General features: G+C 65.6%; 56 protein-coding genes and 1 tRNA gene (2 of these 57 cut by a window edge). 35 read left to right on the plus strand and 22 right to left on the minus strand.

Annotated features, from left to right (window positions below; translation table 11 throughout):
• From F2P44_RS36595 to F2P44_RS16905, 15 genes are all read left to right on the plus strand, one after another.
• Positions 1–125: the 3' portion of a GNAT family N-acetyltransferase gene (locus F2P44_RS36595; RefSeq protein ID WP_167088204.1), read on the plus strand. The gene continues 130 nt to the left of window position 1, outside the view; the window shows 125 of its 255 coding nt (coding positions 131–255); the start codon falls outside the window, past its left edge; it ends in the stop codon at positions 123–125.
• Between the two features lie 95 nt (positions 126–220).
• Positions 221–784, plus strand: coding sequence for a hypothetical protein (locus F2P44_RS16840; protein ID WP_167088205.1), 564 nt, complete (start codon positions 221–223; stop codon positions 782–784).
• A gap of 74 nt (positions 785–858) precedes the next feature.
• Entirely contained in the window at positions 859–1,206 is a 348-nt protein-coding gene (locus tag F2P44_RS16845) for a hypothetical protein (protein WP_167088206.1), read from the plus strand.
• Positions 1,207–1,421: 215 nt separating this feature from the next.
• Positions 1,422–3,026, plus strand: a complete 1,605-nt coding sequence (locus F2P44_RS16850) for a methyl-accepting chemotaxis protein (RefSeq protein WP_167088207.1) — start codon at positions 1,422–1,424, stop codon at positions 3,024–3,026.
• A 66-nt stretch (positions 3,027–3,092) separates the two neighbouring features.
• Positions 3,093–4,523 (plus strand): oxygen-independent coproporphyrinogen III oxidase, encoded by a 1,431-nt coding sequence (hemN, locus tag F2P44_RS16855; protein ID WP_167088208.1) that lies wholly within the window; start codon positions 3,093–3,095, stop codon positions 4,521–4,523.
• Between the two features lie 10 nt (positions 4,524–4,533).
• On the plus strand, positions 4,534–5,298 hold the full coding sequence (locus F2P44_RS16860; RefSeq protein WP_167088209.1) for a sulfite exporter TauE/SafE family protein: 765 nt from the start codon (positions 4,534–4,536) through the stop codon (positions 5,296–5,298).
• Positions 5,295–7,709 carry a heavy metal translocating P-type ATPase gene (locus F2P44_RS16865; RefSeq protein ID WP_229423588.1) on the plus strand — a complete coding sequence of 805 codons (2,415 nt, stop codon included), beginning with the start codon at positions 5,295–5,297 and terminating at the stop codon, positions 7,707–7,709. Before F2P44_RS16860 ends, F2P44_RS16865 begins: the two co-directional genes overlap by 4 nt.
• Positions 7,710–7,886: a cbb3-type cytochrome oxidase assembly protein CcoS gene (gene ccoS / locus F2P44_RS16870; protein ID WP_167088210.1), complete on the plus strand. Its 177-nt coding sequence runs from the start codon at positions 7,710–7,712 to the stop codon at positions 7,884–7,886.
• A gap of 88 nt (positions 7,887–7,974) precedes the next feature.
• On the plus strand, positions 7,975–9,402 hold the full coding sequence (ccoN, locus tag F2P44_RS16875; protein WP_167088211.1) for a cytochrome-c oxidase, cbb3-type subunit I: 1,428 nt from the start codon (positions 7,975–7,977) through the stop codon (positions 9,400–9,402).
• A gap of 14 nt (positions 9,403–9,416) precedes the next feature.
• A complete protein-coding gene (ccoO, locus tag F2P44_RS16880; RefSeq protein ID WP_167088212.1) occupies positions 9,417–10,031 on the plus strand; it encodes a cytochrome-c oxidase, cbb3-type subunit II in 615 nt (204 codons plus the stop codon).
• A 1-nt stretch (position 10,032) separates the two neighbouring features.
• Positions 10,033–10,215 carry a cbb3-type cytochrome oxidase subunit 3 gene (locus F2P44_RS16885; RefSeq protein ID WP_167088213.1) on the plus strand — a complete coding sequence of 61 codons (183 nt, stop codon included), beginning with the start codon at positions 10,033–10,035 and terminating at the stop codon, positions 10,213–10,215.
• Positions 10,208–11,152, plus strand: coding sequence for a cytochrome-c oxidase, cbb3-type subunit III (ccoP, locus tag F2P44_RS16890; RefSeq protein ID WP_167088214.1), 945 nt, complete (start codon positions 10,208–10,210; stop codon positions 11,150–11,152). The genes F2P44_RS16885 and ccoP overlap by 8 nt, the downstream gene beginning before the upstream one ends.
• Entirely contained in the window at positions 11,149–12,552 is a 1,404-nt protein-coding gene (gene ccoG, locus F2P44_RS16895) for a cytochrome c oxidase accessory protein CcoG (protein WP_167088215.1), read from the plus strand. Before ccoP ends, ccoG begins: the two co-directional genes overlap by 4 nt.
• A gap of 19 nt (positions 12,553–12,571) precedes the next feature.
• Positions 12,572–13,105: a FixH family protein gene (locus F2P44_RS16900; protein ID WP_167088216.1), complete on the plus strand. Its 534-nt coding sequence runs from the start codon at positions 12,572–12,574 to the stop codon at positions 13,103–13,105.
• Positions 13,106–13,132: 27 nt separating this feature from the next.
• A complete protein-coding gene (locus F2P44_RS16905) occupies positions 13,133–13,354 on the plus strand; it encodes a hypothetical protein (protein ID WP_229423590.1) in 222 nt (73 codons plus the stop codon).
• Between the two features lie 45 nt (positions 13,355–13,399).
• On the opposite strand, the gene F2P44_RS16910 is transcribed toward F2P44_RS16905, so the two are convergent.
• The 6 genes from F2P44_RS16910 to F2P44_RS16930 all read right to left on the minus strand — a co-directional run bounded on the left by F2P44_RS16910 (position 13,400) and on the right by F2P44_RS16930 (position 18,043).
• Entirely contained in the window at positions 13,400–14,407 is a 1,008-nt protein-coding gene (locus tag F2P44_RS16910; RefSeq protein WP_167088218.1) for an Rpn family recombination-promoting nuclease/putative transposase, read from the minus strand.
• A gap of 158 nt (positions 14,408–14,565) precedes the next feature.
• Entirely contained in the window at positions 14,566–15,333 is a 768-nt protein-coding gene (fnr, locus tag F2P44_RS16915; protein WP_167088219.1) for a fumarate/nitrate reduction transcriptional regulator Fnr, read from the minus strand.
• A gap of 129 nt (positions 15,334–15,462) precedes the next feature.
• Positions 15,463–15,633, minus strand: coding sequence for a hypothetical protein (locus F2P44_RS16920; protein WP_167088220.1), 171 nt, complete (start codon positions 15,631–15,633; stop codon positions 15,463–15,465).
• A 163-nt stretch (positions 15,634–15,796) separates the two neighbouring features.
• Positions 15,797–17,044: an RNA helicase RhlE1 gene (gene rhlE1 / locus F2P44_RS16925; RefSeq protein WP_167088221.1), complete on the minus strand. Its 1,248-nt coding sequence runs from the start codon at positions 17,042–17,044 to the stop codon at positions 15,797–15,799.
• A 73-nt stretch (positions 17,045–17,117) separates the two neighbouring features.
• Complete coding sequence (locus F2P44_RS36140) at positions 17,118–17,249, minus strand: hypothetical protein (protein WP_267877611.1); 132 nt, start codon at positions 17,247–17,249, stop codon at positions 17,118–17,120.
• A gap of 122 nt (positions 17,250–17,371) precedes the next feature.
• Positions 17,372–18,043, minus strand: a complete 672-nt coding sequence (locus F2P44_RS16930) for a hypothetical protein (RefSeq protein WP_167088222.1) — start codon at positions 18,041–18,043, stop codon at positions 17,372–17,374.
• Positions 18,044–18,351: 308 nt separating this feature from the next.
• Here F2P44_RS16930 and F2P44_RS16935 point away from each other — a divergent pair, with 308 nt between their 5' ends.
• Complete coding sequence (locus tag F2P44_RS16935; protein WP_167088223.1) at positions 18,352–20,109, plus strand: DUF885 domain-containing protein; 1,758 nt, start codon at positions 18,352–18,354, stop codon at positions 20,107–20,109.
• Between the two features lie 254 nt (positions 20,110–20,363).
• Here the strand turns inward: F2P44_RS16935 and F2P44_RS16940 are convergent, their stop codons facing one another.
• Genes F2P44_RS16940 through F2P44_RS16955 form a run of 4 tightly spaced genes read right to left on the minus strand, consistent with a single transcriptional unit; the run spans position 20,364 to position 24,889 of the window.
• A complete protein-coding gene (locus F2P44_RS16940) occupies positions 20,364–22,961 on the minus strand; it encodes a hypothetical protein (protein ID WP_167088224.1) in 2,598 nt (865 codons plus the stop codon).
• Positions 22,962–22,982: 21 nt separating this feature from the next.
• Positions 22,983–23,831, minus strand: coding sequence for a fimbrial biogenesis chaperone (locus F2P44_RS16945; protein ID WP_167088225.1), 849 nt, complete (start codon positions 23,829–23,831; stop codon positions 22,983–22,985).
• 25 nt (positions 23,832–23,856) lie between these two features.
• Complete coding sequence (locus tag F2P44_RS16950; protein WP_167088226.1) at positions 23,857–24,351, minus strand: DUF4402 domain-containing protein; 495 nt, start codon at positions 24,349–24,351, stop codon at positions 23,857–23,859.
• The gene (locus tag F2P44_RS16955) at positions 24,338–24,889 is read right to left on the minus strand and encodes a DUF4402 domain-containing protein (protein WP_167088227.1); all 552 of its coding nucleotides are present in this window, start codon (positions 24,887–24,889) and stop codon (positions 24,338–24,340) included. The genes F2P44_RS16950 and F2P44_RS16955 overlap by 14 nt, the downstream gene beginning before the upstream one ends.
• A gap of 374 nt (positions 24,890–25,263) precedes the next feature.
• Between F2P44_RS16955 and F2P44_RS16960 the strand changes: the two genes are divergently transcribed.
• The 4 genes from F2P44_RS16960 (at position 25,264) to F2P44_RS16975 (ending at position 29,456) form a co-directional block, all read left to right on the plus strand.
• Positions 25,264–26,538 carry a histidine kinase gene (locus F2P44_RS16960; RefSeq protein WP_167088228.1) on the plus strand — a complete coding sequence of 425 codons (1,275 nt, stop codon included), beginning with the start codon at positions 25,264–25,266 and terminating at the stop codon, positions 26,536–26,538.
• Complete coding sequence (locus tag F2P44_RS16965) at positions 26,531–27,301, plus strand: LytR/AlgR family response regulator transcription factor (RefSeq protein WP_167088229.1); 771 nt, start codon at positions 26,531–26,533, stop codon at positions 27,299–27,301. Before F2P44_RS16960 ends, F2P44_RS16965 begins: the two co-directional genes overlap by 8 nt.
• 134 nt (positions 27,302–27,435) lie before the next feature.
• Entirely contained in the window at positions 27,436–27,924 is a 489-nt protein-coding gene (locus F2P44_RS16970) for a hypothetical protein (protein ID WP_167088230.1), read from the plus strand.
• Positions 27,925–28,157: 233 nt separating this feature from the next.
• The gene (locus F2P44_RS16975; protein WP_167088231.1) at positions 28,158–29,456 is read left to right on the plus strand and encodes an NAD(P)/FAD-dependent oxidoreductase; all 1,299 of its coding nucleotides are present in this window, start codon (positions 28,158–28,160) and stop codon (positions 29,454–29,456) included.
• A gap of 113 nt (positions 29,457–29,569) precedes the next feature.
• Here F2P44_RS16975 and F2P44_RS16980 read toward each other — a convergent pair whose 3' ends face one another.
• Both F2P44_RS16980 and F2P44_RS16985 read right to left on the minus strand, forming a co-directional pair.
• Entirely contained in the window at positions 29,570–30,304 is a 735-nt protein-coding gene (locus F2P44_RS16980) for a sensor histidine kinase (RefSeq protein ID WP_167088232.1), read from the minus strand.
• A 113-nt stretch (positions 30,305–30,417) separates the two neighbouring features.
• Complete coding sequence (locus tag F2P44_RS16985) at positions 30,418–32,037, minus strand: response regulator (protein WP_167088233.1); 1,620 nt, start codon at positions 32,035–32,037, stop codon at positions 30,418–30,420.
• 311 nt (positions 32,038–32,348) lie between these two features.
• Between F2P44_RS16985 and F2P44_RS16990 the strand changes: the two genes are divergently transcribed.
• Positions 32,349–32,759, plus strand: a complete 411-nt coding sequence (locus F2P44_RS16990; RefSeq protein WP_167088234.1) for a hypothetical protein — start codon at positions 32,349–32,351, stop codon at positions 32,757–32,759.
• Positions 32,760–32,899: 140 nt separating this feature from the next.
• On the opposite strand, the gene F2P44_RS16995 is transcribed toward F2P44_RS16990, so the two are convergent.
• From F2P44_RS16995 to F2P44_RS17015, 5 genes are all read right to left on the minus strand, one after another.
• Entirely contained in the window at positions 32,900–33,880 is a 981-nt protein-coding gene (locus F2P44_RS16995) for a GGDEF domain-containing response regulator (RefSeq protein ID WP_167088235.1), read from the minus strand.
• A 135-nt stretch (positions 33,881–34,015) separates the two neighbouring features.
• Positions 34,016–37,006 (minus strand): hybrid sensor histidine kinase/response regulator, encoded by a 2,991-nt coding sequence (locus F2P44_RS17000; RefSeq protein ID WP_370662706.1) that lies wholly within the window; start codon positions 37,004–37,006, stop codon positions 34,016–34,018.
• Positions 37,003–38,067 carry a uroporphyrinogen decarboxylase/cobalamine-independent methonine synthase family protein gene (locus F2P44_RS17005; protein ID WP_167088236.1) on the minus strand — a complete coding sequence of 355 codons (1,065 nt, stop codon included), beginning with the start codon at positions 38,065–38,067 and terminating at the stop codon, positions 37,003–37,005. The genes F2P44_RS17000 and F2P44_RS17005 overlap by 4 nt, the downstream gene beginning before the upstream one ends.
• A gap of 125 nt (positions 38,068–38,192) precedes the next feature.
• Positions 38,193–39,020, minus strand: a complete 828-nt coding sequence (locus F2P44_RS17010) for a response regulator (RefSeq protein ID WP_167088237.1) — start codon at positions 39,018–39,020, stop codon at positions 38,193–38,195.
• Between the two features lie 600 nt (positions 39,021–39,620).
• Positions 39,621–40,541, minus strand: a complete 921-nt coding sequence (locus F2P44_RS17015; protein ID WP_167088284.1) for a polysaccharide deacetylase family protein — start codon at positions 40,539–40,541, stop codon at positions 39,621–39,623.
• Here F2P44_RS17015 and F2P44_RS17020 point away from each other — a divergent pair.
• The 9 genes from F2P44_RS17020 (at position 40,540) to F2P44_RS17060 (ending at position 49,560) form a co-directional block, all read left to right on the plus strand.
• A complete protein-coding gene (locus F2P44_RS17020; RefSeq protein ID WP_167088238.1) occupies positions 40,540–40,791 on the plus strand; it encodes a hypothetical protein in 252 nt (83 codons plus the stop codon). The genes F2P44_RS17015 and F2P44_RS17020 overlap by 2 nt on opposite strands.
• Before the next feature lie 131 nt (positions 40,792–40,922).
• The gene (locus F2P44_RS36385; RefSeq protein WP_167088239.1) at positions 40,923–41,588 is read left to right on the plus strand and encodes a peptidoglycan DD-metalloendopeptidase family protein; all 666 of its coding nucleotides are present in this window, start codon (positions 40,923–40,925) and stop codon (positions 41,586–41,588) included.
• Positions 41,589–41,688: 100 nt separating this feature from the next.
• Positions 41,689–43,749 (plus strand): TonB-dependent receptor plug domain-containing protein, encoded by a 2,061-nt coding sequence (locus F2P44_RS17030; protein ID WP_370662710.1) that lies wholly within the window; start codon positions 41,689–41,691, stop codon positions 43,747–43,749.
• 19 nt (positions 43,750–43,768) lie between these two features.
• Positions 43,769–44,047, plus strand: a complete 279-nt coding sequence (locus F2P44_RS17035; protein ID WP_167088241.1) for a penicillin-binding transpeptidase domain-containing protein — start codon at positions 43,769–43,771, stop codon at positions 44,045–44,047.
• A gap of 13 nt (positions 44,048–44,060) precedes the next feature.
• Positions 44,061–44,522: a penicillin-binding transpeptidase domain-containing protein gene (locus F2P44_RS17040; RefSeq protein WP_167088285.1), complete on the plus strand. Its 462-nt coding sequence runs from the start codon at positions 44,061–44,063 to the stop codon at positions 44,520–44,522.
• A 230-nt stretch (positions 44,523–44,752) separates the two neighbouring features.
• Positions 44,753–44,980, plus strand: coding sequence for a hypothetical protein (locus F2P44_RS17045; RefSeq protein WP_167088242.1), 228 nt, complete (start codon positions 44,753–44,755; stop codon positions 44,978–44,980).
• 133 nt (positions 44,981–45,113) lie between these two features.
• On the plus strand, positions 45,114–47,063 hold the full coding sequence (locus tag F2P44_RS17050) for a TOL_0244 family TonB-dependent receptor (RefSeq protein ID WP_167088243.1): 1,950 nt from the start codon (positions 45,114–45,116) through the stop codon (positions 47,061–47,063).
• On the plus strand, positions 47,060–47,671 hold the full coding sequence (locus F2P44_RS17055; protein WP_167088244.1) for a TOL_0243 family YfiR-like periplasmic protein: 612 nt from the start codon (positions 47,060–47,062) through the stop codon (positions 47,669–47,671). Before F2P44_RS17050 ends, F2P44_RS17055 begins: the two co-directional genes overlap by 4 nt.
• Entirely contained in the window at positions 47,671–49,560 is a 1,890-nt protein-coding gene (locus F2P44_RS17060) for a sensor histidine kinase, YfiR-like protein-associated (RefSeq protein ID WP_167088245.1), read from the plus strand. The genes F2P44_RS17055 and F2P44_RS17060 overlap by 1 nt, the downstream gene beginning before the upstream one ends.
• A 69-nt stretch (positions 49,561–49,629) precedes the next feature.
• Here the strand turns inward: F2P44_RS17060 and F2P44_RS17065 are convergent, their stop codons facing one another.
• Both F2P44_RS17065 and F2P44_RS17070 read right to left on the minus strand, forming a co-directional pair.
• The gene (locus F2P44_RS17065) at positions 49,630–50,316 is read right to left on the minus strand and encodes an FxDxF family PEP-CTERM protein (protein ID WP_370662707.1); all 687 of its coding nucleotides are present in this window, start codon (positions 50,314–50,316) and stop codon (positions 49,630–49,632) included.
• A 286-nt stretch (positions 50,317–50,602) separates the two neighbouring features.
• A tRNA-Arg gene (locus tag F2P44_RS17070) sits at positions 50,603–50,679 on the minus strand.
• A 166-nt stretch (positions 50,680–50,845) separates the two neighbouring features.
• Between F2P44_RS17070 and F2P44_RS17075 the strand changes: the two genes are divergently transcribed.
• The 3 genes from F2P44_RS17075 (at position 50,846) to F2P44_RS17085 (ending at position 52,383) form a co-directional block, all read left to right on the plus strand.
• Complete coding sequence (locus tag F2P44_RS17075; protein WP_167088246.1) at positions 50,846–51,193, plus strand: ArsR/SmtB family transcription factor; 348 nt, start codon at positions 50,846–50,848, stop codon at positions 51,191–51,193.
• Positions 51,180–51,698 (plus strand): SRPBCC family protein, encoded by a 519-nt coding sequence (locus F2P44_RS17080; RefSeq protein WP_167088247.1) that lies wholly within the window; start codon positions 51,180–51,182, stop codon positions 51,696–51,698. The genes F2P44_RS17075 and F2P44_RS17080 overlap by 14 nt, the downstream gene beginning before the upstream one ends.
• Before the next feature lie 115 nt (positions 51,699–51,813).
• Complete coding sequence (locus F2P44_RS17085) at positions 51,814–52,383, plus strand: YceI family protein (RefSeq protein ID WP_167088248.1); 570 nt, start codon at positions 51,814–51,816, stop codon at positions 52,381–52,383.
• On the opposite strand, the gene F2P44_RS17090 is transcribed toward F2P44_RS17085, so the two are convergent.
• The 3 genes from F2P44_RS17090 to F2P44_RS17100 all read right to left on the minus strand — a co-directional run bounded on the left by F2P44_RS17090 (position 52,384) and on the right by F2P44_RS17100 (position 54,198).
• Positions 52,384–53,442, minus strand: coding sequence for an alkene reductase (locus F2P44_RS17090; protein ID WP_167088249.1), 1,059 nt, complete (start codon positions 53,440–53,442; stop codon positions 52,384–52,386). It abuts the gene before it with no gap.
• 9 nt (positions 53,443–53,451) lie between these two features.
• Positions 53,452–53,748: an ArsR/SmtB family transcription factor gene (locus F2P44_RS17095; RefSeq protein ID WP_167088250.1), complete on the minus strand. Its 297-nt coding sequence runs from the start codon at positions 53,746–53,748 to the stop codon at positions 53,452–53,454.
• Positions 53,749–53,835: 87 nt separating this feature from the next.
• Positions 53,836–54,198 carry a DUF1304 domain-containing protein gene (locus F2P44_RS17100; protein WP_167088251.1) on the minus strand — a complete coding sequence of 121 codons (363 nt, stop codon included), beginning with the start codon at positions 54,196–54,198 and terminating at the stop codon, positions 53,836–53,838.
• 161 nt (positions 54,199–54,359) lie between these two features.
• Here F2P44_RS17100 and F2P44_RS17105 point away from each other — a divergent pair, with 161 nt between their 5' ends.
• Complete coding sequence (locus tag F2P44_RS17105) at positions 54,360–54,602, plus strand: hypothetical protein (RefSeq protein ID WP_167088252.1); 243 nt, start codon at positions 54,360–54,362, stop codon at positions 54,600–54,602.
• Positions 54,603–54,680: 78 nt separating this feature from the next.
• On the plus strand, positions 54,681–56,330 hold the 5' portion of the coding sequence (locus F2P44_RS17110; RefSeq protein WP_167088253.1) for a tetratricopeptide repeat protein. It continues 1,374 nt past the right edge of the window; the window shows 1,650 of its 3,024 coding nt (coding positions 1–1,650); it begins with the start codon at positions 54,681–54,683; the stop codon falls past the right edge of the window.

Raw genomic sequence — 56,330 nt, forward strand, 5'->3', positions numbered from 1 at the left:
CGCGCGCGATCATGGGCGAGGCGCTGCCGCAAAACACACGCATCACCAAACTGGCGCGAAAGCTCGGTTTCGAGATCTGCAAGGCGGCCGCAGACGGCTCGGTGCATATGCGGCTGCCCTTGTAGGCTGCCGGTGACGGGTACAATGGCCGGTTCCTGTCAAGCCGTCCGACTCAGCGATGTCATACATACATTCCACCAGCGCGATTCTGAACGCGCGCATGCACGACTTCGACCAGTTGCCTGGCGCCAGCGCCAGTGTGATCGCCGATGCCGCCAGCGGCGATCTGGCGTGGAGATCGGCGAACTTCCGGCTGTTTCGGCTGCTCGCTTTTGTGGCCATTGCCGCATTGCTTTGGGTGGCGCTGGCCTTGCCGGCCTGGCTGGGCCGCTTCGGTATCGCGGTCGACGGCAATGCGCTGCTCGCGCCGACGCTCGTCATCGCGATCGCCGGCATATGGATAGCGGCCTGGAAGCACAGAAAATCGCAGGCACGCGCACGGCTGGCGGTGCTGACCGCGCAGCAGCACCGCGCGCGCGACGCGGTCGAGGCACTGCGGGCGAGCTTGCCGGCCGACTGTTCGATGCTGGGCCAGAACCTGGCATCGGTGTCGGCGCGGATGCTGAAAGTGTACGCCACTGGCGACGCGCAACTCGCGCTGGCGCTGTCGACGATGCTGCTTGAGGTACTGGCGTCGCCCGCGTTCGCGTCGCTGGGATCGGCCTGCCCGCCGGTGCGCGCACGGCTCGACACGCTGCGCGCGGCGCTCTGTGCGCTGGTCTGACGTCGCAGCTTGCCGCTGCCGTTGATTGTATGGCAACATGTCGCACTCGATTTATTTCAACTTCGGACCATCGCATGAAACCCGCCTTACTCCTCGCACTGTCCCCCGGCGCCATGAGCGCCGCCCACGCCGATATCCTGCTGACGCCCTCGTTCATCGTCAATATCGAAGAAGACTGCGGCACCGGCGATGTCCACTGCAGCAAAGTAAGCTACACGGGTACCAGCAAGAAGACCGGCCAGGCAATCGTCTTGCGCCGCAAGGCCGTGCACGCGGCCTGCCGCAAGGACGAGGAGCCCTGCGAATTCCAGGGCAATGTCTTCAAGAACGGCGCCACCAGCTACCGGGTAACGAAACAGGGTGAGCTGATTGTCAGCAAGGGCGCCAAGATCCTGGTCCAGGAAACGGGCGAGTGGAAATAAGCGCACGCCAGCGCCGCCTGGCGTACATACGCGCGTAGTCAAACTGCCAGCGCGGCACGCAAACCTGCAGTCAAATGCCACACCCCCCGTCTTTTCTTGCACCGGGTGCCGCCCCGGCCGTCCGGCCGTTTTTGATGCAAATCAAGGATTTCAGCCTCCAAGCTCCCTAGACTCCTCCTGTCAAATCAATGCTTTAGGGCAAAAGGAGTATCTCCGTGCGCAATAATCTGCCGGTGACAGGGATCGAATACAAGCTGCGCGAAGGCCAGTCCATCGTATCGAAGACGGACACCAAGGGCATCATCACCTATGTTAACGCCGCCTTCATCGAGGTCAGCGGCTTTGCCGAAGACGAATTGGTGGGCAAGCCGCACAACCTGGTGCGCCATCCCGACATGCCGGCCGACGCCTTCGCCGACCTGTGGCGTAGCATGAAGCTTGGCCGCCCCTGGACCGGGCTGGTGAAAAACCGGCGCAAGAACGGCGACTTTTACTGGGTGGTGGCGAACGTCACGCCGGTCAAGGAAAACGGCCAGGTGGCCGGCTTCATGTCGGTGCGCACCCGTCCCACGCGCGCACAGATCGAGGGCGCCGGCGCCTTGTACCAGCGCTTCAGGGAAGGACGGGCCGATGGCCTGGCCATCGTCGACGGCGCAGGCGTGCGCACCGGCGTCGCCGCGCGCCTGCGCGCGGCCTTCCACCTGCCGATCGGCGTACGCATCGGCATCCTGATGGCTGTTCTCGCGGCGCTGCTGGCGGGGCTCGGCGCGGCCTCGGGCAGCGCCGTGCTGGCCGCCCTGGGCGCGTGCGGCGCGTTGCTGGCGCTGGGCGGCTGGGTGGCGCTGGTGCGCGCCATCGTGACGCCGATGCGCCAGGCCGCCGAGGCGGTGCAGGCGCTGGCCGGCGGCGACCTGTCGTTCGTCTGCGCCAACGCGCGCACCGATGACATGGGCCAGCTGCTGCGCGGCCTGCGCCAGGTGACGCTCAACCTGCGCGCCATCATCGGCGACGTGCGCTCGAACGTAGCCTCGATCGGCGTGGCGACGCGCGAAATCGCCGCCGGCAACGCCGACCTGGCCACGCGCACCGAATCGCAGGCGTCCAGCCTGGAGCAGACCGCCGTCAGCATGGAGCAGTTTGCCGTCACCGTGGGCGAGAATGCGGCGCGCGCGCTGCAGGCCGACCAACTGGTGCTGTCGGCATCGTCTATCGCAGGCAAGGGCGGCCAGGCGGTGGCCCAGGTGGGCGCGACGATGGGCCAGATCAGTGAATCGGCCGCCAAGATTGTCGATATCATCAGTTTGATCAACGGGATCGCCTTCCAGACCAACATCCTGGCGCTGAACGCCGCGGTGGAAGCGGCGCGCGCCGGCGAGCAGGGACGCGGCTTTGCCGTGGTGGCGGGCGAAGTGCGCGCGCTGGCCCAGCGCTCGGCGGCCGCCGCCAGCGACATCAAGCACCTGATCGAGGATTCGGTCGCCAAGGTCAGGGACGGCGACCGCCTAGTCGAGGATGCCGGCGGCACCATGGCCGGCGTGGTCGACTCGGTGCGGCGCGCCACCACCATCATGAGCGACATCACGCGCGCCAGCGTGGAGCAAAAGAGCGGCATCGCCCAGGTCAACGAGGCGGTGGCGCACCTGGACCAGATCACCCGGCAGAACGCCGCGCTGGTCGAGGAATCGGCCAGCGCGGCCGCCAAGGTGGCCGGGCAGGCCGTCAACCTGGCGCAGGCGATCGACGTGTTCCAGTTCGGCGGCGAGAGCCGGGGGCGGCGCGCGCCCCCAGAGGCCAAGCCGCGCCGACTCAGCCGTTTTTGATGCAGGTCAAGGATTTCGCGAGCCCTGATCCCTACACTCGGTCCCCATAGTCAGGAGCCCACCATCATGCTGCATAACGTTATCCCCATCACCAATGCGCGTCCGATCGATTTCGATCCCGATCTGATCCGCAAGCTGAGCCAGAACGGTCCGCGCTACACCTCGTATCCGACCGCCGACCGTTTCAGCGAAGCCTTCGGCTACCGCGACTACCTGCAGGCGGTGGCCGGGCTGCGCACGCGCGGCTCGGTCAAGCCGCTCTCGCTGTACCTGCACATTCCGTTCTGCGAATCGGTATGCTACTACTGCGCCTGCAACAAGATCGTCACCAGGAACCACGACAAGGCGGTGACCTACCTGGGCTACCTGAAACGCGAAATCGAGATGCAGGGCAGGCTGTTCGCCGGCATGAACCAGGTCGAGCAGCTGCACCTGGGCGGCGGCACGCCGACCTACTTCACCGACGCCCAGATGGAAGAACTGATGGAGCACCTGCATCGCTGGTTCCAGTTCGCCCCCGACGGCACGGGCGAGTATTCGATCGAAATCGACCCGCGCACGGTCTCGCGCGAGCGCGTGCTCAGCCTGCGCCGCCAGGGCTTCAACCGGGTCAGCCTGGGGGTGCAGGATTACGATCCGGCGGTGCAGGCGGCGGTCAACCGCATCCAGCCCGAGGCCGAAACCCAGGCCGTCATCGACGCCGCGCGCGAGGCCGGTTTCCGCTCGGTGAGCATCGACCTCATTTACGGCCTGCCCAAGCAGAGCGTGGCGACCATGACGCAGACGATCCAGAAGGTGATCAAGGCCGACCCGGACCGCATCGCCCTGTATAACTATGCGCACATGCCGCACCTGTTCAAGCCGCAGCGCCGCATCAACGAAGCGGACATGCCGAGCGCCGACGAGCGGCTCGACATGCTCGGCCGGTCGATTCGCCGGCTGGAGCAGGCCGGCTATGTGTACATCGGCATGGACCATTTCGCCAAGCCCGAGGACGACCTGGCCGTGGCCCAGCGCCAGGGCCGCCTGCACCGCAATTTCCAGGGCTATTCGACCCATGCCGACATGGACCTGGTGTCGTGCGGCGTGTCGGCCATCAGCGCGGTGGCCGCCACCTACAGCCAGAACGTCAAGACGCTCGACGCCTACTATGGCCTGATCGACAAGAACGAACTGCCGGTCGCGCGCGGCATCCGCCTGACCATGGACGATGCCCTGCGCCGCACCATCATCCAGACTTTGATGTGCGATTTTGAGCTGTCGATGCCATCCGTCGAACAGGCGTTCCCGATCGCCTTCGCCAGCTACTTCGCGGATGAACTGGAGCGCTTCAAGGTATTGGAAAGCGACGGCCTGGTGACCATCGGCCCCGAATGGCTCAGCGTGACGCCGAAAGGGCGCTTCCTGATCCGCAACGTGTGCATGGTGTTCGACCGCTACCTTCAGCAGGCCGCTCCGGTGCCGCGCGGGTCGATCTCCTATTCGCGGACGATCTGACGGGGCAGGCGTGAGCGTATTGAACCTGGTTCCGGTATTCACGGTGGGCCTGCTCGGCAGCGTCCACTGTGTCGGCATGTGCGGCGGGATCGTCAGCGCGTTTTCATCCGTGCCTGCGGCCAGCGCCGCGGCGCGGCCGTTTCCGGTTGCCGTCATGACCGTGCGCGCCCCGGCCGAAGGCGCACTGCGCGTGCTGGCCTATAACACGGGCCGCATCGGCAGCTACATGCTGGCCGGCGCGCTGGCCGGTGGCCTGGCGGGCGGTGCGCGCACCCTGGCCGGGCTGACCGCCCTGCAAGCGGGCGGCTACTGGCTGGCCAACCTGATGCTGGTGATCCTCGGCCTGTACCTGATGGACGCCTGGCGCGGCCTGGCGGCACTGGAAACGCTGGGGCAGGGCCTGTGGCAGCGCGCGCGCGCACTGATGCGCTACATCATGCCGCTCGATCATCCGCTCAAGATGCTGGCGCTGGGCGCCCTGTGGGGCTGGCTGCCGTGCGGGATGGTATACAGTATGCTGATGACAGCCATGTTTACCGGATCCGGCGCCGAGGGCGCGATCGTGATGCTGGCCTTTGGGCTGGGCACCTTGCCGATGCTGCTGGCCATGGGCATGGCGGGCGAGCGCCTGCGCGCGGCGCTGCAACAGCGCGCGGTGCGCATTGCTGCCGGCACCCTGGTGCTGGCATTCGGCCTTTTGGGCCTTGCGCGCGCCGCCATGGGCGGGCAGGCCGGCTGGCTCGACGCGCTGTGCATCACGGGAGGCGTGCATTGAGCGCGCAGCCATTCGCCGCCGCGTGCTTCCACTGCGGGCTGCCGGTGGCCTTGGGTAGCAGCTGGTCGGTGCGCATCGATGGCGCGCCGCGCCCGATGTGCTGCCCGGGCTGCGAAGCGGTCGCGCAAGGCATCGTCGAGGCCGGCCTGGCCGACTACTACCGCACCCGCAGCGTGTTCGCCGACCGCGCCGAGGGCGTCGACCTGGTGCCGCCCGAGCTGGCGCTGTACGACAGCGCTACTGCCGCCACTGCCGCCACGGCCGGCGAGGCGCGCGAAGGCGTGTTTTCGCTTGACGGCATCCGCTGCGCCGCCTGCGTGTGGCTGATCGAACGGCGCCTGGCGCGCCTGCCGGGCGTGCGCGAAGCCCAGGTCAACGTGGCCACCGAGCGGCTGCACATGACATGGGACGCTGCGCTGTGCAAACCAAGCGACATCGTCCAGGCCCTGCGCGGCATCGGCTACACCGCCTATCCCTACCAAGCCGCGCAGCACGGCGCCCAGCTCGAACGTCACCGCAAAAAGCAGTTCCGCCAGCTGTTCGTGGCCGGCCTGTCGATGATGCAGGTGATGATGTACGCGCTGCCGGCCTACATTGCCGACGAGGGCACCATGGACGCGCCGATGGCGGCGCTGATGCAGTGGGCCTCGCTGCTGCTGACCATTCCGGCGGTGCTGTATTCGGCCCAGCCGTTTTTCCGCGGGGCGTGGGCCAGCCTGCGCGCGCGCATGCCGGGCATGGACTTGCCGGTGGCGATCGGCATCGGCGCCGCTTTCGGCGCGAGCGTGCTGGCCACCCTGCGCGGCAGCGGCGAGGTATACTACGACTCGGTGACAATGTTCATCTTCCTGCTGCTGGCCAGCCGCTATCTCGAACAAATGGCACGCCGCAAGGCCGCGCGCGCGCTGGAAGACTTGCAGCGCGCCTTGCCGGCGTCGGCCCAGCGGCTCTCCAAGTGGCCCGGCTCGCGCCAGGCTACCATGGTGGCCGCCGCCAGCCTGGCCGAGGGCGACGTGATCCTGGTCGAACCGGGCAGCGCGGTCGCGGCCGACGGCATCATCCTCGAAGGGTATACCGATGTCGACCTGGCGCTGTTGACGGGCGAAAGCCGCGCGCAGGCACGGGTGCCGGGCGACGAACTGCCAGGCGGCGCCATTAACACCACCCAGGCCATCGTGCTGCGCGTGACCCGCGTGGCCAGCGACAGCACCCTGGCGCGCCTGGTCAAGCTGGTGGAAAAAGCCGGCCAGGGCAAGCCGCGGATCGCCCAGTGGGCCGACCAGGTGGCCGCCTGGTTCGTGGTGGGGCTACTGCTGCTGACAGTGGCGGTCTTTATCGGCTGGCAACTGGTTGACCCGGCGCGCGCCTGGCAGGTGGCGATCGCGGTGCTGGTGGTGTCGTGCCCGTGCGCGCTGTCACTGGCCACGCCGACCGCGCTGGCCGCCGCCACCGATGCGCTGGTGCGGCGCGGCGTGCTGGTGGTGCAGCCGCACGTGCTCGAAACGCTGCAGCGCGCGACCCATATCGTGTTCGACAAGACCGGCACCCTGACCGAGGGCCGGCCGGTGCTGCGCCACGTGGAGCCGCTGGCCGGCCTCACCGCCGCGCGTTGCCTGCAAGTGGCCGCGGCGCTGGAGGCGGGCAGCGCCCATCCGCTGGCGCTGGCGATCCGCACCGCCGGCGCGGATGGCGGCCTGCGTGCGGACCAGCTGCACAGCGAAGCGGGGCAGGGGGTGGAAGGCGTCGTCGACGGCGTGCGCTATCACCTCGGGCGGGACGGCTACGCGGGCGCGGCCCCGGTGGCGGTCTGGCCCGATGTGAGCAACGTCTACCTGGGCGCCAACGGCATCGTGCTGGCGCGCTTCGAGCTGGCCGACGCGCTGCGCGCCGATGCGCCCGAGGTGGTGCGGCGCTTCCGCGCGCGTGGCCAGACCGTCATTCTATTGAGCGGCGACGACCAGGCGGTGGTCAGCCGCACCGGCGCCGCGCTCGGCATCGACACCGCCATCGGCCAGCAGCTGCCGGAGCAGAAGCTGGCCTACGTGCAGCAGCTGCAAGCGGCGGGCGCGGTGGTGGCGATGGTCGGCGACGGCATCAACGATGCCGCTGTGCTGCGCGCGGCCGATGTCTCGTTCGCCATGGGCGGCGGGGCCGCGCTGGCCCAGCTCAGCGCCGACTGCGTGCTGTTGTCAAACCGCCTGGCGGCGCTGGACGATGCCGCCACAGGCGCGGCGCGCGCGCTCAGGATCATTCGCCAGAACTTGGCCTGGGCCAGCGTCTACAACTGCGTGGCGATTCCTGCGGCCGCCTTTGGCCTGATCAATCCGTGGCTGTCGGCGGCCGGCATGTCGCTCAGTTCCGCCGTGGTTGTCATTAACGCACTGCGCCTGCGGCGCATGAAGGCCGCCTGAATGGAAGCCTTGTATTTGCTGGTCCCCTTGAGCGTGTTCATCGTCGTGCTGGCGGTGTGGGTGTTTTTTGGGGCGGCCGACAGCGGCCAGTTCGACGACCTCGATGGTCCCGGCATGCGCATCCTGCTCGACGACGAGGACCCTGCCGAGAAAGCCCCACGCAACGATCTTGCATGATTCCGGCGTTTTTGATTCACATCAAGGATTTTTGATCCCCAGAAATTTACTCTTCTGCTGTCATCGTTGCATTCTCAGGAGAGCCTTTGTGGACAGAGCTTTAAATTACAACAACAAGATCGTCAGATACTTTACGATCGCCACCGTCTTTTGGGGCGTTATCGGCATGCTGGTCGGCGTGTTCATCGCCGCGCAGCTGGCCTGGCCGGCCCTCAATTTTGACATCGCCTGGCTAAGTTACGGGCGCCTGCGTCCGCTGCATACCAACGCTGTCATTTTCGCATTCGGCATCAACGGCCTGTTTGCGACCTCGTACTGGGTGGTGCAGCGCACCTGCCAGGTGCGCCTGTTCTCGGACACGCTGGCCATGATCACCTTCTGGGGCTGGCAAGCGATCCTGGTGCTGGCCACTATCACGCTGCCGATGGGCTTCACGCGCGGCAAGGAGTACGCCGAGCTGGAATGGCCGATCGCGCTGCTGATCACGGTGGTCTGGGTGATCTACGCGATCGTCTTCTTCGGCACCATCGTCAAGCGCAAGGTCAAGCACATCTACGTGGCCAACTGGTTCTTCGGCGGCTACATCCTGGCCGTGGCGATCCTCCACATCGTCAACGGCGCGGTCATGCCGGCGTCGTTCTGGAAGTCCTACTCGGCCTACGCCGGCGTGCAGGACGCGATGATTCAATGGTGGTACGGCCATAACGCGGTCGGCTTCATCCTCACCGCCGGCTACCTGGGCATGGTGTACTACTTCATTCCGAAACAGGCCGAGCGCCCGGTGTACTCGTACCGCCTGTCGATCGTCCACTTCTGGGCCCTGATCTTCACCTACATGTGGGCGGGACCGCATCACCTGCACTACACCGCGCTGCCCGACTGGACCCAATCGATCGGCATGGTGTTCTCGCTGATCCTGCTGGCGCCATCGTGGGGCGGGATGATCAACGGGATCATGACCCTGTCGGGCGCCTGGCACAAGCTGCGTTCGGACCCGATCCTTAAATTCCTGATCGTGTCGCTGTCGTTCTACGGTATCGCCACTTTTGAGGGCCCGATGATGTCGATCAAGACCATCAACGCGCTGTCGCACTACACCGACTGGACCGTCGCCCACGTGCACGCCGGCGCCTTGGGCTGGGTCGGATTCATCACCATGGGCTCGATCTATTACCTGATCCCGCGCCTGTCGGGCAAGACCGAGATGTGGAGCGTGCGCCTGATCGATACCCACTTCTGGGTCGCGACCATCGGCATCGTGCTGTACATCTCGTCGATGTGGATTGCCGGCGTGATGCAGGGCTTGATGTGGCGCGCCGTGAACAGCGACGGCACCCTGACCTACACCTTCGTGGAAGGCGTCAAGGCGACCTATCCGTACTACGTGATTCGCGTCGGCGGCGGCTTGCTGTACCTGACCGGCATGCTGCTGATGGCCTATAACACGTACCGGACGATGCGCAGCACTGTCAGCGAAGACGCGCGCATTCCCACCCTTTTACCTGCACACGCCTGATTTCGGAGCTTGTAATGAAATTTTCACATGAATTAATCGAGAAGAATCCCTGGCTGCTGATCGGACTGGTTTTACTGGTTGTTTCCTTCGGCGGGCTGGTGGAAATCGTTCCCCTGTTCTTCCAAAAGTCGACCACCGAGCCGGTGGCCGGCCTGAAACCGTATTCGGCGCTGCGCCTGGTGGGCCGCGACATCTATGTGCGTGAAGGCTGCTACAACTGCCACTCGCAGATGATCCGTCCGTTCCGCGCCGAGACCGAGCGCTATGGCCACTACTCGGTGGCCGGTGAATTCGTCTACGACCGGCCGTTCCAGTGGGGTTCCAAGCGCACCGGCCCGGACCTGGCGCGCGTCGGTGGCCGCTACAGCGACGAATGGCACCGCACCCACCTGGACAATCCGCGCGACGTGGTACCGGAATCGAACATGCCGGGCTATCCGTGGCTGGCCAAGACCAAGCTGGTGCCGGCCGAGGTGATTCCGAAAATGCGCGCCCTGCAGCGCCTGTCCACGCCCTACACGGAAGAAGACATCGCCCAGGCGCCGGCCACGCTGGCCGACAAGACCGAACAGGATGCCCTGATCGCCTATTTGCAGGGCCTCGGCATCCAGATCAAGACGAGGAACTGACATGGCAATCGAACATATTTTTGACAGCGCGAGCAGCATCATGACCGTCATCAGCTTCACCACCTTCCTCGGCATCTTGCTGTGGACCTTCGTCCTCAAGGGCGGCAAGGACTTCGAGACGCAGGCGGCGCTGCCGTTCGCGGACGACGTTGCCGAGCACGCGCGGGAGAGCGGTCATGGCTGATTTCACCAGCGGTTTCTGGGACCTGTACATCATCGTCATCACGGTGCTGGCGATTCTCGGCTGCGGCGTGCTGCTGTGGTCCCAGTCGACCCACAAGGTCGAACCGGGCAGCGACGGCACCACCGGCCACGTGTGGGACGAAAACCTGACCGAACTCAATACCCCGCTGCCGCGCTGGTGGATGTGGCTGTTCTACATCACCATCGTGTTCGCGCTGGTCTACCTGGTGCTGTACCCGGGGCTGGGCAGCTACGCCGGCAAGTTGGGCTGGAAGTCGAGCGGCGAATATCAGCAGGAACTGGCCAAGGCCGATGCCGACTACGGTCCCCTGTTCGCCAAGTACGCCAGCGAGGACCTGAAGGCGGTGGCGGCCGACCCGCAGGCGCACGCGATCGGCGAGCGCATGTTCCTGACCTACTGCGCGCAGTGCCACGGCTCCGACGCGCGCGGCAACAAGGGCTATCCCGACCTGACCGACAAGGATTGGCTGCATGGCGGCGCGCCATCGGTAATCAAGGAAACCATCATGAAGGGCCGTACCGGCATGATGCCGCCGATGGGCGCGGCGGTCGGCTCGGAAGCCGATATCGAAAACGTGGCGCACTACGTCAAGAGCCTGTCCGGGCTGACCGCCGATCCGATCAAGGTCTCCTTCGGCAAGTCCAAGTTCGGCGCCTGCATCGCCTGCCACGGCGCCGGCGGCGTCGGCAACCAGGCACTGGGCGCGCCCAACCTGTCCGACAAGGTCTGGCTGTACGGCGGCAGCGCCGAGACGATCATGGAAACGATCCGCAAGGGCCGTACCAACACTATGCCGTCGTTCCACGAGTTCCTGGGCGAAGCCAAGGTGCACGTGCTGGCCGCCTATGTATGGAGCCTGTCCAACGATCCGGCGCCAGCGAACCTGGCAGTGGCGCCGGGGGTGGCGCAAAAATGAGCGAGGCCGCCAGCAAGCCGGTTGTGATCCGGATGTATGCCGCGCGCGAGGAAATCTACCCGCGCGAAGCAAAGGGGCGCTATGCCAGCTTGCGCTGGGCGTGCGTGTGGATCACCCAGATCGTGTTCTACGGCTTGCCGTGGCTGAACTGGAACGGCCGCCAGGCGGTCCTGTTCGACCTCGGGGCGCGCAAGTTCTACATCTTCGGCATGGTGCTGTGGCCGCAGGACTTCATCTACCTGGCGGCGCTGCTGATCATCGCCGCCTACCTGCTGTTTCTCGTCACCGCCATCGCGGGACGGGTGTGGTGCGGCTTCGCCTGTCCGCAGACGGTCTACACCGAGATTTTCATGTGGATCGAACGCAAGATCGAAGGCGCGCGCAGCGCCCGCATCCGCCTCGACCGCCAGCCCTGGACTGCCGACAAGCTGGCCAGGAAGAGCGCCAAGCACCTTGCCTGGGGCGTGGTGGCGCTGTTTACCGGCTTTAGCTTCGTGGCCTATTTTGCTCCGGTGCGCTCGCTGATGGCCAATATCGGCGCCTTCGCGCTGGGACCGTGGGAATGGTTCTGGATCGGCTTTTATGCCTTCGCCACCTACGGCAACGCCGGCTGGCTGCGCGAGCAGGTGTGCAAATATATGTGCCCGTATGCGCGCTTCCAGAGCGCCATGTTCGACAAGGACACCCTGATCGTCACCTACGACCAGGAACGCGGCGAGCCGCGCGGCGCGCTCAATCCCAAGGCCACGGCGGAGGAATCCAAGGCCAAGGGCGATTGCATCGACTGTAATATGTGCGTGCAGGTGTGCCCGACCGGGATCGACATCCGCAAGGGCTTGCAGTACGAATGCATCGGCTGCGCCGCCTGCGTGGATGCCTGCAACGGCGTGATGGACAAGATCGACCTGGCGCGCGGGCTGATTCGCTACTCGACCGATAACGCGATGGATAAAAAATGGTCGGCCAGGCGCATCGGCCAGCGTATCCTGCGCACCCGGGTGCTGATCTATACCGGGCTGCTGGTGCTGATCGTGGCCGGTTTCGGCACCGCGCTGGCGCTGCGCACCCCGCTCAAGCTCGATGTGATCCGCGACCGCGGCTCGATGGGGCGCGAAGTGGGCGACGGCATGATCGAAAACGTGTACCGCCTGCAGATCATGAATACCGCCGAGACCGGGCATACTTTCCGCATCAAGGTGTCGGGCATCGATTCGGTGCGGCTGGCGACACCCGACCAAGCGGTGCTCGATGGCGCCAGCACGCGCGCGGTGCCGGTGCGGGTGCAGGTCCAGCGCAGCGCGGCGGCGCCCGGCTCGAACCACATCGAGTTCGAACTGACGGCGGTGGACGACGCGTCGCTCAGCGTGCGTGAAAAAGCCGTGTTCATCGTGCCAAAATAAAGCAAACAAGGAGACCCGCATGCAAACCGCCTCACCCCTGACTCCCTCCATCGGCCCGTGGTACAAGCACCGCTGGCCATGGCTCCTGATGCTCGGCCCCGCGCTGGTGGTGGTGGCCGGCGTCAATCTCGGCTTCGTCGCCTGGCGCGGCCAGGATGCGATGGTGGTGGACGACTACTACAAGCAGGGCAAGGCCATCAACCAGGACTTGCGGCGCGACCGCGTGGCCAGCGCCATGCGCCTGTCGTTCAGCGCGGCCTACGATCCGGCCACGGAAAAGCTGGCGGGGACCTTGAGCAGCGGCGGGCAAGCCCTGGCGGCGCCGTTCAGCATCCACCTGGCGCACGCCACCCAGCCGCAGAAAGACCGCAAGCTGGACGTGATTCCGGATGCGGCGGGCCACTTTTCGGTGGCGCTGCCGCTGCTGGAGCGGGCACGCTGGCAGGTGGTGGTCGAAGGCGGCAAGCGTGACTGGCGCCTGGCTGCGGCCTGGCACTGGCCGCGCCAGCAGGCGCTGGCGATCGACGCCGACGCCCCGGCCGTTGCGCGCTGACAGGGGGGAGGGTAGATGCGACTTGCGATGAAAGTATTGTGGCCCGCCTTCCTGGCGGCGATGCTGGCCGAAGGCTGCTTCTTTGCGCTGTTCGACCCGCGCGAAGCGCTGCACGTGGGCGAGCTGGCACTGACGCCGATGGCGGTGTACACCATCGGCTTTTTCTTTTTCTGGACCTTTTGCGCGCTGGCCAGCATGCTGACCTACTATCTGCTGGTGGTGCCGGACGATCCGCATCCGCCGTTCTAGCCAGGATATGCCGTGCGCCTTGGCACGGCGCACAACCTGGCCGGGCTAAGTGGAGGTCGCCCCAGCGTCAAACACCGCCTGCAGGCTGGGCGCATTGAGGCTGCGCTCGAACCACTGTTCAAGCTCAGCCTGAGTGGCCTGAGCGATGCGCTGCGTTGCCGGCGCCGGCAATTCGCCGAAGCGGCTGCGCAACAGGCTGCCCAGCACCGCGCGAAGTGCAATGACTTGCCCTTCCGCCTTGCCATCTTCCTTGGCTTTTTCCGCCAGCGCGAATCCTTTTTGAAAGCCGAGTTCCTCGAACTGTTCGGCCCAGGTTGAAAGCTTACTGTCCATATCAGCATTCTCCTCCACACTATCCAAGGTGAACCATTCCGGTTTGCCGGTTGCGCGTGCCAGCAAACCGTTTACCCATACCTGGACCGAGCGCCGCAGATTGGCCTCGGGCGTGCCTCTGAACCACGTCATCAGCGCAGGCAGGACGTTTTTTGAGACATCGGGGCCGGCTGAAAGTTCACACCCAAACAGCAGCGCCAGCAGGCTGGCGTTCGCTTCCAGCGCTGTCCTGTCCAGGCGCTGCTGGTCGATCAGCACGTAGCGCTGGGATGGCTGGAGCGCAGCCAGCTCGGCGGGAGCTTGCATGAGGAGTCCGGTCAAGTCCAAGCTGGCGCTCCAGTGCGGCACACCGTTGTAGAACACCAGCGGCAGCACCGGCGGCAACAGCAGGCCAGGAGACAATTCGTGGCCCTTGACCAGGTCCTGGTACAGCAAGCCGATATAGGTTTGCATGCGCAAGGCCATCCAGCGGTCCACGCCGGACTGGCATTCCAGGAGAATATACACGTACAGAAATTCGTCGCCCAGCCGTACGCGCCAGACGAGATCGTCCTGGCGTGCCGACAAACGGTCGCTCACATACGCCGGATTGACCCGCTCGAAGGCCGACAGCGGGATCTCGTCGAACAGCTTGGCGGAAGTAAAGTCGGTGATCAGTTCGCGCACCAGTTCCGGGTGGGCGAACAGCGAACGGTATCCGAGGTCGTGAAGGGCGGGCATGGCGCATTGTAGCGAGCGTCTATCCCCTACCTTTGCGCTACCTCAGACGCGCGCCGAACCGGCAGCCTTAAATCCAGGCCGGCGTCTATGCCTAATAATTACCTTAAACATCTCACTGTAGCCTCTTGGAAGCTTTATTCCCGCGCGCTTGTTGCGTCTCAGGCCATCGGGCTGCACTGCTCGGTTCCGGCCGCCAGCGCCTTGAGCATGGCCGGATCGAGCAGGGTCATTTCGCGCTTGTCGACGCCGATCCAGCCCTGTTTCTTGAAGCGCGACAGCAGGCGGCTGATGCTCTCGATGGTCAGGCCGAGGTAGTTGCCGATATCCTCGCGCGACATGCGCAGCTGGAAACTGGTGGCCGAATAGCCGCGCGCCGCGTAGCGTGCCGACAGGTTGACCAGGAACACGGCGAAGCGCTGCTCGGCCCGCATATTTCCCAGCAATAGCATGACATTTTGCTCGCGCGTGATTTCCTGGCTCATGATGCGGTGGAAGTGGCGCAGCAGGGTCGGCACCTGGCCGAACAATTCTTCCAGGCGCGTGAAGGGAATCTCGCACACTTCGCTGTCTTCCAGCGCAACCGCGTCGCAATGGTGGCGGTCGCCGCTGATGGCGTCCATGCCCAGCAGTTCGCCGGCCATCTGGAATCCCGTGATCTGCTGTTCGCCGCCGGCATTGACCTGGTACGTCTTGAAGTGGCCGAAGCGGATCGCGTACAGGTTGCGGAACGGTTCGTCCATCTGGTACAGGCGTTCGTCGCGCAAGATGCGGCGGCGTTTGCCGATGATGCTGTCGAGACGGGTGATATCGTCCTCGTCGAGTCCCATCGGCAGGCACAGCTGGTGCATGCTGCACCCCGCGCAGCTGGCCTTGAGCGCGGCGACGTTCAGCAAGGCTGCGGGAACGAATGGAAGAGGCTGAGGCATAGGGTCTGACGGTTTGTGGCTTGAGCCGTATGATACCGCAGTGGAACCGTGTCGCGCAGGCTAATACCGGCGCAGTTGCCGCCTTTTCCCCGATACAGAGGGCAGATTGCACGCAATCGCGCCGTATTATCAGCGCCGGCGTTGTGCAAGTTGCAACAGCGCGGGCCGTACCGTGAGGGATAGTCCGGCGCCGGCCGCTGCCAGCAATTCCGGGCCACTCAATGGCGCAAAATGAAACATGGCGGGCAGCGCGGGCAGGTAGATGACGGCCGGCAGCGCGTTGGGACCGTCGGTGGCCAAGCTGCGCGCCGCTTCCGCTTCGTTCAGGCCGCCATGGATGGCCGCCCCGTGCGCTGTGCTTGCATGGGATTCCTGAACGAGGCGCCAGACGCGGCGGATCGTTCAGGATATCAATGACTTACTACCAAGTTTTGATGTGGCTCAAGCGTGTCCGGATCGGCACTTAACGCGGGCGGAAACGCACGTCGACGCTCGAGACGTCGCCCGTGACCTTGGCTTTCTTGGGTTTCTTGGGTTTTTTCAGCACTTCGCCGGCGGTATTGGTCAGCGGAACCCGGTGCTCGGGCGCGAAGCCAGGTTCCTCGATGCGCTCCAGGGTCTGTTTGGTCAGGATTTCTATGGCGGCGAGCAAGTCCACCTCGTCCGCGCATACCAGCGACACCGCTTCGCCCGAGGCGCCCGCGCGGCCGGTGCGGCCGGTGCGGTGGATATAGTCCTCGGCCACGATCGGCAAGTCGAAATTGACCACCTGCGGCAAGTCGTCGATGTCCAGTCCGCGCGCGGCCACGTCGGTCGCCACCAGGATCTTCGCCTCGCCCGCCTTGAAGCGGTCCAGCGCGCGCAGGCGGGCTGGTTGCGGCTTGTCGCCATGGATCGAATCGGCCGCGATGCCCTGCGCCTGCAGGGTCTCGACCAGCTGGTCCACGCCCTTGCGCGTCTTGACGAACACCAGCACCTGGCCCCAGCGGTGTTTTTTGAGCAGATACAAAAACAGTTCTGGCTTGCGTTTCTTGTCGACCGGCACCACCCACTGGCGGATGCGCTTGACGGTGCTGTTGCGTGGGCTGACCTCGATGCTCAAAGGGTCGATCAGCAGCTTGCCGGCCAGGGCGCGGATCTCGTCCGAAAACGTGGCCGAAAACAGCAAGGTCTGGCGTTTTTTCGGCAACGCCGCGAACACGGCGTCGAGCTCGCGCGAAAAGCCCAGGTCCAGCATGCGGTCGGCTTCATCGAGCACCAGCGTTTCGAGCTGCTCGAACTTGAGCGCGTTCTGGCGGTACAGGTCGAGCAGGCGGCCGGGCGTGGCCACCAGCACGTCGAGACCCTTGCGCAGCTTCATCATTTGCGGATTGATGCTCACGCCCCCATAGGCGACGTGGGTACGCAGCGGCAAGCCGGCGCCATAGGCACGGAAACTTTCGTGCACCTGCTCGGCCAGCTCGCGGGTCGGTACCAGCACCAGCACGCGCACCGCGTTGGCGCCGACCTGGCCCTGCAGCGTCAAGCGTTGCAGCAGGGGCAGGGCGAAGCCGGCGGTCTTGCCGGTGCCGGTCTGGGCGGCGGCCATCATGTCGCGTCCGGCCAGCACGGCGGGAATGGCTTGCGCCTGCACCGGGGTGGGAGTGCTGTAGCCGAGCGCGTCCAGCGTGCGCACGAGGGGATCGATCAGACCGAGGGAATCAAAAGACATGGGGAAGCGACCTTGCGGCAAAAGAACAAGGGCGTAGTTTACCCTGTCCGGCGATCGCCGGGGTGCAAAAGGCCTAGCGCGTGACGCTCACGGTGTGCGCTACGGTCGGCTTGGTCGGTTCGTGCTTGTCGCCGCAGGCGGCCACGGAGAACACGAGCAGGCAGCAGGCGGCGAGGGCCGCGAGCGGGTGAAAGCGTGGTTTCATGGCGCATCCCTCATAAAAGTCCGATGCTACCCAAAACCACGCCCGGGCGGCGCGCTGTTGCGGCGCGCTGACGCGCCGCGCATACGCGACGCGCATACGCGACGCGCATACGCGACGCGCTGTCAGAAGCGGTAGCTTACGCCGGCGCGCAGCACCGGATATACCTTGTAGGCCTGGACATCGGCTTCCATCTTGACGCGCTCGACGGCCACGTCGCGCGCCAGCTGGGTGCAGGCGGCGCTGGTGGCGGTACAGCCCGACTGCACCAGGCGCCCGTTCGGATGGCCCTGCCACAGTGCGCCCACGTCGGCGCTGAATTGCCACTTCTTGTCGGTGCTCAAGGCATTGCCCCAGCCCACGCCGAGGTAAGGCGCGCCCTTGTTGTACTCGATGCCGCCGTTGAGAATGCCGACCTGGCTGGCCGCGTAGTTCTTGCCATTGATGTTGTAGTTGCCGTTCGAATCCTGGCGCGCCACCATGCTGACCTTGTTACCGTTGTACACCACGCCGGCGGTCAGGCGGAACGGGCTGTTATCGATCAGGTGCCAGTCGAACAGCACGTCGATGTTTTGCAGCTTGGCCTTCATCGTGTAGCTGACGGTGCTGGCAGTATCGTTGTACTTGCGCTGGAAATAGCTGGCGCCGAAACGGGCGTTCAGGGTCTTTTCCATTGGGAAAATCAGGTGGGCGCCGACGCCGGTGGTGCCGACTTCGGCGGTAACGGCGATCTCGGCTTGCGCGCTGGCGGTCAGCAACAGGGCGGCGGCCGCCAGGGCGATATTCTTGATGTACATGCAATGACCTTTGAAGAATGACTGGGGGATGGCGGCATTGTACCGGCTCGGGCCGGCGGCGACATGCTCGGGCATCGTGGCCCGCCATGCTACCCCAGTCGGGGCCGCCAAGCCAGTCCCGAAAGGTAAGCAATTGTCGTTTTTTGTCGCCCGCCCGGGCCGGCCGGGATCGTTTGAAAAAGGCGATTCTCCTGTATTGACGGGCGCCGTTGCGTGCCGGGCTGGTGGTTTCCAAGCGGAATCCATGATAAATTCTGTCGCGGCCGTCCGCAAGCCGCCCCACCAACCGCTATTCCGGAGTTTCCCGCATGCCTACCCCGTTCCGGCGCGCCATCGCGCCCCGTCTGATCGCCGCCCTGCTGGCCTTGTCCTTTGGCGGCGCCGCCGTGCCGGCACTCGCTGCCGCTGCCGCCTTTGTAGCCGGGGTGCAGCAGCGCGACGCCGCCTTCGACCAATGGGCCGACCGCTTCGCCGCCGACTGGGTGCGGCTGTCGGCCCAGCGCGCCAGGTACACGGCGCTGGCCAGGGCGGGCGTGGCGCGGCTGGACCGCTTCCTGGCGGGGGCGCTGGACAGCGCCCGGCGCGTCTCGGCCGAGACTATGCGCTGGTCGCTGGCCAACCACCTGGCGGGCGAGCGTTTCGAGGACCACGCTTTCGTCTTCTCGCAATTCGGTGGCACCCATATCGCGCTGGTCAGCTTCATGAGCGCGGCGCACCCGATGCGGCGCGCGGCCGATGTCGACAGCTACCTGGCGCGCCTGGCGCAGATTGGCGAACGCATGGACCAGGCCAACGCGCGCGCCCGCGCCGCCGCCGCGCGCGGCCTGCTGCCGCCGCGCTTCATCCTCGAACGCGCGCTGGGGCAGGTCGACGCCTTCCTCAAGCCGGCCGCCGACCAGAACGTGCTGGTGCTCTCGCTGGCCGAGCGCAGTGCCGCCCTGGCCGACCTGACGCCGCCGGCGCGCGCGGCCGCCATCGACAAAGCGGCTGCCATCGTCGGCAAGAGCATCCTGCCGGCCTACGCCAGGACCCGGGCGCTGCTGGCCGAACTGCACCCGAAGACCGGCGACGACGCCGGCATCGCGCGTCTGCCCGACGGCGCCGCCGCCTACAGCCAGGCGCTGGCCAGCTTCACCGGCAGTACCTTGAACGCGGCCCAGATCCACGCGATCGGGCTGCGCGAAGTGGCGCGCATCGAAGGCGAGATGGATCGCCACCTGCGCCAATTGGGATTCACGGACGGCAGCATCGACGTGCGCATGAAAGCGCTCGACAAGACGTTTCAGCCCGCGGCCGGACCCGATCCGCGCGCGGCGATCCTGAGCAGTTACGCGGCCATGGTGCGCGACGCCGAGCAGCGCAGTGCCAAGCTGTTCAATCTCAAGCCGCGCGCGCCGGTCGAGGTGCGGCGCGAGCCGGCGCTGACCGAGGGCAGCGCCTCGGCGCACTACAGCGTGCCGGCGCCGGACGGCAGCCTGCGCGGCATCTTCTGGGTGCCGCTGCGCGGGCCGTCGTTCGACATGATCCGCATGCGCAGCCTGGCATATCACGAAGCGGTGCCGGGGCACCACTTCCAGCTGGCCATCCAGCAGGAACTGAGCGGCTTGCCGGCATGGCGCACGCAGCGCATTTTTGGCGGCGGCAGTGCCCACTCCGAAGGCTGGGCGCTGTACACCGAGCGGCTGGCGGTGGAGCAGGGCTGGTACGACGGCGACCTGGCGGGATTGCTCGGTGCGCTCGGATCCGAACTGTTCCGCGCGCGCCGGCTGGTGGTCGACACGGGCTTGCACAGCAAGGGCTGGACGCGCCAGCAAGCGATCGACTACGGCATTGGCGCGGCCGAGGTGGAGCGTTACGTGGTGTGGCCGGGCCAGGCCTGCGCCTACATGCTGGGCATGCTGCGCATCCTCGAACTGCGCGACAAGGCGCGGCTGGCGCTGGGCGAGCGCTTCACCTTGCCGGCTTTCCACGACGTCATCCTGAAAAACGGCTCGGTGCCGCTGGACGTGCTTGGCAAGATCATCGACCAGTGGATCGCCGACCAGTCCCAAGCCGCCGCGACCTGATTATTTCCTAACCGGGGTCAGAGCTCTGACTCGAAACATTGTTAAATCCGGCGAGGCTGGCTCGACCGAAGCTGGTTCGCGCGCAATCGCTCCTTCGCTCTGCCGGCAGCGGCACGGCACTCGTCCGGCGCCAAAAATGGACCGCATTGGCACCGATGTACGCGTTAACTGTTAAATATTGCTAAACAGAGGTCAGACCCCGGTTTTGGGGGGGAGGAAATGTTTCGAGTCAGAGCTCTGACCCCGGTTGAGCATTATTTGGTGACGTGGAAGTCTTTGCCGTTGACGACGCTGCCGGCGGCGTCGATGGTGATGAGGTGCATGCCGCTGTCTTGCAGGCCGAGCCGGGCCAGTTGCGCCGGGGCCAGGCGCAGCAGGTAGTCGCCCGGCGCCACGCCGCCCAGCACGTAGTAGCCGTCGGCGGTGCTGGTGGTCTTGCCCACGATGGTGCCGCTCCGGTCCAGCAGTTCGAGCTCGAAGTCGCCCATGCCGCGCTGGCCGGCCGCACCGGCCAGGTAGGTGGTGCCGTCGATTTCGCCAGTGATGCCGATCGCGATGTCCAGCCGGCTGACCTTGCCCGGGCGCGGCAGCAGCCGCCGCCCCGGTGCGCGCGCCTGCCATTGCGGGTCTTCCAGGGTGGCCGGGTCGACCGCGATGTCGACCTGCTGGTGCGCCGGCAGGCGGTTGAGGTAGAGCACGCCGTCGGCGTCGCTGCGCGCCAGGTGGGTGCCGCCGTTGACGGCGAAGCCGGCCCCTTTGATCGGTTCGTCGTCGCCATCCATGACGCCGTTGCGGTTCTTGTCGAGGAAGATGCGCACCGAGGCCGCGCCGGCCGCCGCCATCGGCACGGCGTCGCGCAGCCAGCGCCCGCTCCTCGGTTCCTGGCCGAGCGCCATGAACAGCTGCACCCCGCCGCCATAGTCGCCGCGGCTGGTGTAGAACGCGCTCACGCCGAGCCCGACGCTGCCCACGCCCTTGTTGAGCGAGGCGCTCCAGCGCAGCTGCTGGTCGGCAAAGGTGCGGGTGACGGCGGCGTTGAGGAGGTAGCCGTCGCCGACGAATTTGTCGGCCGCCAGCGCCAGCGCGGAGACGCCGGCGTCGGGCACGATGGCAATTTGCAGATGCCCGCTGACGCCGATCCCGGCCACGCGCCGGCTCGCTTGCAGGCTGGCGTCGGCATGGCGCACGCCGTCGACCGCGCGCCACAGGGCGCCGGCGCTGAGCGCGCTGCCCTGGCGGAAGGCGGACAGGCGCGCGCCGGCTTCGTTGCGGGTGGCGCCGGAGGCGAGCTGCTCGCGCCGCAGCTGCACCGAGAGCGGCATGGGCATGGGACCGGCGCCAGGCAGCATGCCGTCGAGGCGCAGTTCGGCGCGGCTGCGCAGCGGGTCGGGCCCGGGCAGGAACAGTTCGCTGGCAAAGCCGTCCAGGCGCGCATGGCTGGCGCTCACCGCCACGCCGCCGACCCGGGTCTTGAGGCCGATGCGGGCCAGCTTGCCGCCGTCGTCGGCGTGCGCGACGGCGGCGTCGACCAGCAGCGCGCGCCAGTAGCCGTGCAGGCCGAGGTTGGCGTAGCGCTTGTCCTGCTTGCCGAGCGCCAGGCGCACCACGCCGCCGCTGGCACTGAGCTGGGGCGCCAGGCCGACTTCGGCCTGGGCCAGTGCGCGGGCGGCGCCATGCTGGCCGGCCTGGATGCTGGCGCTGTAGGCGACGTCGCCCGGGGCCAGCACCGCCTGGTCGATCAGGAAGCTGTGGCGCTCGATGCGCAATTGTCCCAGCGGGCCGTGGAATACCAGGCGAAATTCGTTGGCGCCGTAGATCAGCGGCTGGTCGTCGAAGCGGTAGCGCCCGTCCGGGCGCGCTTGCTGGAAGCCGATCAGGGCGTCGTTGAAGTACAGTTCCACATCCCAGCCGGGCGCCAGGTCGCCTTGCAGGGTGTGGCGGTCGGTGCGCGCCGGCTGGCCGAGCGCGCGGTTGGAGATGGCCACGCCGCTGCCGTTGCCGCTGGCCAGGGCGATGTCGCCCACGCCGGGCGCGAGCACGCTGCCGATTTGCAGCGTACGCGCGCGCAGGGGACCGAGCAGGCCGGCGTCCGGGTCGTTGCGCGCCAGGGTCAGGCGCGCGCTGGCGCCGCCGCCGGCCCGGCCGGCGTGCAGGTAGAGCGCGGCCTCCATGCCCGCCAGGTCGGCGGTGAGGTAGGCGGTGTAGTCGAGCGTGGTCCCGCCGCGGTGCGCGTCGAGCGCCACGGTCTGGTCGATGAAGGGCAGGGCGGCCAGCGCGTAGGGGGTGTCGAGGCGGGCGTAGACGGGGGCCGGGCCGCCATCCTGGTGCTGCGCCGTGCCGCCGCGCGACTGGCGTTCCAGGCGCGCTTGCAGCGGCAGCTTTTCGCGCGCGCGCACGCACAGCACCAGGCTGGCCATGTCGACGTCGAGATCGACCGGCAGCCATTGCGCCAGCAGGCGGCTGGCGACGTACAGGTCGTCGGCCTGGCGTTTCACGTGCGCCGGGTCGAACGTGGCGCGCCGCTCGCCTTCGATCACGAGGCGCTGCGCCAGGTCGAGCCGGAAGCCGCGCTGTTCATCCAGGATGTAGCCGCTGGCCAGGCCTTCGGCCGCCTCGCTGCGGATGGCGATGGTGAGCAGGCGCGCCAGTTCGCCCAGCGGCAGGTAGACGTCGTCGCCATGCTGGTAGGCGCCCAGCGCGTCCGATACCAGGTAGTCGCCAAGCCGCACTTCGAGCACCAGGTCGGGACCGTCGGCGCCGGCGCCGCGCACCGGCCGCGCCAGTGCCAGCACGGCCAGCAGCAGCACGATGCCGAGCCGGCAGGTGCGCCGGCGCAGGCGGTGAGAGCGCATGGCGACGCCGGCCGCCTGCGCTCAGGGCAGGGCGAGCGTGGCTTCGGCCAGCACCGCGCCGCCGGCTTCGGCGCGCTCGCGAAAGCGCAGGTGCAGGGTGCCGCGCGTGAGCGTGACGCCGGGCGGCATGGTCAGGTTCAGGCTGGCCTTGCGCAGGGGATTGGGGGTGTAGATGGCCACGCCGGCGGCTTTGGCCAGCACGTGTTCGGTGCTGCCGCCCTGCGCCACGAAGGCAGCGCTGACGTCGCCGTACACCGAGCTGTCGCCGCTGCGCCCGATCTGGAACGAGAGCAGCGCGCCTGCGGGGCCGCGCTGGACGTCGAGCGCGCCCAGGGTCACGCTGGCGCCCTCGGTCTGGTGCCGCACGATGACGGGAATCGAGGCGCCGATCAGGGTGTTGAGCACCACCCCGATCTGCTGCGCGCCCGCGCCTTGCTGTTCGACGCTGCTCGCGCCCGTGGTGTCGGCCAGTTTTTCGAAGTGCAGGTGCGAGCGGTATTCGCCCGGGGCCAGGCTGGCCGGCTTGCGCAGCATGACGCGCACCACCTGGGCGGCACCCGGCAGCAGGGTAACCTGGCGCGGCGAAAAACTGAGCATGGCGTCGGCGAAGCGGTCGTCCGGCCCGGCCGCGTCGGCGCCGGTGAATTCGCCGCTCTCGGTCATGCGCCGGTTGACCAGGCTGATACGGTAGGTGGCGGGGGTGCTGTCGCTGTTGATCAGTTCGACCTGGGCGGCGCGCTGGTTCTTGGTGAATACCACGCGGGTCGGGTTGAGCATCAGGCCGGCCAGCGCCTGCAAGGGCAGCGCCCCCGCCAGGATGGCTGCCAGGAACAGGCGCGCGGCGCGCGCAAGGGAGAAGGTGGAGTGCATAGGGGCCTCGCGGGACGGTGATCGGCTATTGATATTCGATGGTGATGGGGAAGGTGCCACTGTAGTTGCCGGGTCGCTGGCCGGGCGCGACTTGCAAGGTGGCGCCCACCGCAAGCAGCTGGGTGCCGCCGGAGAGCATGCCGGCGCCGGCCGGGACGCTGACGAAGTCGCTCAGGGCCATGCTCGCGGCGCCGTCGCTGATGAGGGCGCCGGCCGGCAGGCTGATGATGTAGACCAGGTTGGCGTTGGCAGGTTTCTTGTCGCTGATGGTGAACCTGGCCGGCGCGCCGGCCGATGCCAGCAGCACCACGCCGCCGGCCGCGGAACGCGCGCCGCCCGTGCCGACATGGACGCTGCCGGCGGCGATCGCGGCGAAGCGGCCGAAGGCGAGCTCGCCGGCGGCCACCACGTTCAACTGGGCGCGCGCCGGCGTGGCTGCCAGCAGGCAGGCAGCCACGCCGAGCGTAGCGGTGCGCCACAACAGGCGCACGCACCGGCGGCGCGCGTCAGTTGTATTCAACGGTGGCGATGACATTGCCGGCGTAGGTGCCAGGAGCCTGGTTGGCGGCCACGGTCAGGGTGCCGCCCACGTACAGCGACTGGGTGCCGCCGGCCGAGAGGGTGCCGGTGGCGGCATCGCCCGAGGTGGCGTTGGCGCCGGTCAGGTCGCTGAATTTGGCCAGGGCCATGGTTTCGCCGCCGCCGCCGCTGTTGGTCAGCAGTGCCGTGCCCGAGTGGGTGATGGCGTAGGTGCTGCCCGGCTCGCCCGTGATGTCGAACTTGGCCGCCGAGGTGGGCGAGGCGCCCATCGCCACCACGCCGCTGACGGCGCGCACGCCGCTGGTGCTGACGGTGATGGTGCCGCCGGCCGCGGCGGCAAAGGTGCCGAACGCCAGGTTGGTGCCGACCACGACGGCGATCGGGGTGACCACGGTGCCGCCGGCGGTGGCCGTCGCTTGCGCGGCGAACGCCGGTGCGCCCAGGCCCAGGCCGGCGGCGATGACGGCGAGTATGGCCAGGGTGGACAGGGTGCGCTGCTGATTGATCGTTGTGTTCATTCCAGCTCCTTGGTTTCTTCGGTTGGGTTTTTTTCTTTGCAGAAGCTCTTTCTGCAAGGGAATAGTACCTGCGATTTTTCATCGGAAAACCGCGTCCGCCGCGCCTTCCGGCAAAGCTTGATATGTATCTAAAGAGGGTGGCGGATTGGCGTCGGGATGTTGCGCTATTGCCGCGCCGTGGTGGCGTGCCTGGGGTTCAGCGGGCGGCTTGGAGCAACGTTGGCGGGTGTGCTATCTTCCGTTCCGGAAAACGCACGGAGCGGCGCCCAAAGTGGCGTTCGTCGGCGCCGGCGCGGTTTCGTCGGATCCGCTCCCGCCCGGCACGGGCCGCTTGCTATAGTCATTTCCACCCCTCCCTGACTGGATTGCCGACCATGACAAGTTTCTTTTTTATCTTCCGGATCACCCTGGCGTGGGCCATCGTGGCCACGGCGCTGGCGATTACCGTGGCGCAAACGCTGCTCAGCGAGCGCGATAGCGGTGGCGGCCTGTTGCTGCTGGTGCTGGGCGTGATGGCGTTTGCCGCCGTGACCGCGTTTTCGCACGTGCGCCGGGTGCGCCTGCTCACGGGCGAGGTCGACCGCGCCACCCTGGCTTGCCGCCAGCGGCGCCAGATCGAGGTGCCGTTCGAGGCCGGCGAGACGTTCGACATCATCGACGCCGCCATCCGCGAACTGCCCGGCGCCGGCCAGGTCGACAGCGCGCGCGACAGCCTGCAGGTGCGCGCCAGGATCGGCTCGGTGCCGCCCTACAGCGGCGGCGCGGCGTGGCTGTTTACGGGCCACGCCAGCCCGGGCGGCAACCAGATCATCGTGACCGTCACCCCGAATGGCGATGCCGGCAGCGTCACCCTGATCTGCGAGCCGGAACGCGGGGCCTGGACCGACTGGTTCCTGGTCGATGCCGGCGGCAACCTGGAAAACGCCGATGCCATCGGCCGCGCCGTGGCGCGCCGGGTGGCCGAGCGGCGCCGCGGCGAGCAGGCGGCGGCGATCCAGACGGCGACCGAAAAGGAACTGACCGTCGCCAAGCTGAGCTTGCTGCATGCGCAGGTCGAACCGCATTTCCTGTATAACACCCTGGCCAGCGCGCAATTGCTGACCCGCAGCGATCCGGCCCGCGCCGACGAGATGCTGGGCAACCTGATTTCTTACCTGCGCAACTCGCTGCCGCGCACCGACGATGCGCTCTCGACCCTGGGCCAGGAGCTGGAACGCGCCAGGGCTTACCTGGACATCCTGGTGATCCGCATGGGGCCGCGCCTGCGCCTGCAAGTCGACGTGGCGGCGCAACTGCATGGGGCGCCGTTTCCCGCGATGATGCTGCAAACCCTGGTCGAAAACGCCATCAAGCACGGGCTGGAGCCGAAACCGGGCGGCGGCACGGTGTGGATCATCGCGCGCGTGCACGAGGGCGCGCTGGCGTTGACGGTGGCCGACGATGGACGCGGCTTTTCGGCCGAAGGGGGCGGTACCGGCATCGGCTTGCGCAATGTGCGCGAACGGCTGCGCCTGGCGTACGGCGGCGCTGCGGGGTTTGCCATCGTGTCCAACTATCCGTGCGGGGTGGCGGCCACGATCAGCGTGCCGTATCCGGCCGCGGCAACGGCAACGGCAACGGCGCTGGCGGAGGCGCGGCGTGATGGTTGATTGCATCATTGCCGAAGACGAGCTGCTGTTGCGCGATGCGCTGGTGCAGCAGCTGGCCGGGGCCTGGCCGGAGTTGCGCATCGTGGCCGCCTGCGACGATGGCGGCAGCGCGCTCGAAGCGCTGGCCGCGCACCAGCCGCAGGTGGCGTTCCTGGATATCCGCATGCCGGGACTGAGCGGGCTGGAAGTGGCCGGCGCGCTGGCCGAGGTCAGTCCGCGTACCCAGGTCGTGTTCGTGACCGCCTACGACCAGTACGCGATCGATGCCTTCGAGCGCGGCGCGCTCGACTACCTGCTCAAGCCGGTGGCGCCGGCGCGCCTGGCCGCCACGGTGCAGCGGGTCAAGGCGCGCCTGGCCAGCGGCACGGCGGACGCCGGCGTGCTGGCGGCCTTGCTGCGCCAGCTGGGACGCGAGCTGGCGCCGCCGGCCAGGCCGGAACCGCTGGTCTGGCTGACCGCCAGCGCGGGCGCCGAAACGCGCTTGATCATGGTCGAGGATGTCGCCTATTTTCAGGCCGACAGCAAGTACACGGTGGTGATGACGGCCCAGGGCGAGGCGCTGCTGCGCAAACCGATCCGCGAACTGCTCGACGTGCTCGATCCGGCCATGTTCCGCCAGATCCATCGCTCGACCATCGTCAACCTCAAGGCGATCGCCTCGGTGGCGCGCGACGAGAGCGGGCGCGGGGTGGTGCGCCTGCGCACCCGGCCCGAGACGCTGGCCGTGAGCCAGCCGTTCATGGCCTTGTTCCGGGCCATGTGAGGCAGCCTGTGTGCGCTGGCGTACCGACTTGGCTATTGCTTTTGTTAAACTAATGGATGTGAGTGGCAAGGCGCGTGGCGCCGGCGGCTGACGGCGCGCCTGCCGGGCGCGTTGACTTTCTTTGTGAGGCAACCATGAAAAGCGTAATCATCGCCGCCGTCCTGCTGGGCGCGAGTTTGTCCGGGCAGGCCCAGACCAATGTCAGCATCAATATCGGGCAGCCGGGGTTTTACGGACGCATCGAGCTTGGCGATTTCGGCCGGCCGCCGGTCGTCTATACGCAGCCGGTGGTGATCGAACGCTATGCGCGCGTGGCGCCGGAGCCGCTGTATCTGCGGGTGCCGCCAGGGCACATGAAAAAGTGGAGCAAGCATTGCGCGCGCTACGACGCCTGCGGGCGCCAGGTGTATTTCGTGCGTGACGACTGGTACACCAATACCTATGCGCCGCGCTACCGCGAGATGCGCGGCGGCGGACGCGACCGGGACCATGGACGCGGCCGCGATGATGGCTACGATCGCCATGACCGCAAGGAGCGTGACCGGGATCATGGACGCGGTCATGGCAACGGTCACGGCAACGGAAATGGCCATGGCAACGGTCACGGCCGCGATAAGAACTAGCGCCCCCGCTTGCCCGGGACCTCCACATCGTCGTTGCTGCCACTGGCAGAAACGACTCCCCGCGAAGGCGGGACCCAATGCCGAGCCTTAGCCCGCGGCTGGGCAGGCAGCCCGGGTCGCCCGCCTGCGCGCCGCCGACGCTACTCAAGCCGCGGGCGTCCACCGGTACAGCGTGGGCGCGATTTCCCGGAACGCAGTAGACTGGCGTTGTCAAATAATTCAGGGAGATACTTTTGCGCGGCGAAATTGTGATTGTCGGTGGTGGAGCTGGCGGGCTGGAGCTGGCTAGCAAATTGGGCCGCAAGCTGGGTCCGTCCAAGGTGTTTCTCGTCGATAGCCGCTTGTCGCACATCTGGAAACCCTCCCTGCACGAAGTTGCCGCCGGCACGCTCGACATCCACCAGGAAGGCTTGTCCTACCAAATGCTGGCCCACGATAACGGTTTCAGCTTCGTGTACGGCGCCCTGACCGGGCTCGATGCCGCCGCCAGGCGCCTGACCATCGGCCCCATCCGCACGTCCCAGGACGAGGAAGTGCTGCCCGAGCGCACCCTCGAATTCGGTTCGCTGGTGATTGCCGTCGGCAGCACGTCCAACTATTTCGGCGTGCCTGGCGCCAAGGAATACACGATTTCCCTGAACGCGACCGAAGACGCCGAGCGCTTCCGCCTGCAACTGTTGAAACTGCTGGCCCGGGCCGATGCGCGCAAGGCGGTCGAGCCCGGCGCCGGGGTCGATATCGTCATCATCGGCGGCGGCGCCACCGGGGTGGAACTGGCGGCCGAGCTGCGCGAGGCGAGCGCGGTGTACACCACCTATGGTTTCCAGCACCTCCAGCCGCGCCAGGATGTGCGCCTCACCTTGCTCGAAGGGGCACCGCGCATTCTCGCGCCGCTGCCCGAACGGGTTTCGGACGCGGCCCTCAAGCTGCTGCACGAACGCGGCATCAAGGTGGTCAACGAGTGCCGCGTGACCGCCATCGCGCCCGGCCAGGTGACCGACAAGAACGGCAATGTTTACCCGTCCGACCTGTGTGTGTGGGCGGCCGGCATCCGCGCGCCCGAATTCCTGGCCACGCTCGGCTTGCCGCTGGCCAAGGGCGGCCAGATCGAGGTCGACGGCTTCCTGCGCGTGAAAGATGCTTCCGGCATCTACGCCATGGGCGATTGCGCCGCCTGCACCGACGCCGCAGGCAAGATGGTGCCGCCGCGCGCCCAGGCCGCGCACCAGCAGGCCGATTACCTGCTTGCCACCTTCCTGCGCCAGCAGGCTGGCAAGGCGGCGCAAAGCAAGCCCTACGAATACAAGGATTACGGTTCGCTGGTGTCGTTCGGCCAGACCACCACCGTGGGCAGCCTGATGGGTTCGCTAAAGGGCTTGAGCTGGTTCGTCGAAGGCTTTTTTGCGCGCATGATGTATGTCAGCCTGCACCTGATGCATCACGCGGCCGTGCTCGGTCACGTGCGGACCGGGGTGCTGGCGCTGGCGCGCTTCCTGATCAAGCGCAGCACGCCCCAGGTGAAGCTGCACTGACGCGCACGTGCTCCAAGGCTATTTCTTCGCCCAAGACCGCGCTCAGGATGGCAGCGCCGTTGCGCAACCGCAGACCTGGCTGATGCCAGGATGGCAAGGCTTGCGCCAGCGGCTTAGTCGCTGGGCGCCGCCTGCGCCGCCGGCACCTTGGGCAGGGTCAGGATCATGACGGTGCCGCGCTGGCCGGCCGGCATCACCGACAGGGCGCCGCCAAGGTAGCGCGCGCGCTCGCGCAGCAGGCGCAGGCCGTGGCAGCCGGACGACGCAGCGGAGCGCTCGCCCAGTCCCACGCCATTGTCGCGCACCGTGAGCATGCGCTCGTCGCCGCCATCGTCCAGAATCACATCGATTTCAGTCGCCCCGGCATGCGCGGCGATATTGCGTAAACCTTCTTCCAGCGCGCGCAGCAATGCCACCCCGTGTTCGCGCGGATAGCTTTCATCCTCGTCGGGCAGGCTGCAGCGCGCCACCAGATGGTGCTGTTTGCCAAAGTCGCTGACCAGCTCGGCGATGGCTGATTTGATGCCGAGAAACTCCAGCTTGTCGTTCCACAGCGACAGCTGCATGTCGCGGTTGGTGTTGATGATGGTCATCAGCAACTGTTTCATCTGGGCGGTGCGCTCTTGCAGCGCCTTTTCCTTGGGCAGTTGCTGGGTCAGCAGGGCCAGGTGCATGGTCAGGGCCGTCATCGACGAGCCGAGGCTGTCGTGCAGCTTGCGCGCCAGCAAGCGCCGCTCGTCATCCCGGCAAGTCGTCAGATGGCCGAGCAGTTCGCTCAGGTCGGCATTGCGTTCGGCAAGCTGGCGGTCCGGGTCGGCGTCATGCGGAGGGGAGGGCGGTAAGCTCATGCTGGACTCTTAGAATGTTTCCCAAATCATACAACAGCTTGCGCGCGCCTGTCGCGGCGCAGGCGCGCATGGCGCAGCGGCCATGCGCGCCTGCGCCGGTGGCCGGGCCGGGCTCAGTCGTGCGTGGTGGCGGCGCACTGGCCGATGGCGTCGAGCAGGTGGGCGATCTCGACCGGCTTGACCAGGTGCTTGTCGAAGCCGGCTTCGAGCACGCGGCGCTGGTCGTCGGCCAGGCCGTAGCCGGTCAGGGCGATCAGCTTGATGTGGCAAGTGTCGCCGCCCTGGCGCAGGCGGCGCGCCACTTCGTAGCCGTCGATGCCGGGCAGGCCGATGTCGACCAGGGCGACGTCGGGCAGGAAGCTGCGCGCCATCTGCACGCCCTGCACGCCGTCGGCCGCGTGGCGCACCGGGTAGCCGTAGGCGCCGAGCATGGTGGCCATCATTTCGCGGCCGTCGTCGTTGTCTTCGATTAGCAGGATGGCGGGCTTGCCCTCTTGCGCCAAGGCGGCCGGCGCGCTACTGGCGGCGGCCGCCAGCGGGGTGGCGCGCGGCAGGCGGATGACAAAGGTGGAGCCGGCGCTGGCGCCCTCGCTGTGGGCCGACACCGTGCCGCCATGCAGCTCGACCAGGCGCCGCACCAGGGCCAGTCCGATGCCCAGGCCGCCTTGCGCGCGGTCGAGCGTGATGCTGCCCTGCACGAACACGTCGAACACGTGCGGCAGCAGTTCGGCCGAAATGCCCACCCCGGTATCGCGCACTTCGAGCACGATGTCCTTGCCCTTGTCGGCCACCGTGATGTCGATGGTGCCGCCGGGCGGGGTGTACTTGAGGGCGTTGTCGATCAGGTTGGTGGCGATCTGTTCGAGGCGGGTCGGGTCGCCATCGACCCAGCCCGCTTGCAGGTCGACATTGAGCAGGTAATTGGCGGTGCGGCCGGTGGCCTTGAAGGTGTCGAGGCCGGCGGAGACGAGCGCGGCGACGTCGACGTTTTGCTTGTCGAGCAAGATCTTGCCGGACATGGCGCGCGACAGGTCGAGCAGATCGTCCACGATGCGCGACAGGTGCTGGCTCTGGCGCTGGATGATCTGCCTGGCGCGGCTGACCGTGTCGGCCGGCGCCCCGGGCAGGCCGATCAGCGAGGCGGCGCTGCTGATGGCGCTGAGCGGATTGCGCAGCTCGTGCCCGAGCATGGCCAGGAATTCATCCTTGGCGTGGCTTTTGGCTTCGGCCGCCTGGCGCTCTTCCATTTCGCGGGTGAGGCGCTTGTTGGTGACGGTCAGCTCGGTGGTGCGCTGGCTCAGCTTGTGCGTCTGGCGCTTGAGTTCCTCGTTCTTGGTGGCCAGCGCCACGAACACCTGGACCTTGGCGTGCAGGATTTGCGGGATGACCGGCGTGAACAGGAAATCGGCGGCGCCGCGCTGGTAGGCTTTCAGGCGGTCGATTTCGTCGGCCAGGAAGGCGGTCACGAAGATGATCGGAATGTCGGCCGAGCGCGCACGCTGGTGGATGGCCTCGGCCGTTTCAAAGCCATCCATGCCGGGCATGTTGACGTCGAGCAGGATCACGGCGAAGTCGTGCAGCAGCACCTGGCGCAAGGCTTCCTGGCCCGAGCGGGCGGACAGGACGGAGTAGCCGGACTCGTCGGCCCACTGGTCCAGCAGACTGGTCAATGCGAGCAGGCTGGCCGGGTCATCGTTGACGACGAGAATCTTCGGTTTTTCTATGGTGGTCACGTCATTCCTGCACTGCGTTGTTGGTTGAAACAGGTCTGGAGCATTGCTGCCGACAGGATAGCAGAACCGGAAATTTGCCTCTGGCAACAGCGAACGCGGCTGTCGTGAGGGGACGGTGTTCATCATATCAATCGGGTAATCCAATGTCAAAATGCAAGCGTACAGCTCACATGCATGCAAGGTACGCTAACGCACATACGCGGGCAGGGGCGTATGCGATAGTGACATCAGGACAAGCGCTGCCGTATGGCGCGGCCGTACGGCACGCTACATCGCCACCATCGTGGCGTGGCACATTGAAAGGGTAAGCCATGAATATCAACACCATCGTCGACGCCGAATTTACCGGCAAATGCTTCCGTGACCTGCGCAATGCGCCGCTCTCGGCCATGCGTGGCCTGAGCACCAAGGATGCCAAGGCGCTGCACGAGGCCTTTAATATCACCACCATCGGCGATCTGGCGAATCTGAAGTTCGTCAAGTGGGCCAGCGCGATCAACGTGCTGGCCGAGGAAGAGTGCGATACCGATGAGCAGGCCGCCAAGGAAACCTTGCTCGATGATGCGGTCGAAATGACCTTTCCGGCCAGCGATCCGATTTCGGTCGATGCCGGCATCACGCGCATTGAGGTACCGCCTGAAATGGTCAATGCCAGCACCGATCACCAGCATGCGAAATCGATCGAGGCCAATACCAAGCAGGCCGCCAAGGCCTCCAAGTAGTTCTGGTCAGGGGAGGGCGTGATGCCATCTCCCGTGGCTTAGTTACTGATTAGTCAAAAGTCCCTACCCCGTCGTTCCCGCGCAAGCGGGAACGACGGTTTTTCGTTTACTGGAGAGAGCGTGGGGACAGGTAAGCGACGTTAACGCCGTGGCGCCACCACCAGCGCTTCCTGCGCCAGCGCGCCGGCCGGCGTGGCCGAGGTGGCGCAGAAGCGGTTCTTGCCGCCGCGCTTGGCCTCGTACAGGGCGTAATCGGCAATGCTGATCAGCGCTTCCACCGTCTCGGCATCGTCCGGATAAATGCTGATCCCGATACTGGTCGACAGGCGCAAGGTCAGGTCGTTGATGAAAAACGGTTCGGACACGGCTTCGACCAGCTTGGCCGCCGGCCCGTGCGCATCGGCCAGGCCCGACACTTCGCCCAGCACCACCATGAATTCGTCGCCACCGAGGCGCGCCACGGTATCTTCCTTGCGCGACGAGGCCACCAGCCGCTGGGCGACAATCTTGAGCACTTCGTCGCCGTAGGCGTGGCCATAGGTATCGTTGATCGCCTTGAAGCCATCGAGGTCGAGATACATGATGGCCGCCTTGTGGTGGTTGCGGTTGGCGTGCTGCAAGGTGGTTTCGATGCGGTCTTCCAGCAGACGCCGGTTCGGCAAGCCCGTCAGCGGATCGTGCAGCGCCAGCTCCTGCTGGGCGCGGCTGTACTGGGCCAGTTCCTTGTACAGCAGCCGGACTTCCAGCATGTTATGGATGCGCTTGTGCACTTCGAGCAGGTCGAAGGGCTTGCTGATGAAATCGCGCGCACCGGCTTCCAGCGCGGCGATCTTGAAACTCGGCTGGGCGGTGAGCGCCAGTACCGGCAGGTAGCCACCCTGTTCAATTTCCTTCAAGCCCTTCATGACCTGGAAGCCGTTCATGCCCGGCATTTGCAGGTCGAGCAGGATCAGGTCGTAGCAATGCTGGCGGTGCAGCGGACAAACTTGTTCGGGGAGCATGGTCGAGCTGACGCAGTTATAGCCTTCCTCGCGCAATATCTCTTCCATCAGCTCGACATTGTCGGCCGAATCGTCCACGACGAGGATTTTTGCGTTCAGTATGTCTTCTCGGCTTGGCATGCGTTGTCTCGGTCAAGGCGGAGGGGCGTGCGGCCATGGGCGCACGCGCGATATTAACGTGTTGCTAGTGTAACAGTGTATCGAACATTTCTTGTAGGACAGCGCCGCGTGCGGCAGTAGGAATCCCATTGTATGTCAGCGCGGCCGGTTTTCTCCCATCGACGCCACCGTAGCGATCAGTTCGCTCGGCTCGACCGGCTTGGCGATATGCGCCATGAATCCCGCTTCCAGCGCGCGCAGCCGGTCTTCCGAACGCGCGAACGCGGTCAGCGCCACCGCCGGCACGTCGCCCCCGCCGGCATGGCCGAGCGCGCGCACCTGCGCCAGCAGCTCGAAGCCGTCCACGTCCGGCATGCCCAGGTCGCTCACCAGGACATCGGGCGGCGTATTCCGGAACTCGGCCAGCGCCTCGGCCGCGCTGGCCGCCGTGCGCACGCTGGCATTGCAATCAGACAATATCCGCCGGATCAGGTCGCGCGCGTCGGGTTCGTCGTCCACCACCAGCACGTCCAGGTGCGACAGGTCGCGCAGCAGGATCTCGGGGGTGAGCGGGGCCAGCGGCAGGGCGAAGGCGCGGCCGGTGCGCGCGGCCGGGCTCTGGCGGTTGGCGGCCGGCAGCTCGATGGTGAAGGTGGCGCCGTGGCCCTCGCCGGGGCTGTCGGCGCGCACCGTGCCGCCGTGCTGCTCGATCAGGTGCTTGACGATCGACAGGCCCAGTCCCAGCCCGCCGTGCTTGCGCGTGGTGGAGGCGTCGCCCTGGCGGAAGCGTTCGAACACATGGGCCATGAATTCGGGCTTGATGCCGGCGCCGCTATCGTTGACGGCGATCTGGACATGGCCGGGGGCGCCGCGCAGGGTGATGCAGACCATGCCGTCGCGCGCGGTGAACTTGATGGCGTTCGACAGCAAGTTCCAGATCACTTGCTGCAAGCGGGCCGGGTCGCCGGCGATCATGCCCACGCCAGGGGCGTAGAATTTTTCGAGGCGGATATTCTTGGCGTCGGCGGCCGGGCGCACCGTTTCGATGGCGGCGTCGATGAACCCGGCCGGCGCCACGGTCTGCATGTCGAGCAGCACCTTGCCCGAGGTGATGCGGCTCATGTCGAGCAAGTCTTCGATCAGCTGGGCCTGGGCGCGCGCATTGCGCTCGATGGTTTGCAGGCCGCGCTGCAGGTCGGCCTGGTCGCGGCTGCCGCGCCGCAGCACCTGGGCCCAGCCGAGAATGGCCGACAGCGGCGTGCGCAGTTCGTGCGACAGGGTGGCCAGGAATTCATCTTTCATCTGGCTGGTGCGTTCGGCTTCGGCGCGCGCCGAGCGTTCGCTTTCGAGCAGCACCTTGCGTTCCTCGGCCGCGTGCTGGGCCGCTTCGTACAGGCGCGTATTGTCGATCGCCACGGCGGCCTGGGCCGCGATGCCGCCCACGATGCGCTCGGTGCGCTCGCTGAAAATGGCGGTTTCCGGGTGGCTGAAAAACAGGCTGCCCAGCACTTCGCCCGAGCGCGCGATGACCGGCACCGCCAGGTAGCTGCGCACGCCGATCTGCTCGGCGGCCATGCCCTCCTGCGCCTGCAGCGGGGCGTAGCGCGGATCGGCACCGATATCGTCCGAACGCAGCACGCTTTCGCCGCGCAAATTCGGTCCGAACAGGGCGCTGGCGCGCAGCTCGCCATCGGTCTCGAACTCGGCCGGGGCGACCCCGGCCACGGTGTGCAGGGTGAACAGGTCGCCATCGCTGTCCTTGCCGTGATAAAAGAAGGCGCCGAAGCGGGCCCCGCTGATGCCGGTGGCGGCGTCGGTCACGGTTTGCAGGAGCGAGCGCAGGTCGCGCTGGGACGCCAGCGCGCTGCCGGTGCTGTTGAGCAGTTCGAGCACGTTCGATTCGTCGCGCAGGGCTTGCTGCACGCGCTTGACCTGGTCGACGTCGGTATTGGTGCCGAACCAGCGCACCACGTGGCCCAGGCGGTCGCGCACGGCGTTGACGCGGGTCAGGAACCAGCGGTAGTCGCCGTCGGCGCCGCGGATCGGGAATTCCATCTCGAAGGGATTGCCGGTGCGGATAGATTCATGCCAACGCAGCAACATTTGCGGCAGCACCTCGGGGTCGTGCGTCGATTGCCAGCCCCAGCCGACCATCTGGTCGGGCGTGGTGCCGGTGTATTCGTACCAGCGCTTGTTGAACCAGACGATGGCGCCGTCGGCCTGGGCCATCCAGGCCAGCTGGGGAATCGAATTGGCCAGCGCGCGCAGCACTTCCTCGCTCTCGCGCAGGGTGTCCTCGGCGCTCTTGCGGGTGCTGATGTCCTGCACCACGCCGGTCATGCCGAGCACGGTGCCGTCGCGGTCGTAGTCGGCGCGCCCGACCACCCCGATCCAGCAGTGGTCGCCATCGGGCCGGTCGACCCGGCATTCGATGTTGAGGTCGGTGTGCTGGGCGAAGGCTTGCAGGAATTCGGTGCGCGCCATGTCCTTGTCGCCAGCGTGCAGGCGCTCGCGCAGGCTGTCCCAGGGCAGCGGGGTTTCGGCGGGCAGGCCGAAGATTTCGGCGGCGCGCGCGCCCAGGGTCACGCGGTCGGCGCCGGCGTCCCAGCGCCAGTCGCCCAGCCGCCCGGCCGAGAGCGCCACTTGCAGGCGGCTGCTGCCGTCGAGCAGGGCTTGTTCGTCGGCCTTGCGCTTGCTGATGTCCTGGAAGTAGACGGTCAGGCCATCGTCGGATGGGTAGGCGCGCAAGTCGAACCAGCTGCCCAGGCTGGCGTAAAAGAATTCGAAGCTGACCGTTTCCTGCGAATCCATGGCGCGCCGGTATTGCTGTTCCATGGCGCTGTTGCGCAGTTCGGGGAATTCATCCCAGATGACGCGGCCGAGCAGGGCGTCGCGCGTCTTGCCGCGGGCCGACAGCAGTTGCAGCGCGCGCGCGTTGATGTAGGTGATGCGCCAGCTGCGGTCGACCGCGCAAAAGCCGTCGGTCAGGCTTTCGAGCATGTTTTCCATGCGCGTGTTGGCTTGGCGCAGGGCATCCTTGGTTTCCATCAGCTCCTGCTGGGCGCGCTGGCGCGCCGCCAGCACGCTGCTGGCGTTGCGCAGGGCCACCGCGCGCATCAGTTCGGTTTCGTCGTGTTCGTCGTTCACGCACGCTCCCGCAGAATGGCGCTGGCCAGCGCGGTGCCGGCCACGCGCGCGGCGATCTTGGCAAAGGCCGTCTCGCGGCTGGTCGAGCGGTCGTCGCAGAAGGGTGAAAAGCCGCAGTCGTCGGTGCTGCCGAGCTGGCCGGGGGGGATGAACTGGGCCGCCAGCAAGATGCGCTCGCACACCAGTTGCGGCGTTTCGATGAGCGGATCGATGGGGTCGATCACGCCGACGAACACGCGCTGGCCCGGCTTGAGGTGGCTGGCGATGATCTTCAGTACCCGCACCGGGTCCGGTTCGCTCGCCAGGGCGATGTAGACATTGCCGACCTGTAGTTCAAACAGGCTGGGCAGCAGTTGGGCGTAGTCGACATCCAGGCTGTGGGTCGAATCGCGGTCGGCGCCGGGGCAGGTGTGGACCCCGATCAGGGCCCGCTCGGCGCTGGAAAAGCGGTTCAGGGCCAGGTTGTTGAGGTCGATGAAGCTCGACAGCAGTGCGCCGCTCGGGTCGAGCTTGACGGCCAGCCGGCCCTCGGTGAAGTCGACCTGGACCTTGTGCGCGCCCTGCGCGAGGCAGCGCCGGATTTCGGTTTCGTGCTCGCCCAGCAGGTCGTCGATGAACTGGTCGCGCGAGTAGCCGGGCAAGCCTTCGGGCGGGTACATGAGCGACAGGGCCGAGGGGGAAATCACGGCTTGCTTGAGCGCCACCGTGGCATAGCGCTGGGCCGTGGCCAGGTAGCTGTCGGCGTAGCGCTCGTAGTGGAACGGGGCGCGCATCAGGCGCGGCATGCGGCGCATGTGGCCGTCCGCGAACGGGATCTGGAAGCCGTCCGGTGCGGTGTTGGCCGAGCCGTGCACGCAGTAGGTCAGGAAGTTATGGTATTTGCGCTGCTCGCCATCGCTGATGACGGTCGAGCCGGTCGCTTCCAGGCGCGCCACGGTGTCGCGCACGGCTTCCTCGTACAGCGCGTCGAGTTCGCTCTCGCTGTGCTTGCCACTTTCGACCGCGGCGATCAGGGAGGGCGGGCGCGGTATGCTTCCGATCGGCTCGGTGGGAATCATCATCTGGATTTCGGCAATCGTGAAGAAATGGGCGGGGACAGCCCCGCAACGTCTCCCGCGCAGGCGGCGAGTGGCGCGATGACGATTTTAGCCGACCGGCGCCGCATCGAAGCACACACTTGAAACGATCATACTCCGCTATGGAGCCGCCCGGACACGGTGGCGAGCGCCGCTTGCAGATGTTCGAGTTCATACGGCTTTTGCAGCGACTGGTGGGCGAACTCCACGTGGCGCAGCAGGGCATCGCCGTAACCGGACGCGAAAATCACGTTCAGGCCGGTTTGCAGGCGCAGCGCTTCGCGCGCCATGTCGACTCCGGACATGCCGGGCAGGCTGACGTCGGAAAACAGCACGTTGTAGCTATTGCGGTTCAGCAGCGCCAGCGCGCTTTCGGCGTCGCCCACGCCCTCGGCTTGGTGGCCGAAGGCACGCAGCATTTCGACCACCAGGTATTGCGAATCGAGATTATCTTCCACCACCAGGATGCGCAGGCCGTCGGCGGGGTCGGGCAGGCCGGCCGCAGGCGCGCTCGGCGCCAGCGCGCACAGCACGCCGCCCACGGCGTCGGCGTCGCGCACCGGGGTGAAGTACAGGTCGTAGTCGGCCGCCTCAAAGCCGCTGTCGCGCGGGAAGCTCAGGCGCTGGCGCGCCAGGCGGACCATGTCGCCGCCGAACGCGCTGTCGAGTGCCGCCTGGCTGGCCGCGAGCGGGGCCGGCCAGACCGCCGGCACCCGGCCGCCGGGAGCGCGTGGATGGCGCGGTCCGGCCAGCTCGGCGTAGGCCTGGTTGAACACCACGATGTGGCGCGGCCCCCACAGCAGCAGCATTGGCAGCGGGGTGTTGAGGACGATGTCGACGCACAGGCGCAGGGCCTGTGGCCAGGCCAGCGGGTCACCCAGGTCGGTGGCGCTCCAGTCGGCGCTGGCGGCTGCGGCGGCGTTACCAGTGTCGTGCATGAGAAGCCTGTTTCATGAAAAATTGACGATGCGAAGTTGTAGAAACGAAAACATGAGTGAATCGTACACCAAATGGGTGGGGATTGGACTGTTTGCAGGGTTAGCTGGGTGCGCATGCGACTGCGCCGCGATGCGGGCGGCACAGCGTTGGCCCCGCCGGTTCGCCTGCAAAGACCGGGTTGGTCGGCCATGTGTGAAGTTCTAAGATATTGTTTATAACGGATAATACTTCACAAATGGGAGAGGGTGCATCTACTCGGAGAGAGAGCATTGGAGGGAGCGGGGCAATGAAACTTGAAGACCTGATGTTGAGATCTGTAAAGCTGCGCATTGGCAATATCATATTGCGAGCGGAAAGGGCTGGCTTGGGAAGCGCTTCGCAAGGCACGGAGGCCTTGAAGGCATTGCAATCCAAAGGCGTGCTGGTCCGGATCGGAACGGGCGTGTATGCCAAAACACGCAAGAGTTCGCTTACCGGGGCAACCATCCCGGCGGGCAGGCTCGACACGCTTGCTACTGAAACCCTGAAAAAATTGGGCGTGAGCGTGAACTCCGGGACGGCTGCGCGCTCTTACAATTGGCGCTGCAAGGTGAAGGCAGTCAGATGCCCTGCGCCTTCAGCGCGGCGATCTCGTGATCGCCATCATCGACCAGGCGCGACCAGCCTTCGACCTTACCCACACCCAGGCTGCGCGCCATCGAAAGCAACAGACTTTGCCCGGCTGTTTCGCGTTCGGGAACGAGCTGGTAAACCGGGTCGGCGAACGCGGCTTCCGGCGTTGTGATGGTCCACCCCATCTGCTTGAACATGGCGATCACGTCATCGAGCCACATCGCGTTGATCAGGTTATGGTGCAGCAGGATCACCTGCGCAATGTCCCTGCCCTGCAAGGTGTGCGACAGCGACCGGTAGGCCTGTGCCCGCTGGCGAAGGTGCGCCAGGTAGGCCTCCCGGATCGGACCGACGGCAGCCGCATTGCCGCTTTCCAGCACCTCAATCAGCTTTTCGTTCAAGCGCCAGTCGCTGGTATCGAGGCTCACATAGGCGTTGCGGTAAGCCTGCGCTTTCATGAAAGCGCGCATGCCGTCACGCTTTTCGGGCACATTCCCCTCGCGCAGATAAGGAAAACGAAACCACTTCTGGTAGCCGGGCAGCGTGCTGATCACCGCGTCGCAATCGATCAGTTCCTGCTGGAACTGCGCCAGGCTGACCTGGGCAGCGTGGAAATCAGGGTGCGTCATGGTGTGATTGCCCACCGCGTGGCCGGCCCGTCCCCAGGCGCGTGCCAGCGCGAGGCCGGCGGGTCGGTCGGCGCCATTGCCCACGGTGACAAACAGGGCGGCCTTGACCTTGTGCTTTGCAAGGGCGTCGAGCATGGCCTGGTTGCGCTGCTGGGGCGACATGCGCGGCGTCTCGGCCAGCTCCGGCCCGTCATCGAAGGTAAAGGCAATCGATTGAGCGTGAACAGAAGGGATTGGCGTCATACCAAGAGCGAGCGCCAGGAGTAATTTTTTCAGCATGCTGTTCACCTTAATGTGGGGGAGCGTAAAAAACGTCGAGTGTGGGAAATTGCGCTTCGGCGCGCAGGCAGTCCCACAGATAGCAGGCAAAGCCAAGGTCACCGCTCCACAAGTAGTAGCGGAACTGAGCGAAGCCCTGGAAGGTAAGCACTTTCGCGTGCGCGAAAGCGGCACGTTACGCAGGGGCGTGGCATGCCACGCCAATTCCCTGCTCACCCGCGCGCGTCCGCTGCGACCTGGCGTGGCGTGACGGATGACGCAAGGGCTGTCGGCTTGAAGTAATACGGGAAACACACCGTGTGTGACAATTGTCGCATAAATTTCTTGCAAGCATGCGACATTTGTCGCAATATTGCGGCATTCGCCACAAGGAGACGTCCCATGTCCATTCCATCCATTACCGAGTTGAGCCTGTTAAAGTGTTTGTGGAAACAGCATCCCCTGAGCGCGCGCGCGATCCATCAACATGCTGAGGAAGAGCTGCATTGGTCATTTTCCTCCACCCGCAAAACACTGGACCGCATGCTGGTCTTGCAGCCGGCCTTCGCCCTGCGGGCCGTCGATACGTCGCCGCATCCTGTCAATCCGGCCGCGGAATCGCTCCCCCAATGGCTGGCGCCCCTGCAGCGCATGCACATTACCAGCTATTTTGGCACCGTCAGGACAGCCGGCGCCACGCCTCACGGCGGGATCGATCTGGCGGCGCGGGCGGGCACACCGATCATGGCACCGGCGTCTGGCACAGTCACCGCATCGACCGATCTCTACCAGGGCGAAGCCAAGTACGGAGAGGTGATCGCCATCGAACACGCCGGCGGGCTGCGCTCTGTCTACGCTCACTTGAAGCTGCGCAGCGTCAAAGTGGGGCAGGCCGTGGCAAAGGGGCAGCTTATCGGCCACACCGGCGCCACCGGGCGCGTCAGCGGTCCCCATCTGCACGTGGAAATCCACCGCAATAACATCAAGCTTGATCCTGAGCTGCTGCTTGGCAGCCAGGATGGCACTGACAGTGCCAAGAACGCCCGCGACACACAGCGCTCCCGTTAATTCAACCCACGCCATTTGAGCCCTGCCGCTACGTGCGGCAGCGGCGGCGCTCACCCTAGAGAATCGCATGAAATACAGGATTATTTGCCTGGCGCTAGCCATGGCCTTCGACAATGCAGCGGCCCAGCAGCCGACTGTGGAAATCAAGTCTGCACGCTACGACCAGCGCCGCGAAGACACTGCCGCCATGCTGGTGCTGGACCGGGCCACACTGGCGGCCAATGGCGACCGTAGCTTGTCGGAAGCATTGCGGCGCCTGCCTGGCGTTACCGTTACCGAAGGCAACGGCCGTGGCGTGGAGATCCGGATGCGTGGTTTGGGCAGGGGCTACACCCAATTGCTGCTCAATGGCGTGCCTGCGCCCGCCGGATTTGCACTCGATGCGCTGGCGCCAGACCTGATCGAACGCATCGAAGTCGTACGCAACGCATCGGCCGAGCATGGCGCCCAATCCGTGGCGGGCACCATCAATATTATCCTGCGCAAGAACTCGAGGGGCGAGCAACAGGAGTTCAGGCTCGGGTGGGAACGCATCAACGGCACCGATTCGCCCAGCATTGCCGGCCAGCGAACGGGCAAGGCGCCAGGCTGGTCATACAGCGTTGGTGCGAACCTGGTGCGTAGTGGCAGGCCGGAAGATCGGACTGTACGCGATACCGTCCGCGATGCGCACGGCGCGATCACGGGCGCGCGTACCTCTGTGGTGCATGAATCGAACGTTGGCGATGCCCTCAACCTGACACCGCGCATCGACTGGACGCCCGACAATGGCGACAGCATCAACGTCCAGAACTTCATCAACCTGTTCCGTCGTAGAGTTGAATTTGCCGGAGACGACACCGTGCTGGCGGGCGCAGCGGGCGACTTTTCGCAGGCCGCCAGTCTGTTGCGCACGCGCTCCCTACTGTTGCGCAGTGACTGGTCATGGCAGCATGCGCTGGCCGACGGCAAACTGGAGCTCAAGCTCAGTGGCACCCACAACCCGCGCAGTTCCGCATTCGATTTCACCGGGGCGAACGGCGCCGGTCCCGCCATTGTGCGTCACGTGAGTTCCGATATCAGAGAGACCGGCCTGACCCATAAAGGCAAATATGCCCGCCAACTGGCCGGCGGCCATTCGCTGGTGCTGGGCTGGGATGGCGCCACTACGCGCCGCCGCCAAACACGCGATGAACTGGAACGTGATGGCAGCGGCGCAATCCGTTCAAGCACCGGCGAAAGCTACCACGGGACGATCCGGCGACTGGCGGGTTTCGTCCAGGACGAATGGGAGTTCAATGCCGAGGTGCTGTCCCTGGGCCTGCGCTGGGAAACGCTGCGTACCGGCGCTGGCGGCAGCAATAGCGCCGCCTTGACCGAGCAAGACAGCCGGGTACTGAGCCCGGTGCTGCAGTGGCTGCACAAGCTGCCATCCGGTAGCCAATGGCGCTTGGGGGGCAGCCGGACCTACAAGGCACCCATCATGCTGGACCTGATCCCGCGCCGCTACACCATCGATAATAACAATAGTCCTACTACGCCTGACCTGCGCGGCAACCCGCAACTGCGTCCGGAACTGGCCTGGGGCCTCGATGCGGTATATGACCACCATCTGGGAAAAGACGCCACGCTCAGTGCCAGCCTGTTTGCCCGCCGCATTGATGATGTCGTCTTGCAGCGGGTCGGCCTGGAGGCTGGTCGCTGGGTGGCCGTCAACGGTAACCACGGCCATGCAGACGTCTATGGCTTTGCGCTGGAAGCACAACTGGCACTGACGCCGGCCTTGCGCATGCGTGGCAACCTGGCGCTGAATCGTTCCCGCACCAGTAGCGTGCCAGGACCGCATAACCGACTGGACAGCCAGATCCCATTGAGCGCCAACCTGTCGCTCGATTACCGTCGCCAGGGGCTGACGCTCGGCGGGGATGTCAACTTCCAGGCCGGAGGTGACAGCCGCGCGTCCGCAAACAGGCTGGCCACTGCCTCGCATGAACGCAAACTGGACCTGCGCGCGGCCTGGCAACTGCATCCCGGTAGAACACTGCGCCTGACGCTGGCCAACCTGCTGCGGCAAGACCGCATCAGTGTGGAACGGTATGAAGATGCCGACGGTTGGCGCCAGACCCGCACCGACGCTGGTACGCACACACTGCTGCGCCTCGTCTTTGAAGCCAATTTCTAATCACCCGATAGGAAGAAGAATGACGCTGATCAAGCCCCTCGCCTGCGCATTGGCGCTCAGTTTGACCCACGCCACAGTGGGCGCACATGAAATTTGTACCGCAGTTGCCGATGCCCGGAGCGGCGAGGTCCTGCTGCAGCGTGACGACTGCGCTCAGCGCGTGACACCGGCGTCCAGGTTCAAGATCGCCATCAGCCTGATGGGCTATGACGCCGGCTTCCTGACAGACGAACATCACGACGCTGCCGTTCCTCGCGGGCCACGTCGATTGGCGGGAGAATTGGAAGCAAGCCACTGATCCAGCTACATGGATGAACAATTCAGTGGTCCGGTACTCGCGGCAAGTGACCACATCGCCGGGCATCGCCCGCCTTGCCGATGACACGCGCCAGTTCCAATATGGAAATGCCGATGTGTCCGGAGATCTGGAGCACGATGGACTGACCATGGCGTGGATCAGTTCTCCGTTGCGGATTTCGCCGCCCGAACAGCTATCGTTCCTGGGACGGGTGGCAAACCGCCAACTGGGGGTAAGCCAGGATGCGCATGACATGGCCGTCAAGCCAAGCTACGGGCAGCTGGTCGGGGAACCGGATGTGCACGGCAAGACCGGCGCCGCATCGGGCCGCAGAAATCTACTGCCGCATGAGTGCATAGCTCGAAGCATATGCATCGAGCTATGGACGTCAGATGCGACGATACCACTCCCTTTTGAACAGTCGTTCGCCGCTGTTGAATCGGTGGCGCAGGACTTTCTCGCCGATTGCCGGTAGCGCCCTTTCGGGCCAAGGCGCATCGCCGTTCAGCCGTTGCCATGTTGGCGCCGCTTAAAAAATTGACAGGCAAAAAAAAGCCCGCTCAGGGAGCGGGCTGAATCTATTTTCTTGGAGGAGAATAGAGGAGACAGATGCAGTATGCTGCACTGCAGAAAATAAATCTAATTGATGTTTGTGATGTCAGTTATCTGTTCTATTTATAGATCGTCACACACAAGGAGTGCTCCATGGCAAATATCGTGAAACACCGGAAGGTCAACATCGTCGTGCTCGCACAGGGCGAAGCCATCGGCGAGCATTGCAAGCCGGGCGATATCGCCATCGCGGCCGCCGCCGACGGCTGGTGGACCCGTTTCATCGGCGAGGATGGCGCGGTCGACAGTTACGACATTCCCTACCCGAGCTATCAGGAAGCCTTGTGGGCCGCCAAGGCGGCGGCGGAATTCGGGGTGTAGGCGGCCGCGTGCGTCGCGCTGGCCCACGTTTGTTGTAGGCAAACTGCCACGAGCGCCAATAAACCAACACGTGCAAATAGCTGTTAACGTGCGCTGCTTTGTTCATGACAGAAAATGTTCTACGATAGCAAGCATGCGTAAACAGCCATTTCTGATCCTTTTCATCGCATGCGCGGGCCTGCTGCATGGCGCTGGCGCGCGCGCCAACGTGGATCAGATGTCGCTGCTCGATTTTTCGCTGGAACAGCTCTCCGACATCGTGGTCAGCTCGGTGTCGCGCCAGCCGGCCCGCCTGGCCGACGCCCCGGTGTCGCTGTACGTGATCGGCGGCGCCGACATTGCCCGCGCCGGCGCGCGCAGCCTGCCCGAAGCGCTGCGCCTGGCGCCCAATCTGCAGGTGGCGCGCAGCGATGGCGGCACCTACGCGATTACCGCGCGCGGCTTGGCCACCACCCTCGAGAACAAGCTGCTGGTGATGATCGACGGGCGCAGCGTGTACTCGCCGCTGTTTTCGGGCGTGTTCTGGGATGCCCAGGACGTGGTGATGGAAGAGATCGAGCGCATCGAGGTCATCAGCGGGCCGGGCGCGACCATCTGGGGCGCCAACGCGGTCAACGGCGTGATCAATATCATCACCCGCAACGCCGCCAGCAGCCAGGGCGTGCTGCTGGCGCTGGACGGCGGCCGGCGCGAGCGCGGCGCAAGCGTGCGCCAGGGCGGCCAGCTCGATGGCGGCGGCCATTACCGCCTGTATGCCAAGGCCGGCGAGATCGACGACTATCCGGACGCGCCAGGCGGCGGCCTGGAGCGGCGCCAGGCGGGCTTTCGCGGTGACTGGAAACACGGCACGCGCGCCACCAGCGTCAGCGCCGATGTGTACCGCAGCAGTGCGCACCGGCGCGGCGGCGGCGAAACGCGCGGTAGCGGCGCCAATCTGCTGGGGCGCGCCAGCGGCATCCTGGCCAACGGCAGCGACTGGCGCCTGCAGGCCTCGTTCGATCATACCGAACGGGTGCAGCCCGGCACCGGCGCCCAGCGGCTCGACACGCTCGACCTCGACATGCAGCACGGGATGCGCCTGGGCGCCTCGCACAACCTGGTCTGGGGCGGCGGCTACCGTTATGCCTGGGACCGGGTCAGCGGCGGCACCCAGCTGGCCTTTTTTCCGGCGGACAAGAATCTGCGCTGGGCGAATGTGTTCGCGCAAGATAAGATACAACTGAGCAGCACATTGCGGATGAGTATCGGAGTCAAACTGGAACACAACACCTACACCGGCATGGAAAAGCTGCCCAGCGTGCGCATGGTCTGGAACGCCACGCCGGGCAGCGTGCTGTGGGCGGCCGTGTCGCGCAGCGTGCGCGCGCCGGCCCGCTTCGACCGCGATCTGTATGTGCGCGGCGCCGGCGGCCGCTACAGCATCGAGGGCGGTCCGGATTTTGTTTCCGAAACGGTGCGCGTGGCGGAAGTGGGGTACCGCGCCCAGCCGCTGCCCAGCCTCGCGTATTCGCTCGCCGTGTTCGCCAGCGATTACGACCGCTTGCGTACCCTGGAGCCGCGCGCCGGCGGGCAGGGCGCCCCTACGCCGGGTGCCCCTACGCCGGGCGCCCCTGCGCCGGGCGCCCCTGGGTCAGGGCCTCAGTTCGCCAACATGGGCGAAGCGAACACGCGCGGGCTGGAGTTCTGGAGCCGCTGGCAGGCCACGCCGCGCTGGCGCGTGGTGGCTGGCATCGTGCTGCAGGATATCGATGCCAGCCTGGCGCCCGGCAGCCGCGACGTCTCGGGCGCGATCGGGCTCGGCACCAACGATCCGGCCAGCTACTGGTCGCTGCGCTCGTCGCACGAGTTGTCCGACCGATTGCAGGCCGATCTGGCGCTGCGCCGGGTCGGCCAGCTGCCGCAACCGCTGGTGCCGGCCTACTACGAGCTCGACCTGAGAATGGCATGGCAAGCGCGTCCGAACGTGGAGGTGGCGCTCAGCGGCCAGAACCTGCTGCATCGCTCGCACGCCGAATTCGGACAGGCCGCCACGCGCCGCCTGATCGAGCGTTCCGTGACGCTCCAGCTGAGCTCGCGGTTTTGAACGCGGCCCCCGCCATGCCCGGCCGCGCTCCTCTCCCACCGCGCCGCGCCCTGTTGCGCGACCTGGCGGCCTGCGTGTTAACGATCCTGCCGGGCCTGTCCGGTGCACAGGCGGCGCTGGCGGCGCGCGGTGCCGCGTCACTCGAACGCAGCATCAAGGCCGCTTTCCTGTATAAGTTCCTGGGCTACGCGGAGTTTCCAGCCTCGGCCTTCGCGGATGCGGGCGCGCCGCTGGTGATCGGCGTGGCCGGGGCCGACGAGCTGGCGGCCGACCTGGCCCGCATCGTGGCCGGACGCGTGGTGCAGGGGCGGCAGGTGGTGGTGCGCACCTTGCGCGAGCAGGAAGCGCCGGCCGGGGTGCATCTGCTGTTCATTGGCGGCGACGATACGGTGCGCCTGCGCCATGCGCTGCGCGCGCCCGGCACCGGAGCTATCCTGGTGGTGACCGAATCGGAACAGGGATTGCAGCAAGGCAGTGTTATTAATTTCAGGATCGTCGAAGAGCGCGTGCGCTTCGACGTCTCGCTCGAAGCGGCCGACCGGAACAGCGTCAAGCTCAGTTCGCGCCTGCTGACAGTGGCCAATCACGTTCACAAGGGAGCACCGTGATGCAACACGACACCGGCTCCGTCCGTAGCAAACTCATCCTCATGGCTGTCTCGACCACCTTCGTGGCGCTGCTGGCGGCCTCGATCGCCATGCTGCTGTACGACTTGCGCACCTTCCAGCAATACTGGGTCGACGACCTGATGACCCAGGCCGACATCATCGCCAGCGTCAGCGCGCCGGCGCTGGCCTTCAACGATGCCCGCAGCGCGCAGCAAAACCTGGCCGTGCTGCGGGTGCGCCCGCAGATCCTGTCGGGCGCGCTGTACACCAGCAGCGGCGTGCGCTTTGCCTCCTACACCCAGGGCTCGCTGGAACCATCGTATCCGGTCAAGCCGGGCCGGCCCGGCTACACCATCGACCAGGGCGAGCTGGTGGTGTACCACAACATTGTCGACAATGGCGAAGTGCTGGGCACGGTGTATCTGCGCGCGCGCTTCGGCCTGGTCGAACGCTTGCTCAATTACGCGGCGATCCTCGGCATCGTGCTGCTGATCTCGCTGGTGATCGCGGCCCTGGTGGCGTCGCGCCTGCAGCAGGGCATCACCCGTCCGCTGCTGGCGGTAACCAATGTGGCGCGCGAAGTGATGCAGCGGCGCGACTTCAGCCTGCGCGTGCCGGGCAATAATTCGGGCGAAATCGGGGTGCTGGTGGCGGCCTTTAACGATATGCTGGCCGAGATCGGACGCCGCTCGCACGCCCTGCAGGAAGCCAACCTGACCCTGGAGCACGAAATGCAGGTGCGCCACCGGGCCGAGGAAGCGCTGCTGGTGGCCGACCGCCGCAAGGATGAGTTCCTGGCGACCCTGGCGCACGAGCTGCGCAATCCGCTGGCACCGATCCGCACCGGGCTCGATATCCTGCGCATCCGCAGCGGCGACGCCCAGGCCACCCAGCGCGCCACCGACATCATGGAACGCCAGCTGCGCCAGATGGTCAGGCTGGTCGACGATCTGCTGGACGTGTCGCGCATCAACACCGGCAAGTTCGCCATCAAGATGGGCCGCGTCGAACTCAAGGCGGTGGTCAACGATGCGCTCGAAGTGGTGCGTTCCTATATTGAACTGCACGGCCACGAACTGGCCATCGATTTGCCCGACCGGCCGGTGTTCCTGCACGGCGACGCCACGCGGCTGGCGCAGATCCTCTCGAACCTGCTCAACAACGCCGCCAAGTACACCAACCGCGGCGGCCGGGTCAGCCTGAGCGCGCGCGTGGAAGAGCGCGACCTGGTGATCCAGGTGGCCGACAATGGCATCGGCATCGCGCCCGACATGCTCAATCACGTGTTCGAAATGTTCGTCCAGGTCGATTCGACCCTGGAGCGCACCAATGCCGGGCTGGGGGTGGGGCTGTCGCTGGCGCGCCGCCTGGTCGAACTGCACGGCGGCAGTATCGAAGCGCACAGCGCCGGCATCAACCGCGGCAGCGAATTCGTGGTGCGCCTGCCGATCGTGGTCGAACCGGAAATGCCGACCAAGACCAGTCCGGCCGCCTTCATGACCTCGGAAACCTACCGCATCTTGCTGGCCGACGACAATGTCGACTTCGTCAACAGTATCGGCGCCTTGCTCTCGGCCATGGGGCACAGCGTGGTCATCACCCACAACGGGCCGGACGCGCTGACGGCGGCCGCGCGCTTCTGCCCCGATTACGCGTTTCTCGATATCGGCCTGCCGCAAATGTCGGGCTACGACCTGGCGCGCGGCATCCGCCGCCTGTCCTGCGGGCAGATGACCCTGCTGATCGCGGTGACCGGCTGGGGCCAGGAAAAGGACCGCCAGCTGGCTTTCGAGGCCGGGTTCGACCATCACATGGTCAAGCCGGTGCGCTTCGAGCAGATCGAAGAGATCCTGAGCAACCGCAGCGTGATCAAGAAAGTGCGCGGCTAGGGCGCGCCTGGGGCGGGACCAAAAAAAACGGAAGCCGAAGCTTCCGTTTTTTATGCGACAAGCAAAAAATTACGCTTGCTTGGCTGCCTTGCGGCGACGTGCCAGGAAACCGACCACGCCCAGGCCTGCCAGCATCATGCCGTAGGTTTCTGGTTCTGGTACGGGTGCCAGCATCACGGTGCCGCCGAAGCTGCCGGCCGTGCCCGAGACCATTTTGCCGCTGACCTGCAGGTAGTAGTTACCCAGGCCCAGGCTGTCCGCACGCAGGCTCCATACATCGGTAGCGCCCGTGCTTTCCTGAAAACCAGCGGTAATCAGGGTACCTGCGCCGCTGAACAGGCTCATGTTGGTGATGTCCATGCCGGTGGTCGCGTTGCGGGTGAACGAGGTGACGATCGCATCGAAGTCATGCGGGACGCGGGTGATCGAGAAGCTGAACTTGTCCATGAACGTATTGTTCAGGTTGTTCTGGACGAACGAGCTGCCGAAGTTGGCGCTGTTGTCGATCACCGACAACGCTTGCGTGCCGTGCGAAATGTCAGCAGCGAAGGCCGCCGTCGAGCCAAGTGATGCGGTTGCCAGGACAGCGGCAGCAATCAGGGATTTCATATGTTTCATAAATATTACCTCGTAAGAAAAAATCAGCCGTGCAAAGACGGCCTGGTTATCAGAATCGGGGAGCTTCATGCTAGCAAAGGCGCGTTCAACATCGGTGTTGCAACGCGACGTGCGCGCAACGCCGCTGCTTTCTTCCACCGGCCAATTAATTGCTCCCCTATAAGTCCATTTTCACATTTTCATAGGGGAGCGCGTCCGATTCTAATGCATATTTACAAATATTTGGGGGCCGATTTATTATGTGTAGGTTAATACCTACATTAACGCGCGCGCATCTCCTTGGAAGAGTGCGTCTTCTTCGGGTAAGTCGCGGATTGGGGCTCGGAGGTTAAAGTGTAAGAGAATGTGACACTACAACAAAACTGTTGTTAGAAAAGAAAAAAGGCCTGAAGATTACGCTTCAGGCCTTCGATCTTACGAATAATGGTGCGGCTGGCAGGAATTGAACCCACGACCCCTTGGTTCGTAGCCAAGTACTCTATCCAGCTGAGCTACAGCCGCGAAAGACAAGATTATAGCAACGATTCCGGGAATGTCAAAGTTAGCGGAGCAAAAAAATTCGATGGCGCGATGCCGGCCCCCGATCGCCGGCTTGGGCGGAGCGCGCTTGACACCCGGAGCGCACGCTGATAATTTACCGTCAGGTTAATTAACCACCGGGTTTAGTATGCGGCAAGACCACCTCAGCACGACATTCGCGGCCCTGGCCGATCCGACCCGGCGCGCCATTCTGGCCAGGCTGGCGGACGGCGAGGCATCGGTGAGCGCGCTGGCGCAACCGTTCCAGATGAGTTTGCCGGCCGTGACCAAGCACCTCAAAGTGCTCGAACGCGCCGGCCTGATCACGCGCGGACGGCAAGCCCAATGGCGGCCCTGCAAACTCGACGCCCAACCGCTGCGCGCGGCGGCCGACTGGATGGCGCCTTACCGCCCCTTCTGGGAAGGCAGCCTCGAGCGGCTCGACGACTATCTCACCACCCTGCAAACAAAGGAGCACAACGATGACCAGCCCTGACCCCAGCGTCGATTTCGTACTGACGCGCGTATTCGACGCGCCGCGCGAACTCGTGTTCAAGACCATGATCGAGACCGAGCACCTGCAAACATGGTGGGGGCCGCAGGGCTGCACCATCGAGGTGATCCGCCACGAGCCGCAGCCGGGCGGCGTGTTCCATTATTGCATGCGTTTCGGACCGGGCGTCGAGATGTATGGAAAATTCGAGTACCGCGAGATCACGCCGTCCGAGCGCCTGGTATTTATCAACGGCTTCGCCGATGCCGAGGGCGAGCGCATCCATTACGCGATGAGTCCGACGTGGCCGCTGGAAGTGCTCAACAGCGCCAGCTTGACCGAGGCCGGCGGCAAGACCACGCTCCATTTGCATTCGACGCCGCTCAATGCCAGCGCGGTTGAGATCGAGACCTTCAAGGCTGGCCACGGCTCGATGCAGCAGGGCTTCGGCGGCATGTACGACGAATACGAAAAATACCTCGCCACTGTGAAAGCAGCGCAGGCCTAGCTGAACTATCCAGACCGGGGTCTGACCCCGGTTATGGGTCGGGGTCTGACCCCGCTTAAGAAAGTTTTTGAAAGTTTTCGGGACATTCCCGCAACCTTGGTCAACGTTCGCAACCATGAAAAAACACCTACTCAGTTTCCTGCTGGCTAGCGTCAGCGGGGCCGCGCTGGCCGCGCCTGTCACTTACAAGATCGATCCGGATCACACCTTCCCCAGCTTCGAGGCCGACCACATGGGCGTGTCCGTCTGGCGTGGGAAATTCAACAGCAACTCGGGCAAGGTCACGCTCGACAAGACGGCCGGCTACGGCCTGGTGGATATCAGCATCGATCCGGCCAGCGTGGACTTCGGCCAGGAGGCGCTGAACAAGTGGGCGGCCGGCCCGGACCTGTTCGACGTGCCCAAGTTCGGCGCGGCGCACTATAAGGGCAAGCTGAGCGGCTTCAAGGATGGCGCGCCGACCCAGCTGCAGGGAGAACTGAGCCTGCACGGCGTGACCAAACCGGTCAACCTGCAGATCAGGAGCTTCACATGCATCCAGCACCCCATGCTCAAACGCGAGATGTGCGGTGCGGACGCCTACGGCAGCTTCAAGCGCGATGAATTCGGCCTGACCGCCGGCAAGGATTACGGCTTCAAGATGGATGTCGAACTGCGCATCCAGGTGGAAGCCGTGGCCGAGTAATTACGCCTGCAGGGCAGGGTAGTCGGTGTAGCCTTCTTCGTTCGAGGCGTAGAACTTGTCGGCCCGGACCGGGTTCAGCGGCGCGTCGAGCTGCAGGCGGCGCGGCAGGTCGGGGTTGGCGATGAACCATTGACCGAAGGCGACGGCGTCGGCTTCCCCGGCGGCCACCAGCTGTTCGGCGCTGTCCTTGGTCAGTTTTTCGTTGGCGATGTACACGCCGCCGAATTCCTGCTTCAGGTAAGGGCCGAGGCGGTCGTCGCCCAGGCCTTCGCGCGCGCAGATGAAGGCGATGCCGCGCTGGCGCAGCGCGCGCGCCACGTAGCCGAAGGTCGCCTTCGGATCGGAGTCGCCCATGTCGTGCGCGTCACGGCGTGGCGCCAGGTGCATGCCCACCTTGCCCGCACCCCAGACGGCGATGCAGGCGTCGGTTACTTCCAGCATCAGGCGGGCGCGGTTTTCGATCGAGCCGCCGTAGAGGTCGGTGCGCTGGTTGGTGCTGTCTTGCAGGAACTGGTCGAGCAGGTAGCCGTTGGCGCCGTGCACTTCCACGCCGTCGAAACCGGCCAGCCTGGCGTTCTCGGCACCCTTGCGGTAAGCGGCCACGATGCCCGGGATTTCTTCCAGCTCGAGCGCGCGCGGCACTGGATAGTCGCGCAGGGGACGCAGCAGGCTGACATGGCCCTTGGCCGCGATCGCGCTCGGCGCCACCGGCGCGTCACCGTTCAGAAGGTCAGGGTCCGAAATGCGGCCCACGTGCCACAGCTGCAGCATGATCTTGCCGCCCGCCTTGTGCACGGCGTCGGTCACCAGTTTCCAGCCTTCGACCTGCGCGCCGGACCAGATGCCCGGCGTGTCGGCATAGCCCACGCCCTGCGCGGTGACCGAGGTCGCTTCGCTCAAGATCAGGCCGGCGGAAGCGCGCTGCACGTAATATTCGGCCATCAGCGCGTTCGGCACGCGGCCGCCGCCAATGGCGCGCGCGCGCGTCAGCGGCGCCATGATGATGCGGTTTTTCAGCGTCAGATCGCCAATGGTGATCGGGTCGAATAATGTCGTCATGTTTCACTCCTAAAGTCCCTCGTTCATATGGTCGAGGAAAGCCTTGATGGCTTCCTCGTTACGCTTGTAATAGATCCACTGTCCAACCTTGCGCGAGCTGATCAGCCCGGCGCGCTGCAGCGCTGCCAGATGGGCCGATACGGTCGATTGGGCAAGCCCGGTACGCGCATCGATCAGGCCGGCGCACACCCCGACATCGAGGTTGTGTTGCTGGTGTGCGAAGTGCACATGCGGCTCCTTGAGCCAGCCAAGAATCTGGCGGCGCATCGGGTTGGCCAATGCCTTGTGAATGGCGTCGATTTGCATATCGGGTTTTTCCGAATCTAATATCGTCATATTACGATATATAAAAAATTCCTGCTTGGCAGGGACTAAAACGAGGGACTGCGGGACTCAGTGCGACAGATACACCAGGGCCAGCGCGATCGCCGCAGGCACGGTTTGGAACAACAGGATGGTTTTCTTGACCGTCAGCGCGCCCCAGATCCCGGCCACCATGATGCATGCCAGGCCGTACACCACGAAGGCGGGCGCGATCTCCGGATTGGGATGGAGCAGGCCGACCGCCAGCGCCGCCACCAGGAAGCCGTTGTAGCAGCCCTGGTTGGACATGGCGGGCGCCATGATCTCGGCTTTTTCGGCCGTCAGGCCGAACACGCGGCGCCCGCGCGTCTTGAAGAGGACCGTTTCGAGCAGGACGAAGTACACGTGCAGCAGCAGGATCAAACCGATCAATACTTGTGCGGCGATGGCCATTGATGGCTCCTTGTTATGGATTGTGGGATAGATAGTGTAACCGCGTGCAAGCTGTGTGGCGAATGGCGGAGCACGGCGGCCTGCTGGAAGAAAGGGGTGTTGACGTTACAATAATGTTTTTCGCATATCTTGCTCTTTCGCTGTCCACTTTTCAGGCTTCCATGACAAAGAACATCACTCCCTTGACGACATGGGAAGGCTTCACGCGCCTTTCGCGCGCCGGTTTCCGCGAACGCTATCCCGACGCGGGCATTCGACAGCGCCGCCTCCACGATCCCGACGAGGACGAGGGCGATGAGGACGACGAGGCACTCGGGGACGACAGCGGTTTGCCGTGGTTGCTGGTGACCGGCAATGTCAGCATCGGCAAGCAGATGCTGGAGGCGGCCGAGGGCCAGGCCTGAAGCCGCATCGTCGTCGACGGCGACCTGCATATCGACGATGGCGGCGGCGACCTGGGATGGGGCGACCCGCTCGGCCAGGTGGGTTTTGTCGGCGGCGACCTGTATGTCGATGCGATCCGGCTCGACGGCATGCAGAGCAACGCGGTGCGCGGGCGTGTCGTGGCCAAATCCGCCTGGCTGCTGGCGGAGGACGATTGCGCCATGCGCCGCGCGCCCGAACTGCGCCTCGACACGCAATTCCTGTTCGCCTGGTTTTACCGGATCGACCAGCTCACGTTCAATCCCGGCGCGGTCATTTTCATGTTGGGTAGCGGCGCCTACTGCGCCAAGCTCGACCTGCCCAATCCGGTGTTCTCGTGGCACGATGCGGTGCATGTACTCGACGGGCGCTTCGTCGCCGGCGTCTTGTGCGATGGGTCGGACGATTATTGCTGGCATAGCCCGTCCATCATCCCCGCACTCAAGCGCGGCCGGACCATTTACAGGGATGGCTACGACATCGCCTGCTATCCGTTCCACCAGGCCGCGCAGGCGGCGATGGCGGCGGGCGACCATCGCAACGCCTATCTGCTGCATAAAAAATCGGCCGCCATCGCGCCGGCCTACTACGAAGCCTGGTTCGGCATGGGGTACGCGCTGCTGCGCGAGGGCGCGTGGGAACAGGCGCTGGGCGTGTACCGCAAGGCCGCCGCGCTGTTCCCGAAGGAGCAGACCGGGATGATCAACACGGCACTGAATCACGCGGCCTTGTGCGCGGCTCACACGCGCCAGCTTGGCCTGGCGATCGAGCTGGCAAGCATGTCGATCGAGCACAATCAGGAGTCCGAGTACAAGGAAAGCGAAGCGGGGAAGGCATATCGCTACCGCGCCGAAGCGTATCTGATGTCGGGCCGGGTCGCTGCCGCCATGGCCGACCTGGAGCAGGCGCTGGAACTCGATCGGCACCTCGAATCGGCGCGCTGGCTCAAGGGCCTTGCGCACGACCAGCGCAATGAACTTGAACGGGCAAACGCCGATCACGCCGCCGCCTGCCGCTACGACAAACGCTACGCCGTATCCTACGACACCCGTGGCGACACCGGTTTCCTGTACCAAGCCGACCAGCGCGTCGACTGGGACCAGATCGACGCCGCCGACATCGCCTTGCCCGCCAGGGACGAGGCGTACTGGCTCAATTACATGCTGCATGACGAATCGGCCTCGCTCGGACGCGTGCCGGACGCGTATCGCAGCGACGCCTTGTGCCGCGAAGTGGTGCGCGCGAGCGGGCCGCATAAGCTGGGCTACGCCAAATATCTTCCCGATAGCGCATTCACGCGCGAGATTGCCGAAACCCTGGTCGCGTCCTCGCCCGGTTGGCTGGAAAACATCCCGCCGCGCTTCATCGACAAGGCGCTGGTGCTGCTGGCCCGTCCCGGCACGTCGGGTTTCGCGCTGGCGCAGGTGCCGGCGGCCGTCATCGACTTCGACGTTTGTGTCAGGGCGGTGCAGTGCGGCGAGTCGATTGCCAGCGTGCCGCCGCAGCATGTGAACAAGGCCCTGTGCCTGGCGTGCGTGACTGCCCACGCGCGCCGGCTCGATGAAGTGCCGCCGGAACTGATCGACGACGACCTGATCGCGGCCGCCATCGCCCACGGCGAGCACTATGGATTCGACCACTGGCTGCCGGGCATGTACAAGACGCGCGCCTTGCTGGAACTGGCGATCGGCCGGTACAAATGCGCGCTC

This window comes from Massilia frigida, assembly GCF_011682175.1.
Taxonomy (GTDB): domain Bacteria; phylum Pseudomonadota; class Gammaproteobacteria; order Burkholderiales; family Burkholderiaceae_D; genus Telluria_A; species Telluria_A frigida.

Excerpts from the sequence above, each read along its gene's own strand:
- F2P44_RS16840 (WP_167088205.1), top strand. The coding sequence starts at position 221 with ATGCACGACTTCGACCAGTTGCCTGGCGCCAGCGCCAGTGTGATCGCC.
- F2P44_RS16845 (WP_167088206.1), top strand. The coding sequence starts at position 859 with ATGAAACCCGCCTTACTCCTCGCACTGTCCCCCGGCGCCATGAGCGCC.
- hemN (WP_167088208.1), top strand. The coding sequence starts at position 3,093 with ATGCTGCATAACGTTATCCCCATCACCAATGCGCGTCCGATCGATTTC.
- ccoS (WP_167088210.1), top strand. The coding sequence starts at position 7,710 with ATGGAAGCCTTGTATTTGCTGGTCCCCTTGAGCGTGTTCATCGTCGTG.
- ccoO (WP_167088212.1), top strand. The coding sequence starts at position 9,417 with ATGAAATTTTCACATGAATTAATCGAGAAGAATCCCTGGCTGCTGATC.
- F2P44_RS16885 (WP_167088213.1), top strand. The coding sequence starts at position 10,033 with ATGGCAATCGAACATATTTTTGACAGCGCGAGCAGCATCATGACCGTC.
- ccoP (WP_167088214.1), top strand. The coding sequence starts at position 10,208 with ATGGCTGATTTCACCAGCGGTTTCTGGGACCTGTACATCATCGTCATC.
- ccoG (WP_167088215.1), top strand. The coding sequence starts at position 11,149 with ATGAGCGAGGCCGCCAGCAAGCCGGTTGTGATCCGGATGTATGCCGCG.
- F2P44_RS16900 (WP_167088216.1), top strand. The coding sequence starts at position 12,572 with ATGCAAACCGCCTCACCCCTGACTCCCTCCATCGGCCCGTGGTACAAG.
- F2P44_RS16905 (WP_229423590.1), top strand. The coding sequence starts at position 13,133 with ATGAAAGTATTGTGGCCCGCCTTCCTGGCGGCGATGCTGGCCGAAGGC.
- F2P44_RS16910 (WP_167088218.1), bottom strand. The coding sequence starts at position 14,407 with ATGCCCGCCCTTCACGACCTCGGATACCGTTCGCTGTTCGCCCACCCG.
- fnr (WP_167088219.1), bottom strand. The coding sequence starts at position 15,333 with ATGCCTCAGCCTCTTCCATTCGTTCCCGCAGCCTTGCTGAACGTCGCC.
- rhlE1 (WP_167088221.1), bottom strand. The coding sequence starts at position 17,044 with ATGTCTTTTGATTCCCTCGGTCTGATCGATCCCCTCGTGCGCACGCTG.
- F2P44_RS36140 (WP_267877611.1), bottom strand. The coding sequence starts at position 17,249 with ATGAAACCACGCTTTCACCCGCTCGCGGCCCTCGCCGCCTGCTGCCTG.
- F2P44_RS16930 (WP_167088222.1), bottom strand. The coding sequence starts at position 18,043 with ATGTACATCAAGAATATCGCCCTGGCGGCCGCCGCCCTGTTGCTGACC.
- F2P44_RS16935 (WP_167088223.1), top strand. The coding sequence starts at position 18,352 with ATGCCTACCCCGTTCCGGCGCGCCATCGCGCCCCGTCTGATCGCCGCC.
- F2P44_RS16940 (WP_167088224.1), bottom strand. The coding sequence starts at position 22,961 with ATGCGCTCTCACCGCCTGCGCCGGCGCACCTGCCGGCTCGGCATCGTG.
- F2P44_RS16945 (WP_167088225.1), bottom strand. The coding sequence starts at position 23,831 with ATGCACTCCACCTTCTCCCTTGCGCGCGCCGCGCGCCTGTTCCTGGCA.
- F2P44_RS16955 (WP_167088227.1), bottom strand. The coding sequence starts at position 24,889 with ATGAACACAACGATCAATCAGCAGCGCACCCTGTCCACCCTGGCCATA.
- F2P44_RS16960 (WP_167088228.1), top strand. The coding sequence starts at position 25,264 with ATGACAAGTTTCTTTTTTATCTTCCGGATCACCCTGGCGTGGGCCATC.
- F2P44_RS16965 (WP_167088229.1), top strand. The coding sequence starts at position 26,531 with ATGGTTGATTGCATCATTGCCGAAGACGAGCTGCTGTTGCGCGATGCG.
- F2P44_RS16970 (WP_167088230.1), top strand. The coding sequence starts at position 27,436 with ATGAAAAGCGTAATCATCGCCGCCGTCCTGCTGGGCGCGAGTTTGTCC.
- F2P44_RS16980 (WP_167088232.1), bottom strand. The coding sequence starts at position 30,304 with ATGAGCTTACCGCCCTCCCCTCCGCATGACGCCGACCCGGACCGCCAG.
- F2P44_RS16990 (WP_167088234.1), top strand. The coding sequence starts at position 32,349 with ATGAATATCAACACCATCGTCGACGCCGAATTTACCGGCAAATGCTTC.
- F2P44_RS16995 (WP_167088235.1), bottom strand. The coding sequence starts at position 33,880 with ATGCCAAGCCGAGAAGACATACTGAACGCAAAAATCCTCGTCGTGGAC.
- F2P44_RS17005 (WP_167088236.1), bottom strand. The coding sequence starts at position 38,067 with ATGATGATTCCCACCGAGCCGATCGGAAGCATACCGCGCCCGCCCTCC.
- F2P44_RS17010 (WP_167088237.1), bottom strand. The coding sequence starts at position 39,020 with ATGCACGACACTGGTAACGCCGCCGCAGCCGCCAGCGCCGACTGGAGC.
- F2P44_RS17020 (WP_167088238.1), top strand. The coding sequence starts at position 40,540 with ATGCTGTTCACCTTAATGTGGGGGAGCGTAAAAAACGTCGAGTGTGGG.
- F2P44_RS17015 (WP_167088284.1), bottom strand. The coding sequence starts at position 40,541 with ATGCTGAAAAAATTACTCCTGGCGCTCGCTCTTGGTATGACGCCAATC.
- F2P44_RS36385 (WP_167088239.1), top strand. The coding sequence starts at position 40,923 with ATGTCCATTCCATCCATTACCGAGTTGAGCCTGTTAAAGTGTTTGTGG.
- F2P44_RS17030 (WP_370662710.1), top strand. The coding sequence starts at position 41,689 with ATGGCCTTCGACAATGCAGCGGCCCAGCAGCCGACTGTGGAAATCAAG.
- F2P44_RS17035 (WP_167088241.1), top strand. The coding sequence starts at position 43,769 with ATGACGCTGATCAAGCCCCTCGCCTGCGCATTGGCGCTCAGTTTGACC.
- F2P44_RS17040 (WP_167088285.1), top strand. The coding sequence starts at position 44,061 with ATGAACAATTCAGTGGTCCGGTACTCGCGGCAAGTGACCACATCGCCG.
- F2P44_RS17045 (WP_167088242.1), top strand. The coding sequence starts at position 44,753 with ATGGCAAATATCGTGAAACACCGGAAGGTCAACATCGTCGTGCTCGCA.
- F2P44_RS17050 (WP_167088243.1), top strand. The coding sequence starts at position 45,114 with ATGCGTAAACAGCCATTTCTGATCCTTTTCATCGCATGCGCGGGCCTG.
- F2P44_RS17060 (WP_167088245.1), top strand. The coding sequence starts at position 47,671 with ATGCAACACGACACCGGCTCCGTCCGTAGCAAACTCATCCTCATGGCT.
- F2P44_RS17075 (WP_167088246.1), top strand. The coding sequence starts at position 50,846 with ATGCGGCAAGACCACCTCAGCACGACATTCGCGGCCCTGGCCGATCCG.
- F2P44_RS17080 (WP_167088247.1), top strand. The coding sequence starts at position 51,180 with ATGACCAGCCCTGACCCCAGCGTCGATTTCGTACTGACGCGCGTATTC.
- F2P44_RS17085 (WP_167088248.1), top strand. The coding sequence starts at position 51,814 with ATGAAAAAACACCTACTCAGTTTCCTGCTGGCTAGCGTCAGCGGGGCC.
- F2P44_RS17090 (WP_167088249.1), bottom strand. The coding sequence starts at position 53,442 with ATGACGACATTATTCGACCCGATCACCATTGGCGATCTGACGCTGAAA.
- F2P44_RS17095 (WP_167088250.1), bottom strand. The coding sequence starts at position 53,748 with ATGCAAATCGACGCCATTCACAAGGCATTGGCCAACCCGATGCGCCGC.
- F2P44_RS17100 (WP_167088251.1), bottom strand. The coding sequence starts at position 54,198 with ATGGCCATCGCCGCACAAGTATTGATCGGTTTGATCCTGCTGCTGCAC.
- F2P44_RS17105 (WP_167088252.1), top strand. The coding sequence starts at position 54,360 with ATGACAAAGAACATCACTCCCTTGACGACATGGGAAGGCTTCACGCGC.